The 53855-nt window shown below is 64.5% G+C and carries 59 protein-coding genes and 1 pseudogene (2 of these 60 cut by a window edge); 37 read left to right on the plus strand and 23 right to left on the minus strand.

Annotation, left to right across the window (positions count from 1 at the left end):
* The 3 genes in view from ECTPHS_RS01255 to ECTPHS_RS01265 are tightly spaced (at most 5 nt apart) and all read left to right on the plus strand, a layout consistent with a single transcriptional unit that may run on beyond the window.
* A protein-coding gene (locus ECTPHS_RS01255) for an efflux RND transporter periplasmic adaptor subunit (RefSeq protein WP_008930856.1) crosses the window boundary here: on the plus strand, positions 1-478 show its end. The gene continues 824 nt to the left of window position 1, outside the view; 478 of the gene's 1302 nt are visible here — the last part of the coding sequence; its start codon lies beyond the left edge, outside the window; it ends in the stop codon at positions 476-478.
* The gene (locus ECTPHS_RS01260) at positions 478-2412 is read left to right on the plus strand and encodes a MacB family efflux pump subunit (protein WP_008930857.1); all 1935 of its coding nucleotides are present in this window, start codon (positions 478-480) and stop codon (positions 2410-2412) included. Before ECTPHS_RS01255 ends, ECTPHS_RS01260 begins: the two co-directional genes overlap by 1 nt.
* A gap of 5 nt (positions 2413-2417) precedes the next feature.
* Complete coding sequence (locus tag ECTPHS_RS01265) at positions 2418-3827, plus strand: efflux transporter outer membrane subunit (protein WP_008930858.1); 1410 nt, start codon at positions 2418-2420, stop codon at positions 3825-3827.
* 10 nt (positions 3828-3837) lie between these two features.
* Here the strand turns inward: ECTPHS_RS01265 and ECTPHS_RS01270 are convergent, their stop codons facing one another.
* Positions 3838-4251, minus strand: coding sequence for a cobalamin biosynthesis protein (locus ECTPHS_RS01270; protein WP_008930859.1), 414 nt, complete (start codon positions 4249-4251; stop codon positions 3838-3840).
* A 133-nt stretch (positions 4252-4384) separates the two neighbouring features.
* On the opposite strand from ECTPHS_RS01270, the gene ECTPHS_RS01275 reads away from it, so the two are divergent.
* Entirely contained in the window at positions 4385-5419 is a 1035-nt protein-coding gene (locus tag ECTPHS_RS01275) for a diguanylate cyclase (protein WP_008930860.1), read from the plus strand.
* A gap of 10 nt (positions 5420-5429) precedes the next feature.
* Here the strand turns inward: ECTPHS_RS01275 and cobF are convergent, their stop codons facing one another.
* Positions 5430-6206, minus strand: a complete 777-nt coding sequence (cobF, locus tag ECTPHS_RS01280) for a precorrin-6A synthase (deacetylating) (protein ID WP_238616486.1) — start codon at positions 6204-6206, stop codon at positions 5430-5432.
* A gap of 270 nt (positions 6207-6476) precedes the next feature.
* On the opposite strand from cobF, the gene ECTPHS_RS01285 reads away from it, so the two are divergent.
* The gene (locus ECTPHS_RS01285; RefSeq protein ID WP_008930862.1) at positions 6477-7532 is read left to right on the plus strand and encodes an LbtU family siderophore porin; all 1056 of its coding nucleotides are present in this window, start codon (positions 6477-6479) and stop codon (positions 7530-7532) included.
* Positions 7533-7598: 66 nt separating this feature from the next.
* On the plus strand, positions 7599-7970 hold the full coding sequence (locus ECTPHS_RS01290; RefSeq protein ID WP_040404739.1) for a DUF6746 family protein: 372 nt from the start codon (positions 7599-7601) through the stop codon (positions 7968-7970).
* Positions 7971-8083: 113 nt separating this feature from the next.
* On the opposite strand, the gene ECTPHS_RS01295 is transcribed toward ECTPHS_RS01290, so the two are convergent.
* From ECTPHS_RS01295 to ECTPHS_RS01315, 5 genes are all read right to left on the minus strand, one after another.
* The gene (locus ECTPHS_RS01295; protein ID WP_008930864.1) at positions 8084-8533 is read right to left on the minus strand and encodes a cytochrome c; all 450 of its coding nucleotides are present in this window, start codon (positions 8531-8533) and stop codon (positions 8084-8086) included.
* A 112-nt stretch (positions 8534-8645) separates the two neighbouring features.
* Positions 8646-9197 (minus strand): DJ-1 family glyoxalase III, encoded by a 552-nt coding sequence (locus ECTPHS_RS01300; RefSeq protein WP_008930865.1) that lies wholly within the window; start codon positions 9195-9197, stop codon positions 8646-8648.
* Complete coding sequence (locus ECTPHS_RS01305) at positions 9137-9955, minus strand: divergent polysaccharide deacetylase family protein (RefSeq protein ID WP_008930866.1); 819 nt, start codon at positions 9953-9955, stop codon at positions 9137-9139. Before ECTPHS_RS01305 ends, ECTPHS_RS01300 begins: the two co-directional genes overlap by 61 nt.
* An 11-nt stretch (positions 9956-9966) precedes the next feature.
* A complete protein-coding gene (locus ECTPHS_RS01310) occupies positions 9967-11274 on the minus strand; it encodes a S41 family peptidase (RefSeq protein WP_008930867.1) in 1308 nt (435 codons plus the stop codon).
* 98 nt (positions 11275-11372) lie between these two features.
* Entirely contained in the window at positions 11373-12530 is a 1158-nt protein-coding gene (locus ECTPHS_RS01315; protein WP_141565218.1) for a murein hydrolase activator EnvC, read from the minus strand.
* Between the two features lie 167 nt (positions 12531-12697).
* On the opposite strand from ECTPHS_RS01315, the gene ECTPHS_RS01320 reads away from it, so the two are divergent.
* The 5 genes from ECTPHS_RS01320 to ECTPHS_RS01340 all read left to right on the plus strand — a co-directional run bounded on the left by ECTPHS_RS01320 (position 12698) and on the right by ECTPHS_RS01340 (position 15474).
* Positions 12698-13003 (plus strand): helix-turn-helix transcriptional regulator, encoded by a 306-nt coding sequence (locus tag ECTPHS_RS01320; RefSeq protein ID WP_008930869.1) that lies wholly within the window; start codon positions 12698-12700, stop codon positions 13001-13003.
* A 97-nt stretch (positions 13004-13100) separates the two neighbouring features.
* Entirely contained in the window at positions 13101-13529 is a 429-nt protein-coding gene (locus tag ECTPHS_RS01325) for a rhodanese-like domain-containing protein (protein WP_008930870.1), read from the plus strand.
* A 10-nt stretch (positions 13530-13539) separates the two neighbouring features.
* On the plus strand, positions 13540-13836 hold the full coding sequence (gene grxC, locus ECTPHS_RS01330; RefSeq protein WP_238616477.1) for a glutaredoxin 3: 297 nt from the start codon (positions 13540-13542) through the stop codon (positions 13834-13836).
* A gap of 99 nt (positions 13837-13935) precedes the next feature.
* The gene (gene secB, locus ECTPHS_RS01335; protein ID WP_008930872.1) at positions 13936-14460 is read left to right on the plus strand and encodes a protein-export chaperone SecB; all 525 of its coding nucleotides are present in this window, start codon (positions 13936-13938) and stop codon (positions 14458-14460) included.
* Positions 14461-14472: 12 nt separating this feature from the next.
* Positions 14473-15474, plus strand: coding sequence for an NAD(P)H-dependent glycerol-3-phosphate dehydrogenase (locus ECTPHS_RS01340; RefSeq protein ID WP_008930873.1), 1002 nt, complete (start codon positions 14473-14475; stop codon positions 15472-15474).
* A 5-nt stretch (positions 15475-15479) separates the two neighbouring features.
* Here the strand turns inward: ECTPHS_RS01340 and ECTPHS_RS01345 are convergent, their stop codons facing one another.
* Positions 15480-15950, minus strand: a complete 471-nt coding sequence (locus ECTPHS_RS01345) for a tRNA (cytidine(34)-2'-O)-methyltransferase (protein WP_008930874.1) — start codon at positions 15948-15950, stop codon at positions 15480-15482.
* Here ECTPHS_RS01345 and ECTPHS_RS01350 point away from each other — a divergent pair.
* Entirely contained in the window at positions 15949-16896 is a 948-nt protein-coding gene (locus tag ECTPHS_RS01350) for a dihydroorotate dehydrogenase (protein WP_040404698.1), read from the plus strand. The two genes, ECTPHS_RS01345 and ECTPHS_RS01350, sit on opposite strands and share 2 nt — an antisense overlap.
* 6 nt (positions 16897-16902) lie before the next feature.
* Here ECTPHS_RS01350 and ntrC read toward each other — a convergent pair whose 3' ends face one another.
* From ntrC to ECTPHS_RS01375, 5 genes are all read right to left on the minus strand, one after another.
* Positions 16903-18318, minus strand: coding sequence for a nitrogen regulation protein NR(I) (ntrC, locus tag ECTPHS_RS01355; RefSeq protein ID WP_008930876.1), 1416 nt, complete (start codon positions 18316-18318; stop codon positions 16903-16905).
* Complete coding sequence (glnL, locus tag ECTPHS_RS01360; RefSeq protein ID WP_008930877.1) at positions 18311-19378, minus strand: nitrogen regulation protein NR(II); 1068 nt, start codon at positions 19376-19378, stop codon at positions 18311-18313. The genes ntrC and glnL overlap by 8 nt, the downstream gene beginning before the upstream one ends.
* A gap of 192 nt (positions 19379-19570) precedes the next feature.
* A complete protein-coding gene (locus ECTPHS_RS01365; protein WP_008930878.1) occupies positions 19571-20113 on the minus strand; it encodes a DUF4124 domain-containing protein in 543 nt (180 codons plus the stop codon).
* A 102-nt stretch (positions 20114-20215) separates the two neighbouring features.
* On the minus strand, positions 20216-21625 hold the full coding sequence (gene glnA, locus ECTPHS_RS01370; protein WP_008930879.1) for a glutamate--ammonia ligase: 1410 nt from the start codon (positions 21623-21625) through the stop codon (positions 20216-20218).
* Between the two features lie 257 nt (positions 21626-21882).
* Complete coding sequence (locus tag ECTPHS_RS01375; protein WP_008930880.1) at positions 21883-23034, minus strand: cation diffusion facilitator family transporter; 1152 nt, start codon at positions 23032-23034, stop codon at positions 21883-21885.
* Positions 23035-23246: 212 nt separating this feature from the next.
* On the opposite strand from ECTPHS_RS01375, the gene glyQ reads away from it, so the two are divergent.
* Genes glyQ through ECTPHS_RS01400 form a run of 5 tightly spaced genes read left to right on the plus strand, consistent with a single transcriptional unit; the run spans position 23247 to position 28247 of the window.
* Positions 23247-24167 carry a glycine--tRNA ligase subunit alpha gene (gene glyQ / locus ECTPHS_RS01380; protein ID WP_008930881.1) on the plus strand — a complete coding sequence of 307 codons (921 nt, stop codon included), beginning with the start codon at positions 23247-23249 and terminating at the stop codon, positions 24165-24167.
* Positions 24168-24187: 20 nt separating this feature from the next.
* Positions 24188-26260: a glycine--tRNA ligase subunit beta gene (glyS, locus tag ECTPHS_RS01385; RefSeq protein ID WP_008930882.1), complete on the plus strand. Its 2073-nt coding sequence runs from the start codon at positions 24188-24190 to the stop codon at positions 26258-26260.
* Positions 26257-26811 (plus strand): D-glycero-beta-D-manno-heptose 1,7-bisphosphate 7-phosphatase, encoded by a 555-nt coding sequence (gmhB, locus tag ECTPHS_RS01390; protein WP_008930883.1) that lies wholly within the window; start codon positions 26257-26259, stop codon positions 26809-26811. Before glyS ends, gmhB begins: the two co-directional genes overlap by 4 nt.
* A complete protein-coding gene (locus tag ECTPHS_RS01395; protein ID WP_008930884.1) occupies positions 26804-27571 on the plus strand; it encodes a 1-acyl-sn-glycerol-3-phosphate acyltransferase in 768 nt (255 codons plus the stop codon). Before gmhB ends, ECTPHS_RS01395 begins: the two co-directional genes overlap by 8 nt.
* Positions 27564-28247: a beta-lactamase hydrolase domain-containing protein gene (locus ECTPHS_RS01400; protein WP_008930885.1), complete on the plus strand. Its 684-nt coding sequence runs from the start codon at positions 27564-27566 to the stop codon at positions 28245-28247. The genes ECTPHS_RS01395 and ECTPHS_RS01400 overlap by 8 nt, the downstream gene beginning before the upstream one ends.
* 11 nt (positions 28248-28258) lie before the next feature.
* Here ECTPHS_RS01400 and ECTPHS_RS01405 read toward each other — a convergent pair whose 3' ends face one another.
* The 3 genes from ECTPHS_RS01405 to ECTPHS_RS01415 form a co-directional block, all read right to left on the minus strand.
* Positions 28259-29992 (minus strand): EAL domain-containing protein, encoded by a 1734-nt coding sequence (locus ECTPHS_RS01405; protein ID WP_008930886.1) that lies wholly within the window; start codon positions 29990-29992, stop codon positions 28259-28261.
* Between the two features lie 101 nt (positions 29993-30093).
* On the minus strand, positions 30094-30843 hold the full coding sequence (locus tag ECTPHS_RS01410; protein ID WP_008930887.1) for a ThiF family adenylyltransferase: 750 nt from the start codon (positions 30841-30843) through the stop codon (positions 30094-30096).
* On the minus strand, positions 30840-31658 hold the full coding sequence (locus ECTPHS_RS01415; protein WP_008930888.1) for a TatD family hydrolase: 819 nt from the start codon (positions 31656-31658) through the stop codon (positions 30840-30842). The genes ECTPHS_RS01410 and ECTPHS_RS01415 overlap by 4 nt, the downstream gene beginning before the upstream one ends.
* Positions 31659-32008: 350 nt before the next feature.
* Between ECTPHS_RS01415 and ECTPHS_RS01420 the strand changes: the two genes are divergently transcribed.
* Positions 32009-32749, plus strand: coding sequence for a ferredoxin--NADP reductase (locus tag ECTPHS_RS01420; RefSeq protein ID WP_040404702.1), 741 nt, complete (start codon positions 32009-32011; stop codon positions 32747-32749).
* 88 nt (positions 32750-32837) lie between these two features.
* Here the strand turns inward: ECTPHS_RS01420 and ECTPHS_RS01425 are convergent, their stop codons facing one another.
* Complete coding sequence (locus tag ECTPHS_RS01425; RefSeq protein ID WP_008930890.1) at positions 32838-33362, minus strand: transcriptional repressor; 525 nt, start codon at positions 33360-33362, stop codon at positions 32838-32840.
* Positions 33363-33583: 221 nt separating this feature from the next.
* Here ECTPHS_RS01425 and ECTPHS_RS01430 point away from each other — a divergent pair, with 221 nt between their 5' ends.
* From ECTPHS_RS01430 to ECTPHS_RS01445, 4 genes are read left to right on the plus strand one after another with little or no spacing between them, the layout of a single operon-like run.
* Complete coding sequence (locus ECTPHS_RS01430; RefSeq protein ID WP_141565220.1) at positions 33584-34036, plus strand: hypothetical protein; 453 nt, start codon at positions 33584-33586, stop codon at positions 34034-34036.
* The gene (locus tag ECTPHS_RS01435) at positions 34033-35256 is read left to right on the plus strand and encodes a hypothetical protein (protein ID WP_246828289.1); all 1224 of its coding nucleotides are present in this window, start codon (positions 34033-34035) and stop codon (positions 35254-35256) included. Before ECTPHS_RS01430 ends, ECTPHS_RS01435 begins: the two co-directional genes overlap by 4 nt.
* 37 nt (positions 35257-35293) lie before the next feature.
* Entirely contained in the window at positions 35294-38170 is a 2877-nt protein-coding gene (locus tag ECTPHS_RS13835) for an EAL domain-containing protein (protein WP_008930893.1), read from the plus strand.
* Positions 38171-38172: 2 nt separating this feature from the next.
* Complete coding sequence (locus ECTPHS_RS01445; protein WP_008930894.1) at positions 38173-38439, plus strand: YdcH family protein; 267 nt, start codon at positions 38173-38175, stop codon at positions 38437-38439.
* 47 nt (positions 38440-38486) lie between these two features.
* Here ECTPHS_RS01445 and ECTPHS_RS01450 read toward each other — a convergent pair whose 3' ends face one another.
* Both ECTPHS_RS01450 and ECTPHS_RS01455 read right to left on the minus strand, forming a co-directional pair.
* Positions 38487-39779, minus strand: a complete 1293-nt coding sequence (locus ECTPHS_RS01450) for an NAD(P)/FAD-dependent oxidoreductase (protein WP_008930895.1) — start codon at positions 39777-39779, stop codon at positions 38487-38489.
* 16 nt (positions 39780-39795) lie between these two features.
* Positions 39796-40113 carry a c-type cytochrome gene (locus ECTPHS_RS01455; protein WP_040404704.1) on the minus strand — a complete coding sequence of 106 codons (318 nt, stop codon included), beginning with the start codon at positions 40111-40113 and terminating at the stop codon, positions 39796-39798.
* Positions 40114-40381: 268 nt separating this feature from the next.
* Here ECTPHS_RS01455 and ECTPHS_RS01460 point away from each other — a divergent pair, with 268 nt between their 5' ends.
* On the plus strand, positions 40382-40654 hold the full coding sequence (locus ECTPHS_RS01460; RefSeq protein ID WP_008930897.1) for a PilZ domain-containing protein: 273 nt from the start codon (positions 40382-40384) through the stop codon (positions 40652-40654).
* On the opposite strand, the gene ECTPHS_RS01465 is transcribed toward ECTPHS_RS01460, so the two are convergent.
* Both ECTPHS_RS01465 and ECTPHS_RS01470 read right to left on the minus strand, forming a co-directional pair.
* Positions 40651-41526, minus strand: coding sequence for a lysophospholipid acyltransferase family protein (locus ECTPHS_RS01465; protein WP_008930898.1), 876 nt, complete (start codon positions 41524-41526; stop codon positions 40651-40653). The two genes, ECTPHS_RS01460 and ECTPHS_RS01465, sit on opposite strands and share 4 nt — an antisense overlap.
* Positions 41514-42311: an ATP-binding protein gene (locus tag ECTPHS_RS01470; RefSeq protein ID WP_040404773.1), complete on the minus strand. Its 798-nt coding sequence runs from the start codon at positions 42309-42311 to the stop codon at positions 41514-41516. The genes ECTPHS_RS01465 and ECTPHS_RS01470 overlap by 13 nt, the downstream gene beginning before the upstream one ends.
* Positions 42312-42662: 351 nt before the next feature.
* On the opposite strand from ECTPHS_RS01470, the gene pip reads away from it, so the two are divergent.
* Both pip and dtd read left to right on the plus strand, forming a co-directional pair.
* A complete protein-coding gene (pip, locus tag ECTPHS_RS01475; protein ID WP_008930900.1) occupies positions 42663-43619 on the plus strand; it encodes a prolyl aminopeptidase in 957 nt (318 codons plus the stop codon).
* Positions 43616-44056 carry a D-aminoacyl-tRNA deacylase gene (dtd, locus tag ECTPHS_RS01480; protein WP_008930901.1) on the plus strand — a complete coding sequence of 147 codons (441 nt, stop codon included), beginning with the start codon at positions 43616-43618 and terminating at the stop codon, positions 44054-44056. Before pip ends, dtd begins: the two co-directional genes overlap by 4 nt.
* Positions 44057-44081: 25 nt before the next feature.
* Here the strand turns inward: dtd and fnr are convergent, their stop codons facing one another.
* On the minus strand, positions 44082-44864 hold the full coding sequence (gene fnr / locus ECTPHS_RS01485) for a fumarate/nitrate reduction transcriptional regulator Fnr (protein ID WP_008930902.1): 783 nt from the start codon (positions 44862-44864) through the stop codon (positions 44082-44084).
* A gap of 175 nt (positions 44865-45039) precedes the next feature.
* Here fnr and hisB point away from each other — a divergent pair, with 175 nt between their 5' ends.
* The 10 genes and pseudogenes from hisB to gpmI all read left to right on the plus strand — a co-directional run bounded on the left by hisB (position 45040) and on the right by gpmI (position 52089).
* Positions 45040-45633 (plus strand): imidazoleglycerol-phosphate dehydratase HisB, encoded by a 594-nt coding sequence (gene hisB, locus ECTPHS_RS01490; RefSeq protein ID WP_008930903.1) that lies wholly within the window; start codon positions 45040-45042, stop codon positions 45631-45633.
* A 40-nt stretch (positions 45634-45673) separates the two neighbouring features.
* Positions 45674-46321 (plus strand): imidazole glycerol phosphate synthase subunit HisH, encoded by a 648-nt coding sequence (hisH, locus tag ECTPHS_RS01495; protein ID WP_008930904.1) that lies wholly within the window; start codon positions 45674-45676, stop codon positions 46319-46321.
* Between the two features lie 26 nt (positions 46322-46347).
* The gene (gene hisA, locus ECTPHS_RS01500) at positions 46348-47085 is read left to right on the plus strand and encodes a 1-(5-phosphoribosyl)-5-[(5-phosphoribosylamino)methylideneamino]imidazole-4-carboxamide isomerase (RefSeq protein WP_008930905.1); all 738 of its coding nucleotides are present in this window, start codon (positions 46348-46350) and stop codon (positions 47083-47085) included.
* Positions 47086-47099: 14 nt separating this feature from the next.
* Entirely contained in the window at positions 47100-47870 is a 771-nt protein-coding gene (hisF, locus tag ECTPHS_RS01505) for an imidazole glycerol phosphate synthase subunit HisF (RefSeq protein WP_008930906.1), read from the plus strand.
* Positions 47871-47955: 85 nt separating this feature from the next.
* Complete coding sequence (gene hisI, locus ECTPHS_RS01510) at positions 47956-48369, plus strand: phosphoribosyl-AMP cyclohydrolase (protein WP_008930907.1); 414 nt, start codon at positions 47956-47958, stop codon at positions 48367-48369.
* Positions 48359-48685, plus strand: a complete 327-nt coding sequence (locus ECTPHS_RS01515; protein WP_008930908.1) for a phosphoribosyl-ATP diphosphatase — start codon at positions 48359-48361, stop codon at positions 48683-48685. Before hisI ends, ECTPHS_RS01515 begins: the two co-directional genes overlap by 11 nt.
* Positions 48686-48744: 59 nt before the next feature.
* Positions 48745-49014, plus strand: coding sequence for a Sec-independent protein translocase subunit TatA (gene tatA / locus ECTPHS_RS01520; protein ID WP_008930909.1), 270 nt, complete (start codon positions 48745-48747; stop codon positions 49012-49014).
* Positions 49015-49097: 83 nt separating this feature from the next.
* Positions 49098-49385: pseudogene (gene tatB / locus ECTPHS_RS01525) on the plus strand (Sec-independent protein translocase protein TatB); the annotation flags it as partial.
* 118 nt (positions 49386-49503) lie between these two features.
* Complete coding sequence (gene tatC, locus ECTPHS_RS01530; RefSeq protein WP_008930911.1) at positions 49504-50541, plus strand: twin-arginine translocase subunit TatC; 1038 nt, start codon at positions 49504-49506, stop codon at positions 50539-50541.
* A complete protein-coding gene (gene gpmI, locus ECTPHS_RS01535) occupies positions 50542-52089 on the plus strand; it encodes a 2,3-bisphosphoglycerate-independent phosphoglycerate mutase (protein WP_008930912.1) in 1548 nt (515 codons plus the stop codon).
* Here gpmI and ECTPHS_RS01540 read toward each other — a convergent pair.
* On the minus strand, positions 52082-52624 hold the full coding sequence (locus ECTPHS_RS01540; protein WP_008930913.1) for an FHA domain-containing protein: 543 nt from the start codon (positions 52622-52624) through the stop codon (positions 52082-52084). The genes gpmI and ECTPHS_RS01540 overlap by 8 nt on opposite strands.
* Before the next feature lie 394 nt (positions 52625-53018).
* Here ECTPHS_RS01540 and gspC point away from each other — a divergent pair, with 394 nt between their 5' ends.
* Positions 53019-53708, plus strand: coding sequence for a type II secretion system protein GspC (gspC, locus tag ECTPHS_RS13840; RefSeq protein WP_246828290.1), 690 nt, complete (start codon positions 53019-53021; stop codon positions 53706-53708).
* A gap of 17 nt (positions 53709-53725) precedes the next feature.
* The coding region annotated (locus tag ECTPHS_RS01550; RefSeq protein ID WP_040404781.1) for a secretin N-terminal domain-containing protein crosses the window boundary (this coding region is incomplete at its 3' end): on the plus strand, positions 53726-53855 show 130 of its 1170 nt. 1040 nt of the annotated region lie beyond the right edge of the window.

Here is a 53855-nt window from a genome sequence, read left to right on the forward strand (position 1 = left end):
CACGCCGACGGTCACCAACAACGTGGTGCTCTACAACGCCCTGTTCAACGTGCCCAATCCGCGCCACTTCCTCATGACCCAGATGACGGCGCAGGTCTTCTTCATCGAATCGGCGGCGCGGGACACCCTGCTGGTGCCCATGTCGGCGCTGACCCTGACCGGTCCGGCCGCGGGTCGCACGGGGCGTCCCGGGATGCGGGAGGCCCGGCCGGGGTCCGGGGATGAAGAACCCCCCGTCGTCCGGGCGCGTCGCGGTCTGGTCACGGTGCTCAAGGACGATGGACGCATCGAGGAACGGGTGGTCGAGATCGGGGTCAGCAACCGGGTGCAGGCCCAGGTGCTGTCCGGTCTGGAGGAGGGCGAGACGGTGGTGCTGGCCGGTCGCGCGCCCACGGCCCCGTCCACGACGCCCCGCCAGGCCGGCGGTGACCGCATCCCGGGGCTGGGTCCCACCGGCATGGGGCCGGGGCTGCGCTGATGACGACCGCCGGCACGCACCCACTCATCCGGCTCTCCGGCGTCACCCGCTGCTTCGTCAACGGGGATCTGGAGGTGCCGGTACTCCACGGCATCGACCTGGAGATCCAGGCCGGAGAATTCGTGGCCATTGTCGGCGCCTCCGGTTCCGGCAAGTCCACCCTCATGAACATCATCGGGTGCCTGGACCGGCCTTCCGGGGGGCATTACCACTTCATGGGAGAGGACGTCTCCGGGCTGGACCCGGATGATCTGGCGGCCCTGCGCCGGGAGGCCTTCGGCTTCGTGTTCCAGAGCTACAACCTGATCCAGGGTCTGTCCGCCCGGGAGAACGTGGAGGTGCCCGCCCTGTATGCGGGTCTGGCTCCGGCGCAACGCCATAAGCGTGCCGAATCCCTGCTCACCCGGCTGGGGTTGGGAGAGCGTCTGGAACACCGTCCCGCCCAGTTGTCCGGCGGTCAGCAGCAGCGGGTATCCATCGCCCGGGCGCTGATGAACGGGGGCCGCATCATCCTTGCCGATGAACCCACCGGGGCCCTGGACAGCCGCAGCGGCAAGGAGGTGATGGAACTGCTCAAGGATCTGTCGGCCCAGGGCCATACCATCATCCTCATCACCCATGAGGCGGAAGTGGCCGCCTATGCGGATCGGGTGATCGAGGTGCGTGATGGCCGGGTGCTGTCCGATACCGGCGCATCCCGGGTGGCCGAAGCCTTGCCGGAGCCCGTGATCAATGGGCAGTCCTCCCTCCCGGGGGAAGTGTTCGAGGCCACCCGTACCGCCTTCAGGGCCCTGAGCGCCAACCTGTTCCGTTCCATCCTCACCCTGCTGGGCATCGTCATCGGCGTGGCTTCGGTGATTTCCATGCTGGCCATCGGCGACGGGGCAAAACAGGTGGTGGTGGACCGCATCAGCGCCATGGGCACCAACCTGCTGCTGGTGCGCCCCTGGGCGCCGAACATGCGCGGTTTCGGCATCACCACCCTGGTCCATGAGGACGTGGTGGCCATCAACGAGTTGGACAACATCATTGCCGCGGTGCCGGAACTGACGGGCAATGTGACCTTGCGATACGCCGGCAGGGATCAGTCCACCTCGGTGACGGCCACCTCCGCAAGCTTTGTCGCGGCCCGCAACTGGCCGGTGGCGCAGGGGGTCTTCTTTGACGAAGCGGATGAGCAGAGCTATGCCACCGTGGCGGTGCTGGGCGATACCGTGGCCCGGGCGCTGTTTCCCGGGGAGGATTCCCTGGGCCGGTTCGTGATGGTGAACAACATCCTGTTCCAGGTGATCGGCGTGATGACGCCTCGCGGCGCCTCGCCCATGGGGCAGGACCAGGATGATGTGGTGTTCATGCCCTTTCATACCGGCAGCCTGCGGGTATTCGGCCAGCGCAACCTGCGTAACGTGACCGTGGCGGTGAAGGATGTCTCCCGCATTGACGAGACCCAGGCGGCGGTGCACGCCCTGCTGCTGCAGCGCCATGGGGTGGAAGACTTCCAGATCCGCAACATGGCCTCCCTGCTGGACAGCGCCAGCGAAACCCAGAACACCCTCACCCTCCTGCTGGCTTCCATTGCCGCCATCTCCCTGCTGGTGGGCGGGATCGGGGTGATGAACATCATGCTGGTGAGCGTCACCGAGCGGACCCGGGAGATCGGCATCCGCATGGCCACCGGGGCGCGCATGCGCAACATCCAGCAGCAGTTCCTGATCGAGGCGGTGACGGTGTCCGCCCCGGGCGGGGCCATCGGGGTGGTGGTCGGTCTGGGGGTGGCGGCCCTGATCGGGCATCTGGGCACGCCCATCCAATACAGTCCGACACCGGTGATGCTGGCCTTCGGCTGTGCCTTTGCCACCGGTCTGGTGTTCGGTTACCTGCCCGCCCGCAAGGCCGCCCGGCTGGACCCGGTGGTGGCACTGGCCTCGGAGTGAACTTCATGACGGTCAATACCGATACACGTTTTGTCGCGGGCGCGATGGTGGTGGTCGGGCTGCTTCTGGGCGGATGCGCCACCACGGCGCCGCTGACGGGGCCGGTTCTGGACATGCCCGAGGTCTACGGCCGCGATGTCTCGGAGGCGGCCCAGGTCCAGCCCGACTGGTGGCGGACCTTTGAGTCTCCGTTGCTGGAATCCCTGGTGCTGGCGGCCCTGGAATACAGTCCCGACCTGGCCATTGCCCGGGAACGGGTGGTGCAGGCGGAACTGCAACTGCGCAGCACCGGTGCCTCCCTGTTCCCGTCGGTGGATTTGTCCGGCGGCAGCACCTTCCGCGAGACGCGGACGGATGGGGGCGATACCGCCACCAGCCGTTCCAGCAGTCTGTCCCTGGGTGTGGGTTACGAGGTGGACCTGTGGGGTCGGCTGAGTGCCGGCGTGGACGCCGCCCAGGCCGGTCTGCAGGCCACCCGCCATGACCAGGAGGCCGTGCGCCTGAGCCTGGTGGCCGGGGTGGCCAGCGGCTATTTCCAGTGGCTGTCCCTGAACGAGCGGCTGCGCATCGGCCGCCGGAACCTGGAAACCGCCGAGCGCCTGCTGGACATCGTGGAATCCCGTCACCGCCATGGGGTGGCCACGGCCCTGGACGTGAGTCGCCAGCGCACCGCCGTGCTCAGCCAGCAGGCAGCCCTGGTACCCCTGGAAGTGCAGGCTCGGCAGGCCCTGGCGGCGCTGGCGGTACTCAGTGGCCGGGCACCCCAGGGGTTCGAGGTGGAACCCGAGTCCATCCAGGGATTGTCGGTCCCCGAGGTGGGACCGGGGCTACCCTCGGAACTGCTGGTCCGGCGCCCGGATATCGCCGCCGCGGAGGCGCAGTTGCTGGCCAACGACGCCAACCTGCAGGTTGCCCGGGCGGCCCTGCTGCCCAGCATCCGCCTCACCGGCTCCGGTGGACTGGCCAGTACGGCGCTGTTTTCCCTTGCCGATCCCACCCAGAGCCTGAGCCTGGGGGCCAGCCTGGCCCAGGTGGTGTTCGACGGCGGCCGCCTGCGGGCCCAGGTGGGCAGCGCCGAATCCCGGCGCCGGGAGGGGTTGGAGAGCTATCGGCGCACCGTGCTCACCGCCCTTCGGGAGGTGGAGGACGCCCTGGGGGACGTGGCCCGTCATGGGGAGCAGGAGCGGGTGCAGGAGGCCACCATTGAGGAGGCCGAGCGCAGCCTGAGGCTGGCGGAGTTGCGCTATCGGGAAGGGGCGGGGGATTTCACCAGCGTGCTGGATGCCCAGCGCACCCTATTCCAGGCCCAGGAGCAGGCGGTCCAGCTGCGTCTGTCCCGCCTGGTGGCCGCCGTGGATCTGTACAAGGCCCTGGGTGGAGGTTGGCAAGGCCCCAGGATTGACGGTCGGGATTGATCCGCTAGCGCTACCGTATGGGCACGGCAGGACAACGGGCGATGGAAACCGTGGCGGCCTTGCGCTCGCCGTCGCGGTGAACCCGTTTTTCCAGCAGCAGGTGCTTCGGATCCCGTGTCCCGGCCGCGAGCAGGGCAGCCGCCTCGGCCACGGCCGGTGTGCCCATCACCTGCCTGACACGCTCGGAAGGATTGGGGACGGGCACCCGGGACAGGGCTTCGGCGGAAAATGCCTGAATGTCCCAGCCATGGTGGCGCGCCGTGAGGACGATGGCCGGTTCGTCCCGGCGTTGCGCGATGGTGGCCAGGCCGCCGACCGCATCCGGTGCAAGGCCCACCTTGCGCAGCGCCCGGAGTACCGCGGTCATCATGACATCGGGGTGGAGGCCCGGGGTGCAGCCCACGCCCACAAACACTTTTTCCATCAAAAAAGACCCATGTTGACACGGGGTTCGGGATATCCTGCCCCTGCTCTTGTTCTGCAAGACCAGAGGCGCTACTTTAGCAGACCGCTGTCTTTATGCCGTATCCCGACGGGCAGAGGAATCGATCCCCTCCATGACTTCAGGAAAAACACCCGGTGATTCCCGCCCGGATCTGCAGACTGATTTCGGATATCGCATTCTCAGGCTGCTTGAGGGGCATGGCCTGGGTCCCTCTCCCATCCATTACTGGATCTTTCACGATTATCTTCAGGCCGCCAACGAAGAGCTGGTAAAGGCGGTTAGCGAACAGCTCAGTGCGGGCAGGAAGCTGGACTCCTTTGTCCTGCATGGCTTGTTCGAGCGTTACGTGGCCGGTGAGAGCCTGTCTCGCTTCAGCGGCATGGGGGATGAGCTGGAAGCATTGCTGAGGGGGGTCATCAGTCTGCTCCGAAACGCCGAGCGCAATACGGCGGATTTTCATGAAAGCCTGACGGACAATCTGCAGGCCCTGGATCAGGCGGATCACCCCGAAGGCCTGAAGGCTATCGCCCAGCGTCTGGCGGCCGCGGTGGTCACGGCCAGTTCCGACAATCGGGCTCTGCAGAAAAATCTTGAAGAGGCCGAGCTGGAGGCCAGGCATCTTCGCCATGAACTGGAAAAGCACCGCAAGGAATCCATCACCGATCCTCTTACTGGATTGTTCAATCGTCGGGGCATGGAGACGGAGATGGCCCGTGTCCTCATGGCTGCGGATGAGCTCTGCAATACCATGCTGGTCATGGATATCGACCATTTCAAATCCATCAATGATCGTTATGGACATGCGGTCGGTGACGTGGTGATTCGCAAGGTGGCTGCTTCCCTGCGTCGCGTTCTTCCCGCCGACGCGGTGCTGGTGCGTTTCGGCGGCGAGGAATTCGTCGCCCTGCTGTCGGGGTATTCCGTGCAGGAGGCCGTTGGCCTTGCCGAGCAGGCGCGGGAGGTGGTGGAACGCCTCAGGCTGGTGAACCGGCAGGATGATACGGTAGTGGAAGGCTTCACCATTTCCGCGGGCGTGGCACCGGCATCGGAAAGTGATACGGTGGAAACCCTGTTCGCCCGGGCAGACAAGGCCCTTTACCAGGCCAAGCACACGGGACGTAACCGGGTAGTGGTGGCCTCGGGTTGAAAATACGGCCCTAATCCGATCGCCGGGGGCGACGTAGCAGGTAGGTATCCATGATCCAGCCCTTGGCGGCCCGGCCTGCCTGGCGTGCCTGTTCGATCCGCGGTGTGACGGTTTTCGCCGGACCCGAGATCAGGATCTCGTCCTCGGTTCCCAGATAGGCCCCCCAGAAGATCTCCATGTCTTCCTCCATCACTTTGCGATAGCTCAGATCCCCGTCGAGCATCACCAGGACTGCGTCCAGGTCTTCGGGGAAGCCCTTGGCGAGTTGCCGACCCGTGGTGACGTGCACCGGTTCACCGATACGATTGAGGGGGACGCGGTGGCCCGCCGCCAGGGCTTGCACGCTGGTGATGCCGGGGATGACCCGGTAGTCCAGCGCCAGATTGCCCCGAGCCTGAATGATCTCCATGAGCCGCATGGCGCTGTCATAGAGGGCAGGATCACCCCATAGCAGCAGGGCGCCGCACTGACCTTCCTCCAGTTCGTTCCGGATGGCCTGCTCCAGCAGGACTGCCCTGGCATCGTGCCACGCTTCCACCACCGAGGCGTATCTCCCCCGGCGCTGATCCCGCACCGGATCCTGCAGGGTGACGAAACGCCATGGGCGGTCGGTGGCGAACTGCTCGCAGATCTGCCGGCGGAAGCGGGTCAACTCCGCCGTTTCAGCCCGTTTGTCCAGGACAAAGAAGACATCCACCCGGTTGATGGCCTTGATGGCCTGCAGGGTCAGATAGTCCGGGTCGCCGGCACCAATGCCGATCAGCAGGAATTCTCTCATGGGGGTCATGGTCAGGTCGGGGAGGGCAGTGTAGCAGGAAGTCTTTCGGTACGGTTTTCGTCTATCTCGCTATAAATAAATAGCGTCCGGCAATATAGTGTTAATAAGATAGATTATCGTTCAAGTTTGCATTTTTTATTGCTACACTGCGTCCCGACCACTGCCATGGCGGTCATGTTTTCGAACCGGCGAAGGCACGTCGCCGTCATCTCCCGCTTTTGCGGGAATGGCGACTTCGGCGTGCATTGTGACGACGTTATCTTGAAATGGGGGAATTTCATGAAGAGTGAAATCATCGTGCGGGGCGGGCAAAACAAGCTGGCCCGCGGTGTGGCGCTGGCACTGGGGGGTGCCCTGGCCGTGACCGTGACGAGTGCTCAGGCACAGATGCCCGAATTGACCTGGTCCGGTCTGCTGGAGATCGAGGCGAACTGGGCCGAGGATTACGAGGGCGGTTCCGGAAGCGATCTGAATCTAGCGACCGTGGAACTGGGTCTGGAGGCCCGCTTCAACGAACTCCTGTCCGCCCGCGTCCTGCTGCTCTACGAAGATGACGGCGAAGACTCCGAGGTGGAGGTGGACGAGGCCGTGATCTCCCTGGGGCTGCCGGCCATGCCGGGCGCTTACCTGGAGGTCGGGCGCCAATACGTGCCGTTTGGCCGCTTCGAGACCGCCCTGGTGTCCGACCCGCTGGCCCTGGAACTGGCGGAAACCCGCGAGACCGCCGCCCTGCTGGGCTGGGAGAGCGATCAGTTCTACGGGGCCGCCTGGGTGTTCAGCGGCGATACCCGTGACAATCTGAACGGCGTGGGTCTGAACCTGGGCATGCTGTTCGATGCCGGCCCCGTGGAAATGGATCTGGGTGTGGCCTACACCAGCACCCTCGGGGATTCCGACACCCTGCAGGAAGTGGACGCGGTGGTCGAAGGCAAACGGGTGGGCGGCTACAACGCCTATGTCACCGCCGTCCATGGCCCCTTCACCCTGGCCGCCGAGTACGTGGTGGCGGAAAAGCGTTTTGACGCCGGGCAGCTTGAATTCAACGGCAAGGGCGCCCGTCCCAGCGTCTGGGGTGTGGAGCTGGCCTGGGAGCTGGACGGCCTGCAGCGTCCGGTGACCCTGGCGGCCGCCGCCCAGGGCAGCAGCGAGGCATTCATTGAGGATGCGGCGCTGGAACTGCCGCGCTACCGTTATCTGGCCGGTGTGTCCGTCGCCCTGATGGGTCAGCTGTCCCTGTCCTTCGAATACAGCCATGACCGGGATTACCGCGAGCGCCATGGCGGTACCGGCGACTCCGCCAATGCCTTCGTGGTGCAACTGGCGGCAGAGTTCTAAGCCGGCGGCAGGCGTCTGCCTGCGTCCGTTTCATCCATTTCAACCGATGAGTTTTTGGAGCAGATCATGAAAAAGACCCTCCTCACTGTCGCCCTGGCCGCCGGCCTGGGCCTGGCTTCCGGCAGTGTCATGGCCGATCGCGTCGAGCACTTCAAGGGCGTGCCTTCGGAAACCCTGGAGCAGGCGGTCAAGAATTTCAGTGAATACAACGCCAAGCTGGAGGCCGTGCTGGCCGGCGAGCTGACCTTTGAGAAGGTGGCCGAGATCCACGAGCTGACCTATACCCTGGAAGTGGCGCTGGAAAAGATCAGTGAAGAGCTGGAAGAGCTGGCCGAGACCCTGGAAGAGCTGCACGTGGCCTCCGAGGAGAACGACTTCGGCCTGGTGAAGGCCAAGGGCGAGGAGTATCTGTCCGTGGCTCGCAAGGTCATCAAGTAAGTCTTGTGGTGCCGCCGTCATTCCCGCGCAGGCGGGAATCCAGTCTGGCAACGCCTCCCTGGACTCCCGCTTTCGCGGGAGTGACGGTGGGATACCCGGTCATCCCCCAACTTTCAACGTGTCCGGAAGGACATGTGACAGGCCACGCAGGTGGCCGTGAGTTCGTGCAGGGCCTTCAAGGCCTCCTGCAGATCCCCCTGTTCAGCCACCTTGGCGAATTCGCTGGCGGATTCATGCATGGCAAACCCCATCTGCCGCATGCCGTCGGGCATGAATCGTCCCGGTCCTCCCAGGCCCCGTGTGGCGGCGGCATGCTTGCCCATGGTGCTGATGCCCATGGTGTTCTCCGCCATTTCCCCCGCCTGTGCCAGCTCTCCCCGAGCCAGCAGTTCAAGGATGCGCTGATAGGCGATCAGGTGTTCCTGCATTTCCTCCCGGAGCAGTTCCCTTTGCAGTGTGGGCATTTCCACCAGGTGTCTGTGGTCCGGGGGTGGTTCCGGCGCCTGCGCCAGGGTCAGCGCGGGGATGGACAGCAGGATGAAGGCAAGAAAAGGGCGGGACATGATGTTTACCGTGGGAATGATCCTTGTCCACACACTACCCCTTGCCATGCCGCGGTGCAAGAAAGGCGAACGGCGGCCACCCCGGCAATGCCCGGGGTGGCCTCGCATGGCCTCAGCAACGGCAGAGGGGGTCTTCCACCTGCTTGCGCTTGTCGGCACCGGCCAGCATTTCGATCAGGGCGAGGGCAAACTCCATGGCGGTACCCGGACCCCGGGAAGTGGCCACGTTGCCGTCCACCTCCACCGGCTGCCCGGTGAGTCGGGTATCGGTAAGCTCCATGCCTTCCAGGACGGTGGGGTAGGCGGTCGCCCGGCGATCCGCCAGCAGCCCGGCCTTGGCCAGCACCTTGGGCGCGGCGCAGATGGCTCCGACATAGCGTCCTTCATCATGGAGCTTGCGCAGCAGCGCGTGGATGCGGGGATCATCGTTGAGATGGTCCGAGCCGGGCAGGCCGCCGGGCAGCACCATCAGGTCATATGACTCGTGCCGGGCCTGTTCCAGTTCCGTGTCCGGCATCAGTACGATGCCGTGCGCGCCGGTGACGGGGCCGGGTTCCAGACCGGCGGTGACCACTTCGAAGTCGGCCCGGCGCAGCAGGTCGATCAGGGTGACGGCTTCAAGTTCCTCGCAGCCGTTGGCGAGGGGGATAAGGATGCGTGCCATTGGCGAACTTCCTCCTTCTGCTTGAGATATTCACTCACCGATAACAGACGTATGCCCCGGGATGCCAGGGTGGGGAGCATGTCTTCCAGCACCTGCAGGGTGGCCGGATAAGGGTGGCCGATGGCCAGGGCATGTCCCTGGGTCCGTGCCAGCCGGATCAGGTGCTCCATCTGCATGCGGACGAATTCCGCGTCATGGGGGCGGGAGTCCAGGAAGACATCCCGCTGGGTGGCGTTCAGGCGTACCCACTCGGCCACATGGCGCCCCAGGGTCTCCACATGGGTGCGACTGTCCACATAGTACAGAGCGGGGTCGTGGGCCCGCAGTTCCGACATCACCCAGGCCAGGTGATGATATTCCCGGGAGAGGCGGCTGCCCATGTGATTGTTCGCGCCCCGGACATGGGGCACCGAATCCAGGGCGCGGCGAACGCGCAGACGGGTTTCCTCCTCATCCAGGTGATGGAAGATCGCACCGGGACCCGGGTCGTTGCCGTTGTCCGCCTCCATGGGCAGGTGCAGCATCACTTCCTTGCCCCGCTGGTGAGCCAGATCGGCCGATGCCGCGGAGAAGCGGAGATGGGGCAGCACGGCGCAGGTGACGGCGCCCGGAAGGCTGGTGGTGCGGCGAGCCTCCCGCAGGTCATTGCCCAGGTCATCGATGATGATGGCAATGAAGGGCAGGCGTTCACCGGCCCACAGGGGGCCGGTGAACAGACACAGGCACAGTGCCAGGGCGCTCAGGCCCGGGGTTCGCACGGGGTCTGGCCTTACCGGCGAGCCTGGAGGATATCCAGGCCCTTGAGCAGGTTCAGGGCCTCGTAGAGCTGGAAGTCCCGCTGGGCCAGCGGTTCCTTGTCATCGCCGTCCGTTGTACTGGTCTCGGTGGCACCCTCGCGGCCCTGAAGGTGACGGTTGAGCTGGGCCTCGGTGATGGGGCGAACATCCGGGGTTTCCGCCCGGGCCACGGTGACCGGTTCGAGCTTGATGTCCGGCTCGATGCCTTCCGCCTGGATGGAGCGGCCCGAGGGCGTGTAGTAACGGGCGGTGGTCAGCTTGAGGGCCTTGCCCTGATTCAGGGGCAGGATGGTCTGCACCGAGCCCTTGCCGAAGGTGGGGGTGCCCATGATGATGCCGCGCTGGTGGTCCTGCAGGGCGCCGGCGACGATCTCCGAGGCGGAGGCGGAGCCCTGGTTCACCAGCACCACCAGGGGGGCGCCCTTGAGCACGTCGCCCGGCGAGGCGGTATAGCGGAACTGGGCATCGCTGACCCGGCCTTCGGTATAGACGATCAGGCCCTCGGTGAGGAAGGCGTCGGACACGCCCACGGCCCCGTTGAGCACGCCGCCGGGGTTGTTGCGAAGATCCAGCACCAGACCCCTGAGTCCGCCGCTTTCCCGCTGCAGTTTACGGACCTCTTCCACCAGATTCTGAGCGGTCTTGGACTGGAAGGTGGTGATGCGCAGATAGCCGAAGCCCGGTTCCAGCATCTCGCTGCGCACGCTGCGCACGCGAATGGTGTCCCGGGTCAGGGTGACTTCGAAGGGACGATCCACCCCTTCGCGGACCACCGTGAGGGTGATCTTGCTGCCGCGGGGGCCGCGCATCCTGTTGACGGCCTCGTTCAGGGTCATGCCCTTCACCGGGTTGTCATCCAGGCGGATGATCAGGTCGCCGGCCTGGATACCGGCCCGGCTGGCGGGAGTGTCGTCGATGGGGGAGATGACCTTGACGAAGCCATCTTCCATGCCCACCTCCAGGCCCAGGCCGCCGAACTCGCCGCTGGTGCCGATCTGGAGTTCCGAGAACTCGCTGGGGGTGAGATAGGACGAGTGAGGGTCCAGTCCGGAGAGCATGCCGCGAATGGCATTCTCCAGGAGCTTGGAGTCCTCGACTTCTTCCACATAGTTGCGCTTGATGCGCATGTAGACATCGGTGAAGGCGCGCAGGTCTTCCAGCGGCAGGGCGTCAGCCTCGTGCTGCCGGCGATCCGCCATGACGCCGAAGGAGATGCTCAGTGCAACGCCCAGGATCAGGCCCATCAACAGGCCGGCGCCGACGCGGGTTTGGGTACTCATAGCCTTGAACTCCAAATGATGCTCTCCGACTTTGGCGGGAGATTGAGGGCTTGATCGATGCGGATCAGGTGGTCCGGATGGCCCCTATGGTGCGCTTGTTAGCGAGAGCCTACCACTGGGAGCTTAGAGTCGCACCATTGGGAGGGGTTCACCGGGTTGCCTTTGTGACGAATCTCGAAATACAGGCCCGTCCGTTCACTGCCGCCGCTGTCGCCCACCCGGGCAATCAGGTCGCCGGCCTGCACCCAGTCCCCCGGGGACTTGTAGAGCGCCTGGTTATGTCCGTAGAGGGTCATGTAACCACCGCCGTGGTCGACGATCAGCAGCATGCCGAAACCTCGCATCCAGTCGGCGAAGGCGACCCGGCCGTGGTGAATGGCCTTGACCGGTTCGCCCTCGCGGGCACCGATGACCAGGCCCTGCCAGCGGCGTCCGGTGCCGCTGTCCCGGGTGCTGCCGAAACGGTGGATGATCTCGCCCTGGACGGGAAACGGCAGTGTGCCCCGGCGGTCGGCAAAGGCCTGGTTCGGCAGGGCGTCGTCGGGGATGTCGCTCAGGACCCGGTCCAGGGTCTTGAGAAGCTCTTCAAGGCTCTCCTGGTCCGTCTGCAGGCGGGAGAGTGACGTGCCCGCCTGGGCGATTTCCCGGCGCAGTTTTTCCAGTACCTGGCCCCGCTCCCGGCGTTGCCGTTCCAGCTGCTCCTGGTGGGCCAGCAGGGTGCGGCGTTGTTCGGTCTGCTGCAGGCGGGTCAGGTCCAGCTGGTGGCGGGTCTCGTTCAGCGCCGCCAGGGCCTGGGTGGCGGCTTCGATGCGGGCGTGTCTGGCCAGGTTGTAGTGCTCGTAATAGATCAGCATGCGGCCGACCCGGGCCGGGTCTTCCTGGTTGAGCAGCAGTTTCAGATGGTCCTGCCGACCGGTCTGGTAGGCGCTGCGAAGCTGGGTGGCCAGGGCGGTGCGATGGGTCTCCAGTCTGGCCATCTCGTCCCGTTGCCGGCGCTCCAGCTCCCGTAGACGGGTCTCCGTGGTCTTGAGGGCCGCTTCGCTGGTGGCCAGATCCCGGGCGGTCCGGCCCATGGCGCGTTCCGTTTCCCGTAGCTGCGCCTCCAGTCGACCCTGTTCGCCCCGAGCCGCCTCGATACGTCCCCGGACCTGCTGGATCTGCCGTTGCACCTGCTCCAGGCGCCGCACGGCCTCTTCCCGTTCCGTGCCGGCCGGGAGTGGGGCGGGGAGGCCCAACAGGGGAATGAGCAGGGCCATCACAAGAAGACGCGACCGGGGTATCATGGGTGGCGGGTACGCAAAGTCGTTGAAATATTTTTGATAAAGATCATAATCGAATCATCCAATACTAATATATCGGCCCCGAACCCATGCCAAGGTGGCGCTCCATTGAGCCCCAAGCCCCCATGAACACAGTATCCGACATGATTCCTGATCTCCTGAACAAGGAAGAAGACATCAAGCGTGCCTCCCGCTCCCTCAAGGCCATGGCCCATCCCCTGCGCCTGAAGATCCTCTGTGTCCTGGGCGACAGGGAGGTGAGCGTGCAGGAAATCGTCGATCATGTGGGGACTTCCCAGAGCAATATATCCCAGCACCTGGCCATCCTGCGCGACAAGGGCATCCTGGCTTCCCGCAAGGATGCCAATCGGGTCTACTACCGGGTCAGTGATGCCAGAACCCTGCGCCTGATCGGCATGATGCAGGACGTGTTCTGCCGCTCCCTTTAGGGCTTCCGGTGCCCGGGCGGGTCCGGTCGACTTGCCCGCGGGGGCGCATGGCTTCAGAATGCGCCCTTCCCAATGATTCACGAGTCTTGAGCGATCCATGGACCAATACCTGGAGTTTATTGCCAATCACCCCCTCCTGTTCGGTCTGCTGGCGGCCGTCATTGGTGCCATCGGTTATACCGAATATGCCCGCCTGACGAGAAAGTACAAGGTGCTCGGGCCGGCTGACGTGGTCCGGATCATGAACCAGGATCAGACCGTGGTGGTGGATGTCCGTGAGGAGGCCGAGGCCCGCAAGACCGGCAAGATCAGCGGTGCCCGTCACATTCCCCTGACCAAGTTCAAGGATCGTGTCAGCGAGATCGGCAAGTTCAAGGACAAGACCATCATTGTCTACTGCCAGACCGGTGCCCGTTCCGGCCAGGCCTGCAACACCCTGGTCAAGAGCGGTTTCGAAAACGTGGTCAATCTCCAGGGCGGCATCCTGGCTTGGGAGTCCGCCAGTCTGCCCCTGAGCAAGAAATAAGGCGATTCCCGTGGCGGCCTCGTCCTCTTCCCCGGGTATTGCGGTAGTGATTTACGGCACCGGATCGTGCGCCTTCTGCATGCTGGCCCGGCGGTTGCTCAAGGGCAAGGGTGTCAGCTTCGAGGAGATCCGGGTGGACAAGGATCCGGTTCAGCGCGAGGTGATGGAGCGGCGCTCGGGACGGGAGACGGTGCCCCAGGTGTTTGCCGGCGATCGGCATCTGGGAGGGTATACGGATCTGGTGGCGCTGGATCGGGAGGGTGAACTGGACGCCCTGCTGGGGCTGGAGGAGGGGCGCGGGCTTTAGCGGTTGCCCTGTCGCTGTCCCGTCATTTGCAGCCCTCGCACCGCCCCCCTATCATTGTCCGCCTGACCCAATCGTACCCAACCAGTCACCGGAGTCATCATGACGGAAAATCAGGCACCGAAACCCAGCGCCGACGGCGCCGCCCAGGGACAGCCGCAGCAGGAGTTCGGGCTGCAGAAGATCTACGTGAAGGACATCTCCTTCGAGTCCCCCAACTCCCCCGCCGTCTTCACCCGCGAGTGGAAGCCGGAGACCCAGGTGCAGCTGAATTCCCAGGCCCGCCCCCTGGACGAGAACGGACTCTTCGAGGTGGAGCTGACGGTGACCGTGACCACCAAGTCCCAGGACAAGTCGGCCTATCTGGTGGAAGTGAAGCAGGCCGGTGCCTTCGTGCTGCGGGGCATCCCCCAGGATCAGATGGGGCCGTTGCTGGCGGCTTACTGCCCCAACCTGCTGTTCCCCTTCGCCCGCGAAGCGATCTCCGATCTGGTCACCCGCGGTGGCTTCCCGCAAATGCTGCTGGCCCCGGTCAATTTCGATGCCCTCTATGCGCAGAAACTGCGAAACGAGCAGCAGGCGGCCCAGGGCGGTGATGCCGGCGCCGCGCCGACTCCCTTGAACTGAGCTTCCGCCTCCATGCGCGACGTGCGTCATGTGGCGGTGCTGGGCGCCGGTTCCTGGGGGACGGCGCTGGCCATTCATCTTGCCCGCAAGGGGCTGAAGGTCGGTCTGTGGGGCCGTGACGGCGGCCGGATGGCGGAGATGCGGGCCGCCGGTCGCAATGTCCGCTATCTGCCGGATGCCCCGTTTCCCGTAACCCTCACCCCCGTGGATGATCTCGATGCCCTGGTGTCCACGGCCGACCGGGTGCTGCTGGCCGTGCCCAGCAGCGGCTTTCAGGACATCCTGCACCGTATCGCTCCGCAGCTTTCGGGGCGCGGGCTGGTGTGGGCCACCAAGGGCCTGGACCTGGAAACCACCCGCTGGCTCCATGAACTGGTGCTGGAGGCATTGCCCGGCGACGTGCACTGGGGGGTGGCTTCCGGTCCTTCCTTTGCTTCCGAGCTGGGACGGGGTCTGCCCACCGCGCTGACTCTGGCATCGCCGGACCCGATCTTTGCCGAGGATGCCCGTGCCTGGCTGGCGGGCGGCACCCTGCGGGTGTACACCAGCGACGACGTGGTGGGGGTGCAGCTTGGCGGCGCCTTCAAGAACGTGCTGGCCATTGCCGCCGGGGTGTCCGATGGCCTGGGTTTCGGCGCCAATGCCCGCGCGGCGCTGATCACCCGGGGGCTGGCGGAGCTGATGCGTCTGGGGGCCGCCGCCGGTGCCCGCAACGAGACCCTGATGGGTCTGTCGGGCCTGGGTGATCTGGTGCTCACCTGTACCGACAATCAGTCCCGCAACCGTCGCCTCGGTCTGGCCCTGGGCCAGGGGCAGGGGATGGACGAGGCGGTGGCCGCCATCGGTCAGGCGGTGGAGGGAGTACGCACGGCCCGGGTGGCGGTGGCCAAGGCGGCGGCCCTGGAGGTGGATATGCCCATCTGCCGGCAGGTGTACCGTGTCCTCTATGAGGGGCTGGCGCCGACGGCGGCGGTGGAAGCGTTGCTGAGCCGGGACCCCAAGCCGGAGTTCTGAGCTGTTCAGTCCACGGCGGCACCGGGGTAGCCCAGCTGCCGCCAGGCCTCCATCACCACCACGGCCACCGAGTTGGATAGGTTGAGGCTGCGGCTTCCCGGCACCATGGGGATGCGCAGGCGTTGCTCCCCGGGCAGGTGCTCCAGCACCGCATCCGGCAGGCCCCGGGTTTCGGGGCCGAACAGGAAGGCATCCCCCGGTTGGAACGCCACCTCGCTGTAAATCCGGCTACCCCGGGTGGACAGGGCGAACATCCGTCGCGGCTGTACGGCTTCCGAGAAGGCCCTCAGGCTGTCATACTCCGTCACCGGAGCCAGATCCCGATAATCCAGCCCTGCGCGCCGCAGGCGCGCGTCATCCAGCGTGAACCCCAGCGGGTGGATCAGGTGCAGCCGGCAGCCGCTATTGGCCGCCAGGCGCATGACGTTGCCCGTGTTGGGCGGTATCTCCGGTTGATACAGGACGATGTGAAACATGCCAGTCGACACTTCCCCTAAACAGGCCCTTGCGATCGATTTCTGCGGGCTTTCCATGGCCTCCCCCCTAGTGCTGCTCTCGGGCTGCGTGGGGTTCGGCGAGGAGTATACCCGTGTGGCGGGTTTCTCCAATCGCCATGTGGGCGCCATCTGCCTCAAGGGCACCACGGGTCAGGCCCGTCCGGGCAACGCCCCTCATCGGGTTTACGAGACCCCTGGCGGCATGCTCAACGCCATCGGCCTGCAGAATCCCGGGGTGAACTTCGTGGTGGACGAGATCCTGCCCGGTCTGGACTATGACGAGACCCGCTTCATCGCCAATGTCTCCGGTTCCACCATCGAGGAATACATCGAGGTCACCCGCCGTTTTGACGATTCCCCGGTGGATGCCATCGAGATCAACATCTCCTGCCCCAACGTGAAGGAAGGCGGGGTGGCCTTCGGCAATGATCCGGATATGTCCGCCCGGGTGGTGGAGGCCTGCCGCAAGGCCACCGGCAAGCCGCTGATCACCAAGCTGTCCCCCAACCAGACGGACATCGCCGCCAACGCCCGCCGCTGCATCGAGGCCGGTACCGATGCCTTCTCCGCCATCAACACCCTGATGGGCATGGCCATCGATGCCGAGCGTCGCCGTACCGTGATCGGCAACAATCAGGGCGGCCTGTCCGGCCCGGCCATCAAGCCAGTGGCCCTGCTGCGGGTGCATCAGGTCTATCAGGTGGCCAGGCCCCACGGGGTGCCCATCATCGGTCAGGGCGGGGTGGCCAGTGCCACGGATGCCATCGAGTTCCTGCTGGCGGGTGCCACCGCGGTCGGGGTGGGAACGGGGCTGTTCTATGATCCGCTGCTGTGCCAGAAGATCAACCAGGGCATTCAGGATTACCTGAAACGCCATGGACTTGGCCATGTGTCGGAGCTGACCGGGGCCCTGCAGCTGAACTGAGGGGCTTCAGGCCCCCAGGTCCTCACCCTCGTCCATGTTCAGTTCATTGATCTTGCGGGTGAGGGTGTTGCGCCCCCAGCCCAGCAGTTTGGCGGCATCCTGCCGCCGTCCGCCGGTCTTTTTCAGGGCTGCCCGGATCATGATTCGTTCGAAGGCGGGCGTGGCCCGGTCCAGCAGGGAGGCATTGCCCCGGGCCAGCTCCTGTTCCGCCCATTGGGCCAGCTCTTCTTCCCAGCCGCCACCGTGGGCGTTGCCTGAGCGCTCGTGCAGTTCCGACGGTAGATCGTTGACGTGGATTTCCCGTCCCGAGGCCATGACCGTGAGCCAGCGGCACAGGTTTTCCAGTTGGCGCACGTTGCCGGGCCAGTCCAGGGCGGTCAGGTAGTCCAGCACCTCGGGCAGCGGCACCTTGCGTTCCACGTTCAGCTCGGCCGCCGCAGTGCCCAGAAAGTGATTCAGTAGCAGGGGGATGTCCTGGCGCCGTTCCCGCAGGGCCGGGACGTGAATGCGGATCACGTTCAGCCGATGGAACAGGTCTTCCCGGAACAGGCCCTCCTGGACCCGGCTTTCCAGGTTCTGGTGAGTGGCGGCGATGATGCGCACATCCACCTTCACCGGCATGTGCCCGCCGACCCGGTAGAACTCGCCGTCCGCCAATACCCGCAGCAACCGGGTCTGCAGTTCCGCCGGCATGTCGCCGATCTCGTCCAGGAACAGGGTGCCGCCGTCCGCCTGCTCGAAGCGTCCGCGCCGGGCACTCTGGGCGCCGGTGAAGGCGCCCTTCTCGTGACCGAACAGTTCCGATTCCAGCAGATCCTTGGGGATGGCGGCGGTGTTCAGGGCAATGAAGGGCATGTGCGCCCGGGGGCTGTGGCGGTGCAGGGCATGGGCCACCAGTTCCTTGCCGGTGCCGGATTCGCCGTTGATGAGGACGGTGATGTTGGAGCGCGACAACCGGCCGATGGCGCGGAACACCTCCTGCATGGCCGGTGCCTCGCCGATGATCTCCGGGGTCTTGCTGTTGCCGGAGGGTTCCTCCCGGCCCCGCTCCCGCCGGGCCTGGCAGGCCCGCTTCACCAGCGAGACCGCGTCGTCCACGTCGAAGGGCTTGGGCAGGTATTCGAAGGCGCCCCCCTGGTACGCGGAGACCGCGCTTTCCAGGTCCGAGTGGGCGGTCATGATGATCACCGGCAGCTCGGGGTGTTCCCGTTGCAGCCGGCTGAGCAGTTCCAGGCCGTCCATGCCCGGCATGCGGATGTCCGTCACCAGGGCATCCGGCACGTCATGCTCGAAGCATTCCAGGGCCTCGGCGGCGCAGGTGAAGGAGGTGACCTCGATACCGGCCTTGTTCATGGCCCGTTCCAGCACCCAGCGGATGGATCGGTCGTCATCAATGACCCAGATATGTTCACGTCTAGTCATCTATAAGCTCCACGGGGATCAGCAGCGAGAACACCGTCTGCCCCGGACGGGAAGTACACTCGATCAGGCCGCCCATCTGATTGATCAGGGACTGGGCGATAGAGAGCCCCAGCCCCGTGCCGCCGGCGCGACCCGAGACCATGGGAAAGAAGATGCGCTCGCGGATGTCGTCACCGATGCCCGGCCCGTCGTCGATCACCTGGATCAGGGCCACCAGCTTGTGGCGGATCTGACCGATGGTGTACTGGCGTCGTACCCGGGTCCGCAGGCGGATTTCCCCGCTGTCGCCGAGGGCCTGAACCGCGTTGCGCACGATGTTGAGCACCGACTGGATCAGCATGTCCTGATCGGCGTTGACGTCGGGGATGCTGGGGTCGTAATCGGTGCGGATGCGAATCTCTTCCGGCGCCTCCACGCTGACCAGGCTGCGGACATGCTCCAGGACCCGGTGGATGTTCAGGGGGCGGCAGTGGGGCAGGCTGTTGGGCCCCAGCATCCGGTTGACCAGGTTCTGCAGGCGGTCCGCTTCGCCGATGATGATCCGGGTGTACTCCCGCAGATCCGGGTCCGGCAGTTCCCGTTCCAGGAGTTGGGCCGCGCCGCGCAGCCCCCCGAGGGGATTCTTGATCTCGTGGGCGAGGCCGCGGACCAGGGCCCGGGTGGCGGACTGCTGATTGAGCAGCTGCTCTTCCCGGGTGATGCGCAGTTGCCGGTCAACCTGGATCAGTTCCACCAGCAGTTGTCTGGCGTGTCCCGGTTCGGAAATGGGGGAGGCGGTCAGGTCCACCGTGACCTCCCGGGCGAAATGAAGGGCCAGCAGCCGCTCCCGCTCCGTGAACGGATGCCCGGTGTCGAGGGATTGCCGCAGGCTGGCGATGAAGGTCTCGTCCTCCCGGAACAGGCCCTGAATCGGCAGGCCATGGATCCGGTTCAGGCTCATCTCCATCAGCATTTCCGCCGCCGGATTCATGTAGACCAGGCGCAACTGGTCGTCCGCTACCAGCACGGCGGTGGTCAGGGTCTCCAGCAGTTGTCGATGCAGGTTGTGATCAGGCGGCATACGGGTTCTCTTTAGCAAGAAACGAACCAGAATCATGCCGCGCACGGGAATCGTGCAATCATCCCGCAAAGTGGTCACGGGACGACGCTTTCGGGGTCTCGCCGGAGCGGTGGCGCGGCCTGTTCCGGCGCCTCTGGAGCATAGCATGCACCATGATGGTGCGGGGCGGTTCCGCGCCGGTGACGCGGCGGGTCAGGGCCGCGGTCGGGATTGCTGCTGCACGGTGGTGCGCAGGAGGTGGAAGGTGGTGGTGTCCGAGCGGATCAGGGTGTTGCCATCGTCATCCACGACCTCCGCCTGGATCGTGTGAGTTCCGGGCGTGACTTCGTCCAGGATGGCTTGGGCGGCCTGGGTGGTCACGGCGGTATCGCCGTTGAGGCGGATCCGGAAGCGGTGCCCCAGATCCGTTTTGAGGGCTGGACTCAGGTTCAGGGCGACGTCGACCTGCCCCAGGTTGGTGCGTACCACCCCGTCCCGTTCCGGGCGGTTGATGGCCAGTTGCTGATAGGCATCTCCTGGTTCCTCCGTTGCGGAAGGGGGTGGCTGTTGCAGGATGTCCCGAGCCTCGGGCAGGCCGGGCAGGGTGGCGGGCCGGTCCACCCGGATCGGCCGTGCATCGACTCCGTCCGGTGGCGTGTCACCGAAGGCAGGGCGCCCCTGCTCGTCGGTCCATTGGTAGATCTGGGCCTGGGCGGGCACGGTGAGCAGCAGCATCAGCATCAGCAGCAGGGGCATGGCGATGTCCTTGGTATCCTCTGTTCCGTGGCGGGGTCCGGAAAAAAAGAACCCCCGGCAAGCCGGGGGTTCGGTGCTTCCAGTGTTCAACCCGTCTTGTGCTTACAGACTGTAGTACAGATCGAACTCCACCGGGTGGGTGGTCATGCGCAGGCGGGTCACTTCTTCCATCTTCAGATCAATGTAGGCATCAATCATGTCGTCGGTGAATACGCCGCCGGCGGTGAGGAAGGCGCGATCCTTGTCCAGGGCTTCCAGGGCCTGATCCAGGGCGTGGCAGACCTGCGGGATCTGCTTTTCCTCTTCGGGGGGCAGGTCGTACAGGTTCTTGTCCATCGCCTCGCCGGGGTGGATCTTGTTCTGGATACCGTCCAGGCCGGCCATCAGCATGGCGGAGAAGGCCAGGTAGGGGTTGGCGGTGGAGTCGGGGAAGCGCACCTCGATACGTCGGGCCTTGGGGCTGGAGACCCACGGAATCCGGATGGAGGCGGAGCGGTTGCGGGCAGAGTAGGCCAGCATCACCGGGGCTTCAAAGCCGGGCACCAGGCGCTTGTAGCTGTTGGTGGAGGCGTTGGTAAAGGCGTTCAGGGCGCGGGCATGCTTGATGATGCCGCCGATGTAATACAGTGCCATTTCGGACAGGCCGCCGTACTTGTCGCCGGCAAACAGGTTCTGTCCGTCCTTGGCCAGGGACTGGTGCACGTGCATGCCGCTGCCGTTGTCGCCCACCAGGGGCTTGGGCATGAAGGTGGCGGTCTTGCCATAGTTGTGGGCTACGTTCTGCACCACGTACTTGAGGACCAGGACTTCGTCCGCCTTGCGGGTCAGGGTGCCGGGGCCGACGCCGATCTCGCACTGGCCGGCGGTGGCCACTTCGTGGTGGTGTACTTCGGTCTTGAGGCCCATTTCCTCCAGCACCAGGCACATGGCGGAGCGCAGGTCCTGCAGGCTGTCCACCGGGGGGACCGGGAAGTAGCCGCCCTTCACGGAGGGACGGTGGCCGATGTTGCCGTCCTCGAACACTTTTTCGGAGTTCCAGGAGGCCTCGTCGGAGTCGATCTTGAAGAAGGCGCCCTGGATGGAGTTGCCCCACTTGATGTCGTCAAAGACGAAGAATTCGTTTTCCGGACCCCACAGGCAGGTGTCGGCGATGCCGGTGCTGGCCAGATAGACCTCAGCGCGCTTGGCCAGGGAGCGGGGGCAGCGGTCATAACCCTGCATGGTGGCCGGTTCCACCACGTCGCAGCGCAGGTTCAGGGTGGGCTCGTCAAAGAAGGGGTCCATGACGGCGGTGTCCACATCGGGCATGAGGATCATGTCGGATTCGTTGATGCCCTTCCAGCCGGCGATGGAGGAGCCGTCGAACATCTTGCCGCCTTCCAGCACGTCCTCGTCGACGGTGTGGGCGGGCACGGTCACGTGCTGTTCCTTGCCGCGGCTGTCCACAAAGCGGAAATCGACGAACTTGGCGCCGTTTTCCTTGATCATATTCAGAACGTCTGCTGCTGACATGCGTACTCCTCCAGGGCTTGAATGAGAGAGGCCTGTTGAAACGGATCCCCGCCGGGGCGGGTGTTCAATTCGGTCGAACCATGGAAAGCATGAAGCGTGCCATGGCGTTGAATGGGGTTGCGGAGGCCATTTGGGGCGGATTTCGGGGGCTGCTTGATGATTGCATGCACAATCTTAGTGCGTTTTTGAGTATTTTGCGCTGTTTTGGGGCGCGAAATCCGTTTTAATGACGGGTGGGCGCCCATCGGCGGTGCCTGTCAGTACCGGAACAGCACCTGTACCTGACCCACATCCGCCGCCCGCAGGCTTGATGCCACCAACTGCCGGGCGGCGGCTTCGGCCTCGGCCAGGCTGTCGAAGGCCCGCAGGGGCAACTGAAGTTCCAGGTGTACCTGTCCTTGCAGATAATGGATCACCACCGGGTCCGCATGCCGGGCTGCAGGCACGTCGTGCCACTGGGCCTGCAGACGCTTGAGGATTTCGGTGCGGTTGGGCAGATGGCTGCTGGGGGCGCCCTGTTGATCATCCTCCGGATCAATATGGACCAGAATGTCCCCCAGCTCGTCCTGAACCCCGTGCATGGCCACGCAGACCGCATCGGCGATGTGATGGCCTTCGGAGACGCTGATGCGGGGCGCGACCTGAACATGGACATCCGCCAGCAGGGTGCCCGCCATACGCCGGGTGCGCAGGTCGTGAACCCCCTGGATGCCGTCCAGCCGGCGCACCGCCTCCAGCATGCGTTCCTGCTCCTGGGTTTCCACCCCGGTGTCGATGAGTTCCCGGGCGCTGTTCCAGATCAGTTTGACGCCCATGTGGCCGATCAGCAGCGCCACCAGGATGGCCGCCACGGCGTCCATGAAGGGCAGGCCGGCCAGGGTGGCGCCCACGCCCGCCAGCACCACCACCGACGAGACCACATCGGAGCGGTGATGCCAGGCATTGGCTTCCAGCATGCGCGAGCGAACCCTTTTGGCCACCCGCATGGTGTAGTGATACAGGGTTTCCTTGCTGATGATGGCGACCGCCGCCAGGATCAGGGCCAGGGGGGTGGGGCTCAGGAGTTCTTCCGGGTTCAGCAGGCGTCGTGCGGCATCGGTCATGATGCCCACGGCCACGCCGGCGAGTACCAGACCCACGACCACGGTGGCCAGGGTTTCGATGCGGCCGTGACCGTAGGGATGGTTGGCGTCGGCCGCTTCGTTGGCCTTGCGGGCGGCAAACAGCACCACGAAGTCGCTGGCCAGGTCGGAGAGGGTATGCACTCCGTCGGCGATCAGGGCCTGGGAATGGCTGATCCAGCCGCCGATGATCTGTGCCGTCGCCAGGGTCAGGTTGGTCACGGCACCGACGAGGGTGACACGACGCATGGCCTGATAACGCTGTTCGCTGGGGAGCCCGGCTGACATGAGGGCCTCGTTGATCCTGGCCCGGGTGGGCGCGGCTTGGGGAAGCGGGATTGTAAACCCTGGTGACACGGTCGCCCAGCCCCGCCACCCGTCGGAGGTTTCCCGGTCACGCACGGGACTGGGCGCTCGCCACCGGCCGCCGTTATACTGTCAGGCTTTGCACGACCCATGCTCGGGGTCGCGCCATCCACGAATCACTCGGGTCGATCCTCATGTCTTCTCACGACGTCTCTACCTTCCAGGGCCTCATCCTGGCCCTGCAGGACTACTGGGCGGGCCACGGTTGCGTGCTGCTCCAGCCCTACGACATGGAAATGGGAGCGGGTACCTTCCATTCCGCCACCTTCCTGCGGGCCATCGGCCCGGAACCCTGGCGCACCGCCTATGTACAGCCCTCCCGCCGTCCCACCGACGGCCGCTACGGGGAAAACCCCAACCGGCTGCAGCACTATTACCAGTTTCAGGTGCTGCTCAAGCCTTCGCCGCCGGACATCCAGCAACTCTACCTGGGTTCCCTGCAGGCCCTGGGCATCGACCCCCTGATCCATGACATCCGCTTTGTGGAAGACAACTGGGAATCCCCCACCCTGGGCGCCTGGGGCCTGGGCTGGGAGGTCTGGCTCAACGGCATGGAGGTGACCCAGTTCACCTATTTCCAGCAGGTGGGCGGCCTGGACTGCCGGCCGGTGAGCGGTGAGATCACCTACGGTCTGGAGCGCATCGCCATGTACCTGCAGGGGGTGGAGAGTGTCTACGACCTGGTCTGGACCCGGGGTCCCCAGGGTGTGGTCACCTACGGTGACGTCTACCACCAGAACGAGGTGGAACAGTCCACCTACAATTTCGAACATGCCGATGTGGCTTCCCTGTTCGGCTGGTTCGAGACTTGCGAGCAACAGAGCAAGCACCTCATCGCCCAGGGCCTGCCCTTGCCGGCCTACGAGCAGATGCTCAAGGCTTCCCATACCTTCAACCTGCTGGATGCCCGGCGCGCCATCTCCGTCACCGAGCGGCAGCGCTACATCCTGCGGGTGCGTGAACTGGCCCGCGCCGTCGCCGAGGCCTACTACGCCGCCCGTGAACAGCTGGGTTTCCCCATGCTCCCCGACGCGGCCAAGGCCGAACGCACCTGACCTGGGACTGGATCAACATCATGAGCGAAACACAGGATCTTCTGATCGAGATCGGCACCGAAGAGCTGCCGCCCAAGGCCCTCAAGGGACTGCGGGATGCCTTTGCGGACGGGGTCATCAAGGGGCTGGCGGATGCCGGCCTTGACCCCGTTGACCATGTGGCCTATGCCGCGCCCCGCCGCCTGGCGGTGTGGGTCAGGGGCCTGCCGCCGCGCCAGGCGGATCAGGCCATGGAGCGCCGGGGGCCGGCCCTGGCCGCCGCCTTCGATGCCCAGGGTAACCCCACCCGCGCCGCCCAGGGGTTTGCCGCCTCCTGCGGCGTGGCGGTGACCGACCTGGCGCGTCTGGAAACGGACAAGGGCGCCTGGCTGGTGCACCGTCACCTGGAGCCGGGGCGTGACACCGCCGCCCTGGTGCCCGCCATCGTCGAGGCCGCTTTGGCGGCCCTGCCCATTCCCAAGCGCATGCGCTGGGGCGATGGTGACGCGGAATTCGTGCGTCCGGTGCACTGGGTGGTGATGTTGCTGGGTTCCGAGGTCATCCAGGCCCCCATCCTGGGCATCCCGGCGGGTCGCGAGACCCGGGGGCATCGCTTCCATCACCCCGCGACCCTGCCCCTGTCCGCGCCGTCCGAATATGCCCCGCTGCTGGAGACCCAGGGCTGGGTGAAGGTGGACTTCGAGGCCCGTCGCGCCGCCATTCGCGGCCAGGTGGAGGCCGCCGCCGCCGAGCTGGGCGGTCGGGCGGTGATCGAGTCGGATCTGCTGGACGAGGTGACCGCCCTGGTGGAATGGCCGGTGGCGGTGGTGGGCCACTTCGAGGCCCGCTTCCTGGAAGTGCCCCAGGAGGCGCTGATCTCCACCATGCAGGACAACCAGAAATACTTCCCGGTGGTGGACGGGGAAGGGCGCCTGATGCCCCACTTCATCACCATCAGCAACGTGGACTCCCGGGCGCCGGAGCGGGTGCGGGAGGGCAACGAACGGGTGATCCGGCCCCGCTTCTCCGACGCGGAATTCTTCTGGAACCAGGATCGCCGCCGTCCCCTGGAGAGCCATCTGGAGGCCCTGAAGACGGTGGTATTCCAGCACAAGCTGGGCAGCCTGCACGACAAGACCCTGCGGGTGGTACGTCTGGCGGGGTTGCTGGCCCGGGACATGGGGGCCGATCCCGATCAGGCCCGCCGGGCCGCCCTGCTGAGCAAGTGCGACCTGCAGACCCAGATGGTGTTCGAGTTCACCGAGCTGCAGGGCACCATGGGGCGCTACTACGCCGCCCATGACGGCGAGCCGGAGGCGGTGGCCGCGGCCCTGGAACAACAGTACCTGCCCCGCCACGCGGGGGATGCCCTGCCGGCCGGCCCGGTGGGTCGGGTGCTGGCCCTGGCGGACCGTCTGGATACCCTGGTGGGGATCTTCGCCATCGGCCAGAAGCCCACCGGCGCCAAGGACCCCTTCGGTCTGCGCCGGGCCGCCCTGGGGGTGCTGCGCATCCTGGTGGAACTGGAGCTGCCCCTGGATCTGGAAACCCTGCTGCAACAGACCGCGGAAGGCTACGAGGGCCGGGTGCCGGCCGTCCCTGCCGTGCCCCAGGTGCTGGAGTACGTGATGGAGCGTCTGCGGGCCTATTACCTGGACCGGGGTATCCGCCCCGAGGTGTTCGAGGCGGTGCTGGCGGTGCGGCCCACCCGTCCTCTGGATTTCGACCATCGGGTGCGGGCAGTGGAGCATTTCCTGGGACTGCCGGAAGCCGAGGCCCTGGCGGCGGCTCACAAGCGCATTCACAACATCCTGCGCAAGGTGGAGGGCGGCCTGCCCGACCGGGTGGAAACCCGCCTGCTGGCGGAGTCGGCGGAGCAGGATCTGCATCGCCACCTGGAAGGATTGCGGGAGGTGGTGGCCGCTCATCTGGACGCGGGCGAGTATACCGATGGCCTGACCCGGCTGGCGGCCCTGCGCGGCCCCGTGGACGCCTTCTTCGATCAGGTGATGGTGATGGCCGAGGATCCGGCCCTGCGGGATAACCGGCTGGCGCTGCTCAATCGCCTGGCGGGGCTGTTCCTGCGGGTGGCGGACCTGTCCCGGCTGCCGTGAGGCTCGTCATCCTGGACCGGGACGGGGTCATCAACCGGGACTCCCCCGACTACATCAAGTCACCGGCGGAATGGGTGCCGTTGCCCGGAAGCCTGGAGGCCATCGCCCGCCTGAACCGGGCCGGCTGGTGCGTGGCGGTGGCCACCAACCAGTCGGGCCTGGCCCGAGGCCTGTTCGATCTGCCCACCCTGCGAGCCATCCATCGGCGCATGGAAGAGGCCCTGGTGCCCCTGGGGGGGCGCATCGACGGGATCTTTTACTGTCCCCACGGTCCGGACGAGGGCTGCGACTGCCGCAAGCCCCTGCCGGGTCTGTTCGAGCGGATCGGCCGGGCATTCAGCGTGCCCCTGGCCGGGGTTCCTGCCGTGGGCGATTCTCCGCGCGATCTCCAGGCCGCCGCCGCCGCCGGTTGTACCCCGATCCTGGTGCGGACCGGCAACGGTCTCAAGGCCCTCGCCGAAGGGCAGGTACCGGCGGGCACGCTGGTCTTTGCGGATCTGGCCGAGGTGGTGGAACATCTGCTGACTGAAACGGATCAAGCCCATGACTGAATACCCTCCGGCCACGCCATGGCTTTACCTGCGCGCGGGCCTGTTCTGGACCGGTTTGGCCCTGTCCACGGTCCTGTTTGCCCTCTTCAGCCCCCTGCTGCTGCCGCTGAAATGGCATGGCCGTTTCCGGGTGCTGTCCCAGTGGACCCGCTTCAACCTGTGGTGGCTGACGCTGACCTGCGGGTTGCGCTATACCGTGACCGGCACCGAGCATCTGGGCGGTGAGGCCAGGGTACTGATGTGCAAGCACCAGTCGGCCTGGGAGACCCTGGCCCTGCAGCAGTTCATTCCGCCCCAGGCGTGGGTGCTCAAGCGGGAACTGATGCGCATCCCCTTTTTCGGCTGGGCTCTGGGCATGCTGGAACCCATCGCCCTGGACCGGGCCGCCGGTCGCAAGGCCATGGATCAGCTGGTGGCCCAGGGGCTGGATCGGCTCGACCGGGGGTTGTGGGTGGTCCTGTTTCCCGAGGGAACCCGGACGCCGCCCGGCCATCAGGGCCGTTACAAGGTGGGCGGGGCGGTGCTGGCGGCACGCAGCGGTCGTCCGGTGATCCCGGTGGCCCACAATGCGGGTCTGTTCTGGCCCCGCAACAGCTTCATCAAGTATCCGGGGACCATCCAGGTGGAGATCGGACCGCCCATCCCCACCGAGGGCAGAAAGCCCGAGGCCATCATGAAGGATGTCCAGACCTGGATCGAATCCCGCACTGCGGTGCTGTGCGGACTGTCCGGGTCGGATGCGAATCACTCCCATGAATGAAACCCCACCCGGTTGGGATCTGAGCACCCGATCCGGCCGTCGCCGGGCCTACCTGCATGCCTTGTGGCGAGATGACGGCTGGGTGAGGGAATATGGCCTGTCCAATTTTCACCGGATTTCCGACCGGGCCTGGCGCTCGGGTCAGCCCTCGCCGCGTCATCTGTACCGGCGCATTCCCCGTCACGGCATTCGTACCGTGGTGAACCTGCGGGGGGAAGAACCGGATAATCCCATGCTGGCCCTGGAGGCGGATGCTTGTGCACGTCTGGGCGTGGCGTTGCACTCTCTGAAACTCTACTCCCGGGATCTGCCCAGCCCGGAGGCGATTCACGAGGCCCATGATCTACTGCATCGCATCGCCTATCCGGTCTGGTTTCATTGCAAGTCCGGGGCGGACCGGGCCGGGCTGATGGGGACCCTGTATCTGCATTGGGTGGAGGGGGTGCCCCTGACGCAGACGCGACAACTGCGCCTGTGGCCCTATTTCCATTACCGCTGGGCCAAGACCGGTCTGCTGGATCACTTCTTCGAGGCCTATCTGCTGGATACGGCGGGCTCCTCCATGTCCCTGCTGGAATGGGTGGATACCCGCTATGACCGCAGGGCCCTGAAAAAGGCCTTCCGGCCCCGACGGGTCGTGGACACGCTGGTGGATCGGATCCTGCGCCGGGAGTAGGGAGCCCGGGGTCAGCGCCCCAGTACCAGCGATTCCAGCGGCCTCGGTTCGCCGATGAAATGGCCTTGCACATGGTCTACGCCGATGTCCCGCAGGATCTTCAGGATGGCTTCAGACTCCACGTATTCGGCGATGGTCTGCTTGCCCATGAGGTGGGCGATGTCGTTGATGGAACTCACCAGGGCCCGGTCGGTGGCATCCTGGACCACGTCCCGCACGAAGATGCCGTCGATCTTCAGGTACTGCACCGGCAGGGTGCGCAGATAACCGAAGGAGGACATGCCGCTACCGAAGTCATCCAGTGAAAAACGGCAGCCCAGTCGACTCAGACGCAGGAACAGATCATTGGCGTTATCCAGGTTGGCGATGGCCACGGTTTCCGTCACCTCGAAACAGAGCTTCTCGGGAGGGATATTGGTGTGCTCCAGTGCCTCGAGCACAAAATCCAGGAAGGCAGCGTCTCCCACCGAATGCCCCGACAGGTTGATGGCGCAGGCATCCAGCAGGTCCAGCAACGGGCGCTGATCCGCCAGCCAGGCCAGACACTGCCGGATGACATACCGGTCAATGGCGGTGGCCAGATTGTAGCGTTCCGCCGCCGGCAGGAAGTTTCCGGGGCTGATCAGTCTGTCCTGGTCTTCCCGCAGGCGCATCAGTACCTCGAAGTGGGTGCCATGGTCCTTCTGTGTTGATAGTGCCTGGATGGGCTGGGCAAACAGGATCAGTCTGGAGTCCTTGATGGCGGACTGGATCCGGTTGACCCATTGCATGTCTCCCTGAAGTCTGAGCAGTCCGGTATCGTTCTGCCTGAAAATACTGACCCGGTTGCGTCCCTTGTCCTTGGCGGCATTGCAGGCGATATCCGCCGCCGCCATGAGAGCGATACCGCTGGTGCTGCCGGATGTGACGGGTACCACGCCGAGGCTGGCGCTCAGGCTGAAGGTGCGGTTTTCCCATTGAAACGAGAAACCCTGCAGGGCTTCACGCAGGCTTTCCGCACGGGCCATCGCCTGTTCAATGGGGAGCGCCTGCAGCAGCAGGGCGAATTCGTCTCCACCCAGTCGGGCCAGTGAATCACCCAGGCGCATGTGCTCACCGAGCAGATTGCCGATCCGGCGCAGAAGGTCATCGCCGGCCTCATGGCCGCTGGTGTCATTGATGATCCGGAACTGATCCAGATCCAGATAGATCAGGGCATGCTGGTGACCATGTTTTCTGGCATCGTGGATCGCCCGCTCCAGCCGGAACATCAGTTCACGGCGGTTGAGCAGACCGGTGAGGGGGTCATGGCTGGCCTGGTAGTTCAGCTGGGTGACCAGGGAGCGGAATTCGGTGGCATCGCTGAATCCGATCACTGCCCCGCCGATGCCTGCGCCCTGTCGTAGCGGAGTGATGGATAGATGGACCGGCTGGGGATGGCGATCCTTGCGCCACAGCACGGTTTCCAGTCGTTCGAGGGGCTGTCCGCCACGCAGCACCTGCCGGATTGGCGATTCTTCCCAGGAGATGGGCGTGCCGTCCTGGGCGGCCTTCATCAGTTGGGCATGGGCGGACTGGCCCAGCAGGGCGGGACGGGTAAAGCCCAGCAGACCCAGGGCTGCCTGATTCACGTAAGTGATTTGTCCCCGTTCGTCCACGGCAAACAGCGGCGAGGGGGCGTTGTCCAGCAGCTGGTTCAGTCGTTGTGCCAGGTGTGTCGGATCGGGGCGTTTTGCCGCTGGAGGAGGCGGTGCTTCTTGCATCATGTCCCTTGCCTTGAAAAGTGGCGGCCGGCCTCACGTGTATTGTGGTCGGTGGGGCGAGGGTCCGCTACCGCCGAATATACTGCAAAAACCCGCACCAGGCGTCACGTCCTTTGTGATCGGTGGGCGGCAAGGGTGCGGATCACCTGCCCGGCCAGCATCAGCCCGAACAGCCCGGGCATGTAGGAGATGGTGCCGTTGACTGCCCGGGCGCGACCGCTGACAGGCCCTTCGATGGGGCGATGTTCGGTACCCTTGATGGCGGTTTCGCTGGAATGCACCACGGGATAATCCAGGTGCGCTCCCAGGCGGCGAAGTCGTTTGCGCATTTCCCGGGCCAGGGGACACTTGTCGGTCCCGGCCAGCGGTCCGATGCGTACCGCCGTCGGATCCAGGCGTCCACCCGCCCCCATGCTGGAGATGACGGGTATTTCCCGTTGCTGGCAGCGATGCACCAGGGCGGCCTTGCAGGCGATGGAGTCGATGCAGTCCAGTACGTAGTCCACGTCCGTCGGCAACAGTGCATCCACATTGTCCGGCGTCAGGAAATCACTCAGCACCGTGACCTTGAGGGCGGGATTGATATCCCGGATCCGGTCCGCCATCACCTCTGCCTTGGATCGGTTCAGGGTGGAATGCAGGGCCACCAGCTGGCGATTCATGTTGGAGGGACCGACCCGGTCGTGATCCAGCAGGGTGAGGCGTCCGATACCGGCGCGGGCGATGGCCTCGGCGGCACTGCCGCCCACGCCGCCCAGGCCGGCAATGAAGACGTGGCACCGAGCCAGTCGGTCCAGCCCGGCCGGGCCGATCAGCAACTCGGTGCGTTCGTGGAGGGGGTTGGGGTGGCTCAAGGTATTGTCCGGGGCTGATGATTCAGGTGCGGATCATCGGGGATGCCGTTTGGTCTGTCCAGGCGGAATAGCCGGATGGCGTTGCCCCGGGTGATCCGCGCGATCTCACGCGGGGATTCATCCCTCAGTTCGGCCAGGGTGCGGACCACTTCCGGCAGCCAGGCAGGCTCGTTGCGTTGTCCCCGGTGGGCCAGCCCCGGCTGGTCGGGGGCGTCGCTTTCCACCAGCAAGGCACGGGCCGGCAGCCAGGCCGCCAATGCGCGCAGGCGCTGTGCCCGGGGGTAGGTGAGGGGGCCGCCGAGGCCGAGAAAAAAATCCAGTTCCAGCAGTTTTTCCGCCTGTTGCCGGCTGCCGGAAAAGCTGTGTACGACACCCCTGAGTCCCGGACGTTGCCGAAGGGCCTGGGTGACCTGATCCACCGCCCGCCGGGCGTGGATGATGACGGGCAGGTCATGGGTCAGCGCCAGATCCAGTTGCGCCCTGAAACAGGCCTGCTGGGCTTTTTCATCCAGTCCCTGGACGAAGAAATCCAGGCCGCACTCCCCGACCGCCACGGCCGGTTCGCGCCGCAGCCAGTCATCCAGGATCTGGATGTCGGACGGTCGGTGGGCTTGCAGATAGACCGGGTGCAAGCCGTAGGCGGGGTGAAGTCCGGGCAGGGAGGTCGCCACTTCCCTGAGTCGTGTCCAGCCGGCCCGCGTGATGGCCGGGATGATCATGGCCTCCACGCCCGCCTCCCGGGCGCGGCGCCGGCAGTCTTCCCGATCCGCGTCAAAGGCCGGGACGTCGAAATGGCAGTGGCTGTCGATGAGCATGATTTCACTCCGTGCGTGCGGGCCGGGTAAAGGCGCATTTCCGATGGTGTTGAAAAATCCTGTCCACGGCGTCACCTTATGGTGCTGGAAAGGTTCTGGAAAAGCACCTTGCGTGACCCTGCGAAGGTTCCTTGTCGTGATTCCACGAAGGCTTCTTTGTCGTCACTCCCGCGAAGGCGGGAGTCCAGGGTTTCCAGCCTGTGACTGGATTCCCGCTTGCGCGGGGGTGACTTGTCCAGAAAACCTCTGGAGGGTTGTTCGGTTGCCGTCGATCAATACGCCCGGATGGGCATGTCGTCGGCGGCCGGATCATCCCGCGACTATTCTCCGGATAATTTAAGGGTGGAACCATGGCAGGATGGCTCAGTGGTGAGGTGGTGGAACTCAAGCGCTGGACGCAGCGACTTTATTCCCTGCGCGTGGAGGCCCCCGTGGATCCCTTCAGGGCTGGTCAGTTCAACCGGCTCTCGGTGATGGTGGACGGCGAGCGGGTGGCGCGCCCCTATTCCTACGTGAATGCTCCGGACGAGCGCCCGCTGGATTTTTACTTCATCACCGTTCCGGAGGGTCCCCTCACCCATCACCTGGTCACCCTGTCTCCCGGAGACACCGTGGACGTGATGGCCAAGGCGAACGGCTTTTACACCCTGGAAGAGGTGCCCGACGGTGAGGTGCTGTGGATGTTCGCCACCGGGACCGCGCTGGGTCCCCACCTGTCCATCCTCAAGACCGAGGCGCCCTGGCGGCGTTTTCAGCGCATCGTGCTGGTACACGCGGTCAGGACCCGGGAGGAACTGACCTATCAGGACACCATCGACGCGTTTCGTGATCATGGAGCACGGTTCCAGTTCGTGCCCTTCGTCAGTCGCGAGGAAAGTCCGGGGGCCTTGCCTGGGCGCATCCCCGCCGCCATCGAGTCGGGCCTGCTGGAGCGGCATACGGGGCTGCCGCTGACCCCGGATGCCGCTCAAGTGATGATCTGCGGCAACCCGGACATGGTTCGGGATACCAGCGAGGTCCTCAAGGGACGGGGCATGACCAGGAACCGGCGTCGTGAACCCGGTCACATCACCACGGAAAACTACTGGTAGACGTTGGGCGCGGTGACCTTGGAATATCCCGGGTCATGCCCGAAACCACCCGTCACTCCCGCGCAAGCGGGAATCCAGTCATCGGGGCTTACCTTTTCAGCGCCGCGTTTTCTTGCCCTCCGGCGTGCGCCTGCCCCTGTTCCCGGCAATGGGCGCATAGTCCCCGCCCTTCCATGATCTGATGCTCCAACTGGAAGCCCTGACCGCGTGCCTGGTCTTCCAGCACCCGGTTGATGACCGGGTTTTCCGTCTCCGTGACCACGCCGCAGCGCCGGCAGATCAGCAGCAGGCAGCGATGTTCATGCTCGGGCCTTGCGCAGCCCACATAGCCGTTGAGGCTTTCGATGCGGTGAATCAGGCCCTGGGCCAGTAGGAAGTCCAGGGCCCGGTACACGGTGGGTGGTTTCACCGTATGGTCATCCGAACTTAATTGATGAATCAGGTCGTAAGCCTTGATCGCCTCGTGGTTCTGCCAGATCTGTTCCAGTACCCGGCGTCGCAGGGGTGTCAGTCTGACCCCGCGCGCCGCGCATAGGCGTTCGGCGGATTCAAGGGCCTGGGTGATGCAGGCCGCATGGTTGTGGCCCGGATCGGCGATGTCTGGCATGGTCATGTCCAACGGGTGTGTGCCTGCGACGGTATCGCCAGGATACATCACAGATCATGGGATATCAGGGGCAATACGCCGGATCCCCGGTATGGACTCGACTCTGATGCCGGGCTATTGTGATTGGCAAAAGCGCTTGAGGCATGTGCTATAGGTGATGGAGTGAGGGAAGAGGGTGTTGCGGGGTGGCCGGGGACATGAGGGATGGCATTCATCGCGGGAGCCGGGTGCGGTGGGTTGTGAGCCGGCGACTGGTTGCCCTGACCTGCCTGCTGTGGGTCGGCGTGGTTCTGTTTCCCACCGCCGTTGCCGGTCCCCAGGTTGTCGTGGCCAATGACTCCATCACGCAGAACGCCCTGCCTCTGGCCACGGTGCGCGCCATCTTCAGTCTGCGAGTACAGTCGCTGGACGGACACAAGCTCACGGTGTTTGTCCTGGATCCCAGGGGTCCGGTCCATGCGGCCTTCAGCAAGGATGTCCTGGGCGTCTTTCCCTACCAGCTTGAGTCTGCATGGAACCGGAGTATCTTTTCCGGTACCAGTCGGGGTCCGGTGGTGGTGAATTCCGAAGCGGAAATGCGGCATCGGGTGGCCAATACGGTGGGCGGCATCGGCTACCTGAGTCCCCCGGTCATCGACGAGGGCATCCGGATCCTGAACATCGAAGGGAGTCAACCATGATGTGCCCCTGGAAGGCTGCGTCCTGGTCCATGGCAGTGTTCATGTTGGTGTGTGCGTCACCGCTACTGGCCGCGGATCGGCCGCTTCATGTCCATGGCTTTGTCAGTCAGGGCTACCTGCAGTCCACCCATAACGACTACTACGGCAACAGTACCCAGGGGAGCTTCGATCTGACGGAGCTGGGGGTGAACGTCTTTTATTCGCCCATCGCCGCCGTGTCCCTGGCGGCCCAGGTGGTCAGCCGCCGGGCCGGGGAACTGTATGATGGCGATCCCCGGATCGACTACGCCTTTGTGGATTATCGTCTTTATTCCTCGCTGGAGGGCTACGGCGGCGTCCGGCTCGGCAGGGTCAAGATTCCCATCGGCTTCCACAACGAGACCCGGGACGTGGCCACCACCCGTCCGGGTATCCTGTTGCCCCAGTCCATCTACGTCGAGGGCCTGGGCATCCGCGACTTCTATATCGGTGTGGATGGTCTGTCCGCTTACGGAGAGTGGTTCCTGCCCAGATCCACCCTGCAGCTGGATCTCGATATTGCCGTGCCGACCACGTTACAGGATGAAACCCAGGCGGCCTTTCTTCGCACCGTATCGGCACCGGGCGATCTGCGGCTCACATCGGGACAGAATCTTCGGGCACTCTATGAACAGGATGGCGGCCAGCTCAGGCTGGCGGCCACCTATTCGCGGGTGCGCACCGAGTACCGTCCGGCCGAGCAGGACTTTTTGCAGCGAGGGTTTGCGCCGGTAGACGCCCTGGTGCTGAGTGCGGAATGGAACCGGAAAGACTTCAGTCTCATGGCCGAGGCGGTCCATCGTCGTATCCGTAGCAGCGGATTTAGAGAAGGCGCCAGCGATGCCACCCGCCATGAGCAGGGCTACTACATCCAGGGAACCTATCGTCTGGGCAACGGCTGGGAGGCATTTTTGCGCTACGACACCCACTGGAACGACCGCACGGACCGCGCGGGGCGGCGTCAATCCCTGGAGTCGCTGGGGCCGGGCTCCCTGGCCCCGCAGGCGCCCCATCGTTTCTATCAGCATCAGTGGACCCTGGGCACGGGTTGGCGGATCACGCCGCAATGGCTGCTGCGGGCCGAGTGGCACCATGTGGACGGTACGGCGCTGACTCCCCTGGCCGATAATCCGGTATTCGATGAGGCCGGCGGACGGGCGCGCTGGAATCTGTTTGCCTTGCAGGCATCTTTCACCTTCTGAGCATGAGTTCCCTGACCGATAAAAGGATGGCGAGGTCTTGAGTCTGAAATGGAAACTGCTGCTGGTGATGGGGGTGCTGCTTGCGGGGCTGTTCACCGGCTTTGCCGTGCTCAATCACCAGAGTCTGCAAGGCCAGTACGAGGAACTTCGGGCCATGGAACAGCAGCGTTCCCGCCTGCAGTTGACGGGGCTGTTGCAGCAATCCCGGAACGATCTGCTCAATCTGGCGCATCTCGTCCCGTCCCTGTCCGGACTCCGTCAGGCGCTCAAGCAAGGAGATGCCGGAGAGCTGGGGCGGTTGTTCGCGCCCCAGTGGGCCAGTCTGCAGGTGGATACGGATCTGGTCATGGCCGGCTTCCTTGATGTTCATGGCCGATTCCTGGTGGAAGTGCAGATTCTGGAGGCGCCGCATGAATGGCCGTCACGTCTGTGGCCCGCGGTGGATCAGGCACTTCTGGCGGAAGCACCCAGCACGTTTACCGACTGCACCACGCTCTGTCTGAGCTACGCCGTGGCGCCGGTGCTGGCCAATGGCCGGACGGTCGGGGCCGTGGTGCTGGCGCGTCCCATGTCTCATCTGGTGGTCTCCTTCAACGAGCTGTCCGCCCTGGATGTGGCCATGTTCAGTCTGGATCCCGCGGCAGCGGCGGGATCCGGGGCAAGGCAACCCCGGATGATGGGGATTACCAGCCGGGAGCGCCTGGAATCCCTGCTCCACGCCGGTGTCCTGGAGGGGTTGTCGCCCGGGCAGGTGACGATGCATTCACTGGAGGGTCGCCGGGAGTTGGAGCTGTCCCCTTTTCTGTTGCTGGACGATGCATCGACCCATCAGATCCTCGCCGTGGTGATCGCCGACGTGACCGAGGCCAGGCGTCAGATCACTATCGCTCAGCGCCAGAACGTGCTCATGGGGGTGATCGGCCTGATCCTCTTTGCGATGGTGATCGTGGCCACGACGCGCATGCCGCTGGTTCGTTTGCATCGGGTGGCGAGCCTGCTGCCGCTGCTGGCGGAACGGCGTTTTGATGCGGTCCGCAGCGAACTGGCAAGCCCGCTGCAACCGTTCCTGCCGGACGAACTCAGCCTGCTGGAGCGAACCACGCTCAAGCTGGCGGATCGGCTGGAGCGGCTGGAGGCCGACGTTCGCCGGCAGCGGGACTCCCTGGACCTGAAGGTACAGGAGCTTTCCATCGAGCGGGAGCGTTACGCCCTGGCCGCGGCCGGTACCAATGACGGGATCTGGGACTGGGATCTGGAGACCGGGAAAATCTTCTATTCACCTCGCTGGCAGACCATGCTGGGGTATGAGGCGGGTGAATTGACGAGCCATCCCGACGAATGGCTTGGGCGTCTGCACCCGGATGATCGGCCCCGATTGCAGCAGGAACTGGACTCGCACCTGGCTGGCCGCAGTCCCTGTCTGGAGGTGGAGTGCCGCATGCGTCATGCCACCGAGGGTTACCTCTGGATGTATTTCAGGGGGCTTGGCGTGCGCAACGATTTCGGCAAGGCCCATCGCATCGCCGGTTCCATGAGCGATGTGACCGAGCGTCGTCGCATTGAGGAGCAGTTGCGCCATGACGCATTGCATGATCACCTGACCCAGCTGCCCAATCGCACCCTGTTCGTGGATCGTCTGCAGCGCGCCATCTCTCGCTACCGGCGTTCCGGCAGCGGTTATGCCGTCGTGTTCCTGGATCTGGACAACTTCAAGACGGTCAATGACAGCCTGGGGCACATTTTCGGTGACCAGATGCTCATCCAGTTCGGACGGCGCCTGCAGCAATGCCTGCGCCCCGGCGATTCGGTGGCCCGCTTTGGTGGTGACGAGTTCGTGCTGCTGCTGGAAGATATCGCCTCCGAAAATGAAGTGCACCAGGTGGTTGCCCGTCTGCAGGCCGTCACGCAGTCACCCGTTCGTGTGGGTGATCAGGACATCTTCGTCAGTTTCAGTGTCGGCATCGCCCTGGGAAGTCCCGAGGACCGGAGCGCGGATGATGTGCTGCGCAATGCGGACACGGCCATGTACCAGGCCAAGATCCATAATCCCGGAAACAGCATGTTCTTCAGTGGTGGCATGAGGGCCAGCGCGGTCCACCGGCTCAATCTGGAGACAGCCATGCGCCGTGCCCTGGACCGGCACGAGTTTGTGCTGCACTACCAGCCGCTGGTCTCCATGAAGGACGGGCGTCTACTGGGTTTCGAAGCCTTGCTGCGCTGGCCCAGGCTGGGGGAAAGGCCGGTATCGCCGGCGGATTTCATCCCTCTTGCCGAGCAGACCGGCCTCATCATCCCCATGGGGCGGTGGGTTGTGGAGCAGGCGGTGGAGCAGGTGGCCCGCTGGCAACGGATGGGGCTTCCTGTCTCCGGGGCGGACCTGCCCATCAATATCAATGTCTCCGGCAAGCAGTTCCGTGATCCGGAACTGGTATCCGTCATTGAGCGGTCCCTGAAGCACCATGGTGTTTCAGGGCGCTGCCTGAAGGTGGAACTCACGGAAAGTGCCGTGCTGGACAACGGGTCTCAGGCGCTTGAGGTCATGGGGGCTCTGAAGGACGCCGGGATTGATCTGTGCATGGACGATTTCGGCACAGGCTATTCTTCCCTGAGTCAGCTGCGGGATCTGCCTTTCGACGTGGTCAAGATCGATCGCTCCTTCGTGCACCGCCTGACCAGCGATCCTCGACATGTAGGTATTGTCAGAGCGGTGACATCGATTGCCCGGGAGTTGAACAAGTCCCTGGTGGCCGAGGGCGTGGAAACGCCGGAGCAGGTGAGCAGCCTGCTGGATTTGGGGTGTACCGTCGGTCAGGGATTCCTGTTTTCTCCGGCGGTGGAGGCGGAGCGGGTCGAGGCCTGGGTCGCGGATCCCAAAGACTGTTTCGCCGCCGTCATCGGTCGAAGAGATGCTTGAGCATGGCATCCCGGTGTCGGTTTTGGGATGATGCCCGGGTGGACGTTGCCGGAGAGAACGGTTTGAACACAGAAGACCTGGAACCGCTGCGCAGCCGGCTGGCTGAACTCAAGGAGGAGCATCGTGCCCTGGATGATGCGATTCACCGTCTGGCGGAGGGTCCGTTCGTGGATCAGATCCGGCTGACCCGCCTCAAAAAACGCAAGCTTCAGCTCAGGGATGTGATTGCCAGGCTGGAGAGCCGCCTCATCCCCGATCTGAATGCCTGAAATCCCGGTCGTCGGTGGTTCCACCGACGACCGGTGTCCTCAGGGCCTCATCCCCAGATATCCGCGGTGATGCTGTCATACCAACCCTGGGCATAGCGTGCTTCCTGGCGCCGGAAGTTGGGTCCCGCGTCGGCGGGGCTGACGCCGCCGGAGCCGGGGACGCCGGTGATGGTGCCGTCGGTGAACCGGTAGACGGCCGCAATGCTGATGCCGTACTCCGGTCCTACCAGGCTGTAGCAGGTATTCACCGTCGACAGGGCGAGCATGTCCTGGTTGGCCATGGCGCGGACAATGGCGGCGGCGGCCACCTTGCCCTGGGTATTGGCGGAATGGCCCGACTTGGGCATCTCTCCGGCAATGCAGGCGTCCCCGATCACGAAAATGTCAGGATCCATCTCCGACTGGAAAGTGAGCTGATTGACCGGGCACCAGCCGGTGGGGCCTGCCAGCCCTGCTTCCCGGGCGATACTGCCCGCCATCTGGGGAGGAATGAAGTTCAGCACATCCGCCCGGAAGCGGGTGAGGCCGCCGTCCGAGTAAACGGTTCGGGTGGTCGGGTCCATCCGCTCCACCTGCCCACCCTGGGAACTGGGCACCCATTCGATCATGTCGCCGTAAAGCTGTTTCCAGCCATTCATGAACAGGCCTTGCTTGGAGAAGGCCTCCTTGTTGTCCAGGATGATGATCTTGGAGCGAGGCTTATGCTGCTTGAAGTAGTGGGCCACCATGCCTGCCCGTTCATAGGGTCCGGGCGGGCAGCGGAATGGGTTGCCCGGTGCCACCATCACGAAGACGCCCCCGTCCGGCATGGCTTCCAACTGGCGACGCAGGGTCACGGTCTGGGGGCCGGCCTTCCAGGCATGGGGGATCTCCTCCGCCACGTCCCGGCTGTAGCCTTCCACGGCGTCGAAGCGGAAGTCGATACCCGGTGAGAGCACCAGTTTCCGATAGCTGAGTCGCTCGCCGCCGGCCAGATGGACGGTGTGGGTGTCACGGTCGATGGCGGTGACGGTGTCATGGACGATCTCGACGCCGTGCCTGTCACGAAGCGCTCCGTAGGTCTGCTCAAGGTTTTCCATGCGGGTCAGACCGCCCAGATACCAGTTGGAACCGTAACAGGTGTGATAGCGTGCATTCGGCTCGATGAGCACGACCCTGAGGCTGGGCTCGAATCGCTTCAGATACTTGGCTGTCGTGGCGCCTCCCGAACCACCGCCGATCACCACAACCTGGTCCTTGCCCTTGCGGCCGTCCGGGAGGGTGCCGCAGGCTGCCAGTGCGGTGGCGGCACCGCCGGCGCCCAGGGCGCGGAGGAAATTTCTGCGTGATATCTGTCTCATGGTCGCTGTGCCTCTCCTAGCGCCGGGTGCTGAGATATTCGGCGATGAGCTTGATTTCCTCATCCGTGTAACCGGTGGCATGGCGATCCATGACGGTGGCGGGCCGGGTCCCGTCCCGGAATGCCTTCATCTGCGAGATCATGATCTCCGGGGGATACCCGTAGATGCTGGGGATGCTGCCGGCGCTGTGTCCGTCGGTGCCGTGGCAGGCATAGCATGTGGTGGCCATGAGGGCACCGCGGGAGATTTCGGCGGTTGCCGCCTGGGTCAGTCCCATGCCGACCAGGAAGATCGCGAGAGTGCGGCCTGTGTGGCGCAAAACGGTATGTTTCATGGAATTTGGTGTCCCCCTTATGTAACGTGGCGGTTTCCTTGTTTCCGCTTTCGTTCCTTGATGATAACCTAGAGGCATATAGTTAATCTTTTATGGTATTTGCAAATTGATTTGCGTCAAGTAATGCGGGTTCATGGTCCCGGCGGCAGACGGCTTCAAGGGCAATATATATTTGCTTTGGTAAATATCGCTAATACACAATAATGCGGATATAAGAACCTATGGGCATGAGTTTTCCACAGACCGTAGCCGCAAGAGACAGTCGACCATGAGTCACGATCAGCGCAGACATCCGCGGGTACCCATGGAAATCACGGTGGAGCTTCACTGTGACGGTGAGCTACCCCGGCGCGTGCAGACCATCGATCTGAGTGGTGGCGGTGTGATGCTGCTGATCCCGGAGGGGTCGGTTCCTGCAGAAGGGGCTGAGGTGAAGGTGAGGGTCTGCGGGCAACTCGGGGACGGCGAGGCGCCGCCATTGGTCAACGCCCGGGTGGTCAGGCGTCTGCCGGAAGGCGTGGCGGTGGAGTTCCTTCCCTAATAGATCCGCTCCACTCCGGGCGGACGGGCGGCGAAGCGCTTGTAGCTCCAGACGTATTGCTCGGGACACAGCCTGATCAATGTTTCCACGGCCTCGTTGATGGCGCGGGCTGCGACCTGCGGGTCCGTTGCGTACACGGCTTCCGGCACCGGAATGCAGCGATAGCGGTACCCCTTCCCCGCCGGCAAGCGCTGCGCAAACGCAAACACGATCGGCACGCGTCGCGGTCCGGCCAGCCGGCTGAGCAAGGTCATGGTGAGTGCCGGACGCCCGAAGAAGGGGGCAAAGATGCCGCGGGCGCCTTTGGGTGTCTGGTCCGGCAGTATGCCGATGAACTCGCCACGGGCGACCGCCCGCTGGATTTCCTTGATACCGGCCATCGTCGTCGGTACCAGGCGGGCGCCGGTGGCCGCCCTGGCCTCCCTCAAGGGGCGGTCCAGTGCGGCCAGCCGGGGGGGGCGAAACAGGCTGGTCATGGTGCCGAAGCCGGCCGCGTGCAGCCCCGCGAACTCCCAGCTCCCCAGGTGAGGCGAGACCAGGAAGGCGCCCCGGCCCTGTGCCAGTGCCTGATTCAGGTGTTCCTCGCCCTCCACCCCCCTCAGTAGGGCCTGTACCCGCGCGCTGCCCGCATGCCAGAGCCAGGGGGCCTCCGTCAGCGCCTTGCCGGTTTCCATGAGGCTCCGACGGGCGATGCGGTGATGCCAGTCGGCATTCTGTTCCGGGAAGCAGGCGGCCACGTTGATCAGGGAGATGCGGCGCAGCTCGGTCCTCAGTATCCAGGCCAGCCAGCCCAGCAGGGCACCCAGGGCATGGTTCATCCGCAAGGGCATGGGGGCCAGCAGGGCAAACAGGAGACGGATCAGGAATTCCATGGCGATTCCGCCCGGGGGGCGTTCGCAAGAGCCCCGGCGGTGTCGGGGATATCCTCCAGTCCCACCGACATGAGCGGCGTCAGGGTACGGATCAGGCTCTTGAACAGCCCCGGGTTGTCCTGCTCCTCCCGGGCCAGCAGGGCCTTCATGTGGGGCCGCTGAGTGGGTTTGCCGAATCGGGTGGGGCAGTTTTCCTCCATGATGGGCAGTCCCGCCTTGTGTGCAAAATCGCGGATCCGCCGCTCCCGGGCGTAAACCAGCGGTCTGATCACGCGCAGGTCTCCGGCCTCGATCCGGTAATGGGCCTTCATGGTCTTGAGTCGGCCGCCGTGGAAGGCGCTCATGAGAAAGCTCTCCGCCAGATCATCCAGGTGCTGTCCCAGGGCGATGACGTTGTAGCCCTGTTCCCGTGCTGTGCGGTAAATCAGGCCCCGCCGCATGCGGGAGCAGAAGGAACAGTAGGAGTGGTTGTCCAGGTGCTTTTCGGCCCGCGCCAGGATAGGCTCGCTCACGTAGGTATAGGGTACGCCCAGTGCCTGGAGGTAGGGGATCAGGCCGCGTTTGTCGGTCAGACCCGTCTGGGGATCGATGGTGACGGCACCGACCTCGAAACGAACCGGTGCCCGTTGCCGGAAATACAACAACAGGTGCAGCAGGGTCAGGGAGTCCTTGCCGCCGGACAGGCCAAGGAGAATGCGGTCACCGTCCCGGATCATGCGAAAATCGCCGATGGCGCGACCGGTATCACGGATCAGGGAGCGGGGGGGTAGAATCGGGCTGGACATGGCCGCCGAAGATACCCACTGGGCGGAATTCATGGCAAGTCTTTCCATGGGAAAAAAAACTCCCACCATCCCTGGTGGGAGCGAGACCATCCCGGGTCCGGTGATTGAAGCGGCGTTCCCTGCCTGCCTGGTGGATTCATTCCACGCCTGGTCCGGAGACATCCCTTACCCCATCAACCCAGGATCCCTGGGAGGCGCTTCGTGCACCATGGGTATATGATTTCACATGGATGGGGGCGGGGAACACTACCCTTACCCTCTGAAAAACGAGGTTTTGGCGCGAAAAGCTGTAGGGATTTTCTTACACGCGTGCTTTGAGCCTCCCTCTGAACCCGGAGAAGGTTTGTGCCCATGTCCGTTGATTCCCTGTTCCCCGACATTCGCCCCTATCGCACCCGACCTCTGGATGTGGATCCTCCCCATCGTCTTTACCTGGAAGAGTGCGGTAACCCGGAGGGGCTGCCAGTGGTGTTCCTTCACGGCGGCCCCGGTTCTGGGTGCGAGTCCTGGCATCGGCGTTTCTTCGACCCCAACCGTTATCGCATCGTGTTGTTTGATCAGCGGGGGTGCGGACGTTCCACGCCGCATGCCTGTCTGGAAAGCAACACCACCTGGGATCTGGTGGCGGACATGGAGCGCATTCGCGAGTCTCTCGGGATCAATCGCTGGGTCCTGTTCGGCGGTTCCTGGGGTTCCACCCTGGCCCTGGCCTATGCGCAGACCCATCCCGAGCGGGTGCTGGGCATGGTGTTACGGGGCATCTTCCTGTGCCGTGACGAGGATATCCGATGGTTCTACCAGGAGGGCGCCGGACGCCTGTTCCCCGACCACTGGGCCGACTATCTGACGCCGATTCCCGAAGCGGAGCGCAGTGATATGGTGGCCGCCTATTACCAGCGTCTGACTGGTGCGGACGAGGTGGCCCGCATGGCGGCCGCCAAGGCCTGGTCGGAGTGGGAAGGGCGCACGGCGACCCTGATCACCAATCCCGCCGTGGTGGGGCATTTCCAGAACCCCTTTACCGCCCTGAGTCTGGCCCGCATCGAGTGCCACTATTTCCGGCATCAAGCCTTCCTGGCACCGGGGCAGCTGTTGCGCGACGCCCATCGTCTGGCGGAGATTCCGGGGTACATCATCCATGGACGTTATGACGTGGTGTGCCCGGTGGACCAGGCGTGGGCATTGCACCGTGCCTGGCCTGGGGCAGAACTCACCATCGTCCCGGATGCCGGGCATTCCGCCAGTGAGCCGGGGATTGCCCAGGCGTTGGTGGGGGCAACCCAGGCGCTGGCGGATCGCCTGGCATGATCGCCTTGCTGCAGCGGGTGAGTCAGGCCCGGGTGGTGGTGAGTGGCGGGACCGTCGGCGAGATCGGTCCCGGCATCCTGGCCCTGGTGGGGGTGGTGCGGGAGGACGGCCCTGCCCAGGTGGAGCGTCTGCTGGAGCGGATGCTGGGTTATCGCCTGTTCGAGGACGAGCAGGGGCGCATGAACCTGAGTCTGCGGGAGACCGGAGGCGGGTTGTTGCTGGTGCCCCAGTTCACCCTGGCGGCGGATACCCGCAAGGGCATGCGGGCCAGTTTTACCCCGGCAGCGGATCCGCGGGCCGGGGAGGTTCTGTTCGATCAGTTGGTGGCCCGGGCGCGGGTAGTGTGGCCGCGGGTGGCCACCGGCCGGTTCGGCGCCGACATGGCCGTATCCCTCACCAACGACGGTCCAGTGACCTTCTGGATCGAGGCCCGCTAGATCACCTTGAGCCGTTGGCCGTCCCTCATGCCGGGGGCGACTTGCCATTACCGTTGTGGTGGTTGCGCAGGTCTTCCACCGGATGGGTGCCCGCCACGGTATAGAGTCCGTCCAGGTCGTAGATGGTGATCAGCTTGCGTCGTACCTGGATCAACCCGGCGGCCTGGAAGCGGGTGAAGAGCCGGCTCACCGTCTCCACCGCCAGGCCCAGGTAATTGGCGATGTCATTTCGCGACATGGTGAGGTTGAATTCCGTGCGCGAGAACCCACGTATACCCAGGCGGTTGGAGAGGCTCAGGAGGAAGGCGGCGAGCCGGGCGTCGGAGGCCTTCTTGCCCAGCAGCATCATGAAGTGTTCGTCGGTCTGGATTTCCCGGCTCATGATGCGAAAAAGCTGGTGTTGCAGCCCCGGGATGTGAACCGAAAGCTCCTCGAGACGGTCGAAGGGGATTTCGCAGATGCTGGTGGTTTCGAGGGCGCGGGCGGCGCAGGGATGGACGCCGTCGCTGATGGCGTCCAGGCCCAGCAGTTCGCCGGGCAGGTGAAAGCCCGTGATCTGTTCCTGGCCGTCGTCGGTGAGGGTGTAGGTCTTCACCGTGCCGGAACGAACGGCGTAAATGGATGTCATACGGTCGCCGGGGCGATAGAGGTGATCCTTGCGCTGCAGGGGTCGTTTTCGGTTGATGATCCGTTCGAGCAACTGCAGCTCTTCATCGCCGACCCCCAGGGGCAGGCACAGATCGTGGAGACTGCAGCTCTTGCAGGCTTGCTTGAGACTGCCTAGATCAAGGATCTTTGGGGCGGACATGCGGGTTCAACCACTCCTGCAGCCTTTCAGGCCGCCAGCTCATTGCCGAGGTTCGGTACGCACTGATTCGGCACCTTACCCAAAGCCGGGCCGGGAGACAAGCCGGCGGGGCTCACCGTGGGCGCAAGGCTGTGGTAGGATGCCCCATTGAACCTTCATTAGTGCTTCAGCGCCCATGACTTCCCGCACAGCTCAGATCACGCGCGATACCCTGGAAACCCGGATACAGGTGGCCCTCGACCTGGACGGCCAGGGCCGCGGCGAATTCGCCACCGGCGTCCCCTTCCTGGATCACATGCTGGATCAGGTGGCCCGCCACGGCTGTATCGACCTGTCCATTCAGGCGGACGGTGATCGCCACATCGATGACCATCATACGGTGGAAGACATCGGTATCGCCCTGGGTCAGGCCATGGCCCAGGCGGTGGGAGACAAGCAGGGGATACGCCGTTACGGCCATGCCTATGTGCCCCTGGATGAAGCCCTGTCCCGGGTGGTTGTCGACTTTTCCGGTCGGCCGGGCCTGCAGTATCACGTGACCTATCCCAGGGATCGCATCGGCCGGTTCGAGGTGGAGCTGTTCGAGGAATTCTTCCAGGGCTTCGTCAACCACGCCCGCGTCACCCTGCACCTGGACTGTCTGCGGGGCAGGAACGCCCATCATATCGCCGAAACCCTGTTCAAGGCCTTCGGCCGCGCCCTGCGCATGGCGCTGGAGCCGGACCCCCGCATGCAGGGGGTGATGCCCTCCACCAAGGGCGTGCTCTGAACGTATCCGTCTTCCCGGCCCGACTTTCGAAGAACCCTTTATGAATACTGTTGCGGTGGTGGATTACGGCATGGGCAACCTGCGCTCCGTGGTCAAGGCCCTGGAGCACGCGGCCCCGGTCGGCACCCGGGTGCTGCTTACGGATCGCCCCGCTGACATCCTGGAAGCGGACAGGGTGGTCTTCCCCGGCCAGGGGGCGGCCCGTGACTGCATGCAGGCTCTTGATCAGCGGGGATTGTCGGGGGTATTGCGCGAGACGGCGCTGACCCGGCCGTTCCTGGGCATCTGCATGGGCATGCAGGTGCTCATGGATCACAGTGAGGAAAACGGGGGGACCCGGTGCCTGGGGATCGTCCCGGGGCGGGTGCGCTGGTTTGGCGTCGATCTGACCGATGCCCGGGGCGAGCGCCTGAAGATCCCCCACATGGGCTGGAATCAGGTCCGCCAGGTCCATGCCCATCCGCTGTGGGCCGGCATCGAGCAGGACAGTCGTTTCTATTTTGTGCACAGCTACTATGTCGAGCCGGCCGCCCTCCAGGTGGTGGCGGGTACCACGGACTACGGGATGCCGTTCACCTCGGCCATCGCCAAGGACCATATCTTCGCCATCCAGTGTCATCCGGAAAAGAGCGCCGCCGCGGGTCTGACCCTGCTGCGCAATTTCATGCACTGGACCGGCGGCGTCTGAAATCAGTCAATCAGGGGAATTAGATCATGCTGGTGATCCCGGCCATCGACCTCAAGGACGGCAAGTGTGTGCGGCTGCGCCAGGGGCGCATGGATGACTCGACGATATTTTCCGAAAGCCCGGTGGAGATGGCGGCGCGCTGGGTGGACGAAGGTGCAAGAAGGCTGCATCTGGTGGATCTGGACGGCGCCATCGCCGGCCGTCCCCGCAACGCGGACATCATCGGCGAGATCGTGTCGCGCTTCCCCGACCTGCCGGTGCAGGTGGGTGGCGGCATCCGTGACGACGACACGGTGCAGGCCTATCTGGATGCGGGCGTACAGTGGGTGATCATCGGCACCAAGGCCGTCAGCGCTCCCCACTTCGTCAATGACCTGTGCCTGGAGTTTCCCGCACGCATCATCGTCGGGCTGGATGCCAAGAACGGCAAGGTGGCCATCGACGGCTGGTCCAAGCTGTCCCATCACGACGTGGAAGACATGGCCAGGCACTTCGAGCAGGACGGCGTGGCCGGCATCATCTTCACCGACATCTCCCGCGACGGCATGATGCAGGGGGTGAACGTGGACTCCACCGTGAGCCTGGCCCGTTCGGTGAACATCCCGGTATTCGCCTCCGGCGGCGTCACCAATATCGAGGATATCCGCCGTCTGTGCGCGGTGGAAGACGAGGGAGTCACCGGCGTCATCGTCGGGCGCGCCCTTTACGAAGGTACCCTCAGTCTTGCCGAGGCCCAGGCCCTGGCAGACCAGAACGCCGCCTGAGCCCAGGGTCGACCATGCTTGCCAAGAGAATCATCCCCTGTCTGGACGTGGACCGTGGCCGCGTGGTCAAGGGCGTCAACTTCGTCGAGATCCGGGATGCCGGTGATCCGGTGGAGATCGCCCGGCGCTATGATGCCGAAGGGGCCGATGAGCTCACCTTCCTGGACATCACCGCCAGTTCCGATGAGCGCGAAACCATCGTGCACGTGGTGGAGCAGGTGGCCGAACAAGTGTTCATCCCCCTGACGGTGGGGGGCGGCATTCGCCGGGTCGAGGACATCCGGCGCCTGCTCAATGCGGGGGCGGACAAGGTGTCCATCAATACCGCCGCAGTCTTCAACCCGGATTTCGTGCGCGAGGCGGCGGACCGGGTCGGTTCCCAGTGCATCGTCGTGGCCATCGACGCCAAGCAGGTGTCCGCGCCGGGGGAGCCCCTGCGCTGGGAGATCTTCACCCACGGCGGTCGCAAGCCCACCGGGCTGGATGCCATCGATTGGGCCCGGCGCATGGTGGACAACGGAGCGGGCGAGATCCTGCTCACCAGCATGGACCGGGACGGCACTCGTCAGGGCTTCGACCTGCCGCTCACCCGGGCCATCGCCGACGCGGTGACGGTACCGGTGATCGCCTCCGGCGGCGTGGGGCATCTTCAGCATCTGGTGGAGGGGGTCACCGAGGGGCACGCGGACGCGGTGCTGGCCGCCAGCATCTTTCATTTCGGCGAGCACACCGTGGGCGAGGCCAAGCAATACATGGCCGAACGGGGTGTCGAGGTTCGGCTGTAAGGGGAGGGGGTGCCCGGTTTCTGGTAAATTCCCCCTCCAACGGTTTAAAGTACATGCCCGATACCTATACCCCCAGACTTGGTGCATGACCCTGAAAACTCCCCTGGACATGATTCGATGGAATGCCGACGGTCTTGTCCCCGTCATCGCCCAGGACCATGCCGATGGCTGCGTGCTGATGGTCGCCTGGATGAACCGCGAGGCCCTGGCCCGCACCCTGGAAACCGGCGAGGCGGTTTACTGGTCGCGCTCCCGGGCCCGGCTGTGGCACAAGGGGGAAAGCTCGGGGCATGTGCAGGTGGTGCATGACCTGCGGTTGGACTGCGATCGCGACGTGATTCTGCTGAAGGTGGAGCAGAAGGGCGGCATCGCCTGCCATACCGGGCGGCGCCATTGTTTCTATCATCAGTATCGGGACGGTGAATGGGTGGACGTCGATCCGGTGCTCAAGGATCCGGCGGCCATCTACGGTGAGGAGGTTCCTTCCCATGGCCGATGATCGCATCCTCGAACAGCTGGCTCGGGTGCTGGAGTCCCGCAAGGGCGCGGATGCCTCCAGTTCCTATGTGGCGAGTCTGTATGCCAAGGGTCTGGACAGCATCCTCAAGAAGGTGGGCGAGGAAGCCACCGAGACGGTGGTGGCCGCCAAGAACGGCGATCCCGAGCAGCTGATCCATGAGACCGCCGATCTGTGGTTCCACACCCTGGTGATGCTGGCGCAGCAGGGGCTGGGTCCGGGCCAGGTGCTGGCGGAACTGGAACGGCGTTTCGGTCTGTCGGGGTTGGAGGAGAAGGCGGCGCGCGGCGCCCGCTAGTCCGCCGCTCACGATACGGATCACAGCGGATACATTACTGACACATCTGGAGGCATCTCATGGGTTTTGGCGGCATCAGCATCTGGCAATTGCTCATCATCCTGGTCATCGTGGTCCTGCTGTTCGGGACCAAGAAGCTGCGCAACATGGGCGGCGATCTGGGCAGCGCCATCAAGAATTTCCGGCAATCGGTCCGTGAAGGCGAAGCCGAGGCCGACAAGGGTAATGAAGATACGCAGCACAAGCCCCTGGAAGACAAGCCCGGTCGCGTATTCGATGCCGAGGCCACCACCGAGAACAAGACCCGGGAAGGCGAGCGTCACTCCTGATTCCCGACAGGTCTTCATGCCGGGCGGCGGCCGTCAGGCCCCGCCCGACCCATCCTCATAACCGCGGCGGTTGATACGGACGCATGTTCGATTTCGGATTCTGGGAACTCATCGTCATCGGTCTGGTGGCGCTTCTGGTCGTGGGGCCGGAACGTCTGCCCAAGCTGGCCCGTGAAATCGGTCGCTGGGTCGGCAAGGTTCGCCGCTTTGTCAGCAGCGTGCGTTCCGATATCGAGCAGGAACTACGGACCGAAGAACTCAAGAAGATGCTTGAGGACCAGGAACGGGAGATCGGCCGCCTCAAGACCATGATGCAGGATACGGAGCAGGATCTGCGTCGGTCGGTGGACAAGACCCGGGATCGGGTCAGGTCCGTGGAGGATGAGGTCAAGGAAGGCAACGCTCCGGCGGCGTCTGGTGATGCCGGGGCCGGTAAACCTCCCGCCTCGTCGACGCCCCCCGAGTCCGATCAGACCCGGAAATCAGACCATGAATCATAATTCCGAGTCCCCCCAGGCCGGGAACGAGGCCGAGGGGACCCTGCTGTCCCATCTGGTGGAACTGCGTACCCGGCTGCTGCGCAGCGTGCTGGCGATCCTGCTGGTCTTCCTGGTGCTGTTCCCCTTCGCCAATCCCATCTATACCTTCCTGGCCGGGCCGCTGATGGTGCACCTGCCGGAAGGCAGCAGCATGATCGCCATCGAGGTGGCGGCGCCGTTCCTGATCCCCTTCAAGCTGGTATTGATGCTGGCGATCGTGATCTCGGTGCCTTTCCTGCTGTATCAGGCCTGGGCGTTCATCGCCCCGGGGCTGTACCGGCACGAGAAGCGCTTGGCGGTGCCGATGCTCATCTCCAGCACCATCCTGTTCTATCTGGGGATGGCTTTTGCCTATTTCGTGGTTTTCCCGCTGATCTTCGCCTTCTTCACCGCCTCGGCCCCGGAAGGGGTCGCGGTGATGACGGACATTTCCCGCTACCTGGATTTTGTCATCCTGCTGTTTTTGGCTTTTGGCATCGCCTTCGAAGTGCCCATCGCCACCATCCTGCTGGTGGCCATGGGGCTGACCACGCCTCAGCAGCTGGCGGCCAAGCGACCCTATGTCATCGTCGGCGTGTTCGTGGTCGGCATGATCCTCACCCCGCCGGACATCATTTCCCAGACCCTGCTGGCGTTGCCCATGTGGTTGCTGTTCGAGATCGGGATCGTGTTGTCGAAGATTCTGGTCAAGAAGAAGGCAGCCCGGGAGGCAGCGGAAGGGGAAGACCCTCCGCCCGCCGATGATCCGCCGGGTCGCCCCGCCGCCGCGCAAGAGGCATCTGACCTGTCGGCCAGGGCCGCGGCGGCCGCCGCCAAGGCCCGCGCCAAGGCCGCCACCGCCGCCGCCCGTGCCCGCCAAGGTCGCGGAAATGAAACCGATCAGCCACTTTCGGCGTCTGAGATGGATGAAGCCCTGGATCAGGCCGAGGCGGAGGAGCGTCGGCTACGGGGTGGTTCGGATAATCCCAAGCCAAAACAGGACAACTGAATGACGCAGCCTTCCCTTAACACCCCCCGTCGTCCCACGTTGCTGGTCATCATGGACGGGGTGGGGGTCAATCCGGGCAAGCTCAACAACGCCTATCACGATGCCGCCACGCCCCGGCTGGATCAGTATTTCGCCAACCACCCCCATACCTTGCTGGAGGCGTCGGGCCGGGCTGTGGGGTTGCCGGACGGTCAGATGGGCAATTCCGAGGTGGGGCACCTGACCCTGGGTTGCGGCGCCGTCATCCGGCAGGACCTGGTGCGCATCGATGATGCCATCGAGGACGGCAGTTTCATGGACAATGAGGCCCTGACGGCAGCCGCAAAGGCCGCCGCCGCTGCCGGCCGTCCCCTGCATCTGGTGGGGCTGGTGTCCGACGGCGGGGTGCATAGCCACCTTCGTCACCTGCACGCCCTGATCGATCTGTGCGCCCGCCATCGTGCCCGGCCGGCGATCCACATGATCACCGATGGCCGCGATACCGCGCCCAAGTCATCTCCCGGTTATGTTCCCGCGCTGGAAAAGGCCTTGAAATCCTGCGGTGGTCAGATCGCCACCGTGACGGGCCGGTATTACGCCATGGACCGCGACAAGCGCTGGGACCGTACCCAGCTGGCCTTTGATGCCATGGTGCACGGCAAGGGTGCGCGGGCCTCCAGTGCGGCCGCGGCCCTGTCCGCCGCCCACGAGGCGGGCGAAACCGATGAATTCATCAAGCCCCGGGTCATCGACAAGAGTGGTCTGATTCGCGGCGGCGACCCGGTGCTGTTCTTCAACTTCCGCAATGACCGTCCCCGGCAGCTCACGGAAGCCCTGACCGGACCGGATTTCGCCCACTTCGATCGGGGCGATTTCACCCCGGCCGCCGTGACCTGCCTGACCCTCTATGATGCCCGCTATGAACTGCCGGTGGCCTTTGCGCCCGAGCGTCCCCGGGTGACCCTGTCACGGGTCCTGAGCGAGGCGGGCCTGAAGCAGTTTCATTGCGCCGAGACGGAGAAATACGCCCATGTCACGTTCTTCTTCAATGGTGGCGTGGAGGCCCCCGCTGAAGGTGAAGAACATGTCATGATCCCTTCGCCCAAGGTGGCCACCTACGATCTCAAGCCGGAGATGAGTGCCCCCGAGGTGGCCGACGCCACCATCCAGGCCCTGGAAAGCGGTCAGTACGATTTCATCCTGGTGAACTTCGCCAATGGCGACATGGTGGGCCACACCGCGGTCTATGAAGCGGTGGTGAGCGCGGTGGAAGCCCTGGATACCGCCGTGGGGCGGGTGCTGGACGTGGCCGTGGAAAAGGGGTATTCCGTAATCCTCACCGCCGACCACGGCAACTGCGAGGAACTGATCGACCCCGCCACCGGCGAACCCCACACCCAGCACAGCATGTATCCGGTGCCCTGTCTGATCATCGACAGCGGAGTCAAGCATCTGCTGACCGGCGCGGGCCTGAGCGCCATCGCACCCACTGTGCTGCAGCTCATGGGGCTGGATCAGCCCCGGGAGATGAGCGGCAGGTCGTTGCTGCTCGATACCTTCGTCAGGTGACGAGCGCGCTTTCCCGACAGTAGAAATACACCAGGTTGTCGGCGTTTTCCGTCAGTGGAGAGCCCAGACTCAGATAGCCGGATCCGGTGAGGGGGGCGGCATCCTGGTGGAGGAAACGGATCTTGCCGGTCTTGTCCTGCAGGTAGGTGCCGTTGAGGCTCTGGTCAATGAGTACGAACCCGCCATCGCGGCATTCGACCCGGGCATGGCGGCGGGAGACGAATTCCTTGGGCACGACCAGGTCGCACTGCCGGTTCCGTCCCATCATGAAACTCTCATCCGTGGGCTGGAGATTGACCACCGCGTCACGGTAATGCAGGAGCAGGCTGCCGCCGGACGGCTGTTCGGCGGACTTTGAGGGCTTGGGGGCACTGACTGGGGCTGTTGTGTGTTCCCGATCCTCGGTGACGTCACCGCTGCGGCGATCCACCAGACGGCGCCGATTCTTGGTGACCCATTCACCGGAGCTGTCCCGAAACGGGTAGTTGGGGCGTCTTTCGTAGCGACGTCGCTCTCCCTTTCTTCTGAGATCCATGCCCGTGTGCTCCGCGACAAGATGTTCACCGCTTCAGTATAAACCAATCATCCGTCGGCAAACCGGGGCACCGTCACGGACCAGCCATGGTGACAGGATCAGTCCCCATGCTAGGATCGGCTGCACTTGACCTTGTTTGTCATCGGGTTATCGTCATGTTGAGCGCATTCAGGACCATCTCCGTGCACGGCGCCGGCCCGACTCCGGAGGCCTTGGCTCGTCTGGGGAGGTGGCTGGCCCTGTTGCTGGTGGTGATGTTGGCCTGGACACTGGCGCAGCTTACCTGGACCCTGTTTTCGCCGCGGGAGACGGGACTTGTGCCGGTGGTACGGGATCTTCCCTCATCCCCCCCGTTGCAACCTCTCGAGCCGCCGAGGGTCCCCGCCTGTCCGCGGTGGCCGATTTGCAACTATTCGGACATGCGCAAGCCATGGCCGAAGCCCCGGTGGTGCCCACGGAGGCCCCGGAAACCCGCCTGCGCCTGACGCTGAAGGGCGTGGTGGCCTCCTCTGCCGAGCCCGTCCTGGGCGTGGCCTTGATCGCCGATGATCGCCAGAATGAGCGGCATTACCGGGTGGGCGCGGAGTTGCCGGGAGGTGCCCGGCTGGAACAGATTTTCAGTGATCGGGTGATCCTCTCCCGTGAAGGCCGCTTTGAAATGCTGCGCCTGCCCAGAGAGACCCTGGACAGTGCGGCGGTGGTGCCGGCCTCTCAACCCGCCCAGGCCGGCATCGCCGCGCCGGCACCGCCGTTGCGGGATGCAGGGCTGGCGGCCAGCCTGGCAACGCGACGGGATACCTGGCTGCAGGAACCTTCCCAGTTCATGGAAAGCATCCGGGTGCGGCCGGTGATGGAGCAGGGGGTGATGAAGGGGTTTGCCGTTTCCCCCCGCAGGGATCCGGCCCTGTTCCGCCAGGCGGGACTTCGCCCCGGCGACGTGGTAACCGGGATCAACGGCACCCCGGTCAACGCCATCAGCGATCCCCAGGCCCTGATGGCCGAGTTGGCACAGGCCAGCGAGGTCATCCTGGATCTTGAGCGCCAGGGCCGCGCCATGTCATTGACCCTGCCCATCGGGCAGTGATGGAGAACCGCATTAGCATGAGTGGACGTTGCCGAAAGTGTTTGATCCTGTGCCTGCTGGCGATCACTTGCCTGCTGCCGGTCGTGCCGGCGGCCGGGGAAAACGGCGCCACCCTCAATTTTCGGGATGTGGATATCCAGGCCTTGA

The sequence above is a fragment of the Ectothiorhodospira sp. PHS-1 genome (assembly GCF_000225005.1).
In the GTDB taxonomy this organism is placed as follows: Bacteria; Pseudomonadota; Gammaproteobacteria; order Ectothiorhodospirales; family Ectothiorhodospiraceae; genus Ectothiorhodospira.

Excerpts from the sequence above, each read along its gene's own strand:
- hisI (WP_008930907.1), top strand. The coding sequence starts at position 47,956 with ATGACCCTGAAAACTCCCCTGGACATGATTCGATGGAATGCCGACGGT.
- ECTPHS_RS01350 (WP_040404698.1), top strand. The coding sequence starts at position 15,949 with ATGCCAGTCGACACTTCCCCTAAACAGGCCCTTGCGATCGATTTCTGC.
- ECTPHS_RS01295 (WP_008930864.1), bottom strand. The coding sequence starts at position 8,533 with ATGTCCCGCCCTTTTCTTGCCTTCATCCTGCTGTCCATCCCCGCGCTG.
- ECTPHS_RS01300 (WP_008930865.1), bottom strand. The coding sequence starts at position 9,197 with ATGGCACGCATCCTTATCCCCCTCGCCAACGGCTGCGAGGAACTTGAA.
- pip (WP_008930900.1), top strand. The coding sequence starts at position 42,663 with ATGTCCGTTGATTCCCTGTTCCCCGACATTCGCCCCTATCGCACCCGA.
- fnr (WP_008930902.1), bottom strand. The coding sequence starts at position 44,864 with ATGTCCGCCCCAAAGATCCTTGATCTAGGCAGTCTCAAGCAAGCCTGC.
- hisF (WP_008930906.1), top strand. The coding sequence starts at position 47,100 with ATGCTTGCCAAGAGAATCATCCCCTGTCTGGACGTGGACCGTGGCCGC.
- ECTPHS_RS01455 (WP_040404704.1), bottom strand. The coding sequence starts at position 40,113 with ATGAAACATACCGTTTTGCGCCACACAGGCCGCACTCTCGCGATCTTC.
- ECTPHS_RS01470 (WP_040404773.1), bottom strand. The coding sequence starts at position 42,311 with ATGTCCAGCCCGATTCTACCCCCCCGCTCCCTGATCCGTGATACCGGT.
- ntrC (WP_008930876.1), bottom strand. The coding sequence starts at position 18,318 with ATGACTAGACGTGAACATATCTGGGTCATTGATGACGACCGATCCATC.
- ECTPHS_RS01515 (WP_008930908.1), top strand. The coding sequence starts at position 48,359 with ATGGCCGATGATCGCATCCTCGAACAGCTGGCTCGGGTGCTGGAGTCC.
- gpmI (WP_008930912.1), top strand. The coding sequence starts at position 50,542 with ATGACGCAGCCTTCCCTTAACACCCCCCGTCGTCCCACGTTGCTGGTC.
- ECTPHS_RS01400 (WP_008930885.1), top strand. The coding sequence starts at position 27,564 with ATGAATGAAACCCCACCCGGTTGGGATCTGAGCACCCGATCCGGCCGT.
- tatC (WP_008930911.1), top strand. The coding sequence starts at position 49,504 with ATGAATCATAATTCCGAGTCCCCCCAGGCCGGGAACGAGGCCGAGGGG.
- ECTPHS_RS01395 (WP_008930884.1), top strand. The coding sequence starts at position 26,804 with ATGACTGAATACCCTCCGGCCACGCCATGGCTTTACCTGCGCGCGGGC.
- ECTPHS_RS01315 (WP_141565218.1), bottom strand. The coding sequence starts at position 12,530 with ATGGCCCTGCTCATTCCCCTGTTGGGCCTCCCCGCCCCACTCCCGGCC.
- ECTPHS_RS01265 (WP_008930858.1), top strand. The coding sequence starts at position 2,418 with ATGACGGTCAATACCGATACACGTTTTGTCGCGGGCGCGATGGTGGTG.
- ECTPHS_RS01435 (WP_246828289.1), top strand. The coding sequence starts at position 34,033 with ATGATGTGCCCCTGGAAGGCTGCGTCCTGGTCCATGGCAGTGTTCATG.
- ECTPHS_RS01310 (WP_008930867.1), bottom strand. The coding sequence starts at position 11,274 with ATGAGTACCCAAACCCGCGTCGGCGCCGGCCTGTTGATGGGCCTGATC.
- ECTPHS_RS01425 (WP_008930890.1), bottom strand. The coding sequence starts at position 33,362 with ATGACCATGCCAGACATCGCCGATCCGGGCCACAACCATGCGGCCTGC.
- ECTPHS_RS01540 (WP_008930913.1), bottom strand. The coding sequence starts at position 52,624 with ATGGATCTCAGAAGAAAGGGAGAGCGACGTCGCTACGAAAGACGCCCC.
- cobF (WP_238616486.1), bottom strand. The coding sequence starts at position 6,206 with ATGACCCCCATGAGAGAATTCCTGCTGATCGGCATTGGTGCCGGCGAC.
- tatA (WP_008930909.1), top strand. The coding sequence starts at position 48,745 with ATGGGTTTTGGCGGCATCAGCATCTGGCAATTGCTCATCATCCTGGTC.
- hisB (WP_008930903.1), top strand. The coding sequence starts at position 45,040 with ATGACTTCCCGCACAGCTCAGATCACGCGCGATACCCTGGAAACCCGG.
- ECTPHS_RS01405 (WP_008930886.1), bottom strand. The coding sequence starts at position 29,992 with ATGATGCAAGAAGCACCGCCTCCTCCAGCGGCAAAACGCCCCGATCCG.
- ECTPHS_RS01375 (WP_008930880.1), bottom strand. The coding sequence starts at position 23,034 with ATGTCAGCCGGGCTCCCCAGCGAACAGCGTTATCAGGCCATGCGTCGT.
- ECTPHS_RS01445 (WP_008930894.1), top strand. The coding sequence starts at position 38,173 with ATGGCATCCCGGTGTCGGTTTTGGGATGATGCCCGGGTGGACGTTGCC.
- ECTPHS_RS01325 (WP_008930870.1), top strand. The coding sequence starts at position 13,101 with ATGGACCAATACCTGGAGTTTATTGCCAATCACCCCCTCCTGTTCGGT.
- glnA (WP_008930879.1), bottom strand. The coding sequence starts at position 21,625 with ATGTCAGCAGCAGACGTTCTGAATATGATCAAGGAAAACGGCGCCAAG.
- ECTPHS_RS01465 (WP_008930898.1), bottom strand. The coding sequence starts at position 41,526 with ATGGAATTCCTGATCCGTCTCCTGTTTGCCCTGCTGGCCCCCATGCCC.
- ECTPHS_RS01285 (WP_008930862.1), top strand. The coding sequence starts at position 6,477 with ATGAAGAGTGAAATCATCGTGCGGGGCGGGCAAAACAAGCTGGCCCGC.
- ECTPHS_RS01460 (WP_008930897.1), top strand. The coding sequence starts at position 40,382 with ATGAGTCACGATCAGCGCAGACATCCGCGGGTACCCATGGAAATCACG.
- ECTPHS_RS01275 (WP_008930860.1), top strand. The coding sequence starts at position 4,385 with ATGACTTCAGGAAAAACACCCGGTGATTCCCGCCCGGATCTGCAGACT.
- ECTPHS_RS01365 (WP_008930878.1), bottom strand. The coding sequence starts at position 20,113 with ATGCCCCTGCTGCTGATGCTGATGCTGCTGCTCACCGTGCCCGCCCAG.
- ECTPHS_RS01260 (WP_008930857.1), top strand. The coding sequence starts at position 478 with ATGACGACCGCCGGCACGCACCCACTCATCCGGCTCTCCGGCGTCACC.
- glyQ (WP_008930881.1), top strand. The coding sequence starts at position 23,247 with ATGTCTTCTCACGACGTCTCTACCTTCCAGGGCCTCATCCTGGCCCTG.
- ECTPHS_RS01345 (WP_008930874.1), bottom strand. The coding sequence starts at position 15,950 with ATGTTTCACATCGTCCTGTATCAACCGGAGATACCGCCCAACACGGGC.
- secB (WP_008930872.1), top strand. The coding sequence starts at position 13,936 with ATGACGGAAAATCAGGCACCGAAACCCAGCGCCGACGGCGCCGCCCAG.
- glyS (WP_008930882.1), top strand. The coding sequence starts at position 24,188 with ATGAGCGAAACACAGGATCTTCTGATCGAGATCGGCACCGAAGAGCTG.
- ECTPHS_RS01320 (WP_008930869.1), top strand. The coding sequence starts at position 12,698 with ATGATTCCTGATCTCCTGAACAAGGAAGAAGACATCAAGCGTGCCTCC.
- dtd (WP_008930901.1), top strand. The coding sequence starts at position 43,616 with ATGATCGCCTTGCTGCAGCGGGTGAGTCAGGCCCGGGTGGTGGTGAGT.
- ECTPHS_RS01290 (WP_040404739.1), top strand. The coding sequence starts at position 7,599 with ATGAAAAAGACCCTCCTCACTGTCGCCCTGGCCGCCGGCCTGGGCCTG.
- hisH (WP_008930904.1), top strand. The coding sequence starts at position 45,674 with ATGAATACTGTTGCGGTGGTGGATTACGGCATGGGCAACCTGCGCTCC.
- hisA (WP_008930905.1), top strand. The coding sequence starts at position 46,348 with ATGCTGGTGATCCCGGCCATCGACCTCAAGGACGGCAAGTGTGTGCGG.
- ECTPHS_RS01340 (WP_008930873.1), top strand. The coding sequence starts at position 14,473 with ATGCGCGACGTGCGTCATGTGGCGGTGCTGGGCGCCGGTTCCTGGGGG.
- ECTPHS_RS01450 (WP_008930895.1), bottom strand. The coding sequence starts at position 39,779 with ATGAGACAGATATCACGCAGAAATTTCCTCCGCGCCCTGGGCGCCGGC.
- ECTPHS_RS01270 (WP_008930859.1), bottom strand. The coding sequence starts at position 4,251 with ATGGAAAAAGTGTTTGTGGGCGTGGGCTGCACCCCGGGCCTCCACCCC.
- ECTPHS_RS01420 (WP_040404702.1), top strand. The coding sequence starts at position 32,009 with ATGGCAGGATGGCTCAGTGGTGAGGTGGTGGAACTCAAGCGCTGGACG.
- ECTPHS_RS01415 (WP_008930888.1), bottom strand. The coding sequence starts at position 31,658 with ATGCTCATCGACAGCCACTGCCATTTCGACGTCCCGGCCTTTGACGCG.
- glnL (WP_008930877.1), bottom strand. The coding sequence starts at position 19,378 with ATGCCGCCTGATCACAACCTGCATCGACAACTGCTGGAGACCCTGACC.